The sequence below is a fragment of the Vibrio sp. Isolate33 genome (genome assembly GCF_022397895.1).
In the GTDB taxonomy this organism is placed as follows: domain Bacteria; phylum Pseudomonadota; class Gammaproteobacteria; order Enterobacterales; family Vibrionaceae; genus Vibrio; species Vibrio pomeroyi.
Genome location: NZ_JAKEUP010000015.1, coordinates 1 through 57,381 on the forward strand (window position 1 = coordinate 1; position 57,381 = coordinate 57,381).

Consider the following 57,381-nt stretch of genomic DNA (forward strand, 5'->3'; position numbering starts at 1 on the left):
GCCACAACGGTTATGTGCGATAGCATGGAAGCAATGTTTACCTAGGTCGATACCTAAAATATGAATAGAAGACATATGGTTCACCTCATTCTGAGAGCCTACTCTAAGCTTAAGGGCTTGAGAGTGAGGCGGACCATATAATTAAGGCCACCTAATGGCAGCCTTTCAATGTTTATCTAGTCAGTAAGCGGATGACTAAGCTAGTTGAGCTTTAAGGTGCTCGATAACCGTGTCCATTGCGATAGCTTCTTTATCACCAGTACGACGGTTTTTGTATTCGAAGTTACCTTCGTCCATGCTGCGATCACCGATAACGATAGTGTGAGGAATACCCACAAGCTCGATATCTTTAAACATAACACCTGGACGCTCTTTACGGTCATCAAATAGTACTTCGATACCCATAGCTGTTAATTCAGCGTATAGCTTCTCAGCTGCTTCTTTAACGCGCTCAGATTTGTGCATGTTCATTGGTACGATAGCAACTTGGAACGGCGCTAGTGCGTCTGGCCAAGTGATACCGAATTTATCGTGGTTTTGCTCGATAGCAGATGCAACAACACGTGAAACACCGATACCGTAACAACCCATTTCTAGGATTACGCTCTTACCATCAGGACCAAGCACGTTACAGTTCATTGCTTTAGAGTAAGTATTACCCAGTTGGAAGATGTGACCAACTTCGATACCACGCTTAAGTTGGATAGTACCTTTACCACATGGGCTAAGGTCGCCTTCAACAACGTTACGTAAGTCTTCAACTTGAGCAAGCTCAACGTCACGACCCCAGTTAATACCGAAGTAGTGCTTACCGTCTACGTTTGCACCAGCGCCGAAGTCGCTCATTACAGCAACAGAGCGGTCAACGATGAATGGTAGCTCTAGGCCAACAGGGCCAAGTGAACCTGGGCCTGCACCAACAAGTGCACGGATTTCTTCTTCTGAAGCCATCTCTAGTGGAGAAGCAACCTGTGGAAGGTTTTCTGCTTTTACTTCGTTAAGCTCGTGGTCACCACGGATGATTAGAGCAATGATATCTGCTTCGACTTCATCAGATGCTTTAACGAATAGAGTCTTAACAGTCTTCTCGATTGCTAGACCGTGTTGTTCTACAAGCTCAGCAATTGTTTTTGCGTTAGGCGTATCAACCAGTTCCATCTCTTGAGTTGGCGCTGCAACTTCTTCAGTAGGAGCGAGTGCTTCTGCTTTTTCAATGTTCGCTGCGTAATCAGATTCAGAAGAGAATGCGATTAGGTCTTCGCCGCTTTCAGCAAGAACGTGGAACTCTTGAGAGCCGCTGCCGCCGATTGCGCCAGAGTCTGCTAATACTGGACGGTATTCAAGGCCCATGCGGTCGAATGCTTTACAGTAAGCATCGTGCATCGCTTGGTAAGACTTTTCTAAGCCTTCTTTGTCGATATCAAAGCTGTATGCATCCATCATAGAGAATTCACGTGCACGCATTACACCAAAGCGAGGGCGGCGCTCATCACGGAATTTAGTCTGGATTTGGTACAGGTTTAGAGGTAGCTGTTTGTAAGAGCTGATCTCGTTACGCACTAGGCTCGTCACAACTTCTTCAGCCGTTGGGCTAAGAACGAACGGACGAGAGTGACGGTCTGTGAAACGAAGTAGCTCAGGGCCCATCTTTTCAGAACGGCCAGTCTCTTCCCAAAGCTCAAACGGTTGAACTACGGGCATCAAGATTTCAACGGCACCTGCATTATCGATCTCTTCGCGAACGATATTTTCGACTTTACGCAGTACACGTAGACCGGTAGGTAGCCAAGTATATAAACCTGAAGCTAGCTTACGGATCATACCTGCACGTAGCATCAGCTGGTGGCTGATAACTTCTGCGTCGTTTGGAGTCTCTTTCAGAGTAGAAAGAAGGTAGTTACTGGTACGCATTCTATGGTATCCGTTTCATCATTGATAAAAGAAAATTTGCTGCAGTGAGTGACGACAGCAAATCTGATATAGCCGCATATAATATCAGCCTATTTGGGATCTCAAAAGCGTTCAATGTCAGTTACATTGATGAAAAGCGCTTCAACAACGAATTTCACGTTAAGATCGAACAAATTTACCGCATATTCTTTACTGTCTGGCTTGCCTTTTTTATAGGCAGGACGTGGATCTTGACCAAGCACTTCTTTGATCACCTGAATGATATGGCGCGCCTGCGGGTGTTGTGCCAGTTTCGCTTGGGCTTGCTGTGAAAAGTTCACGTCTAGCACTTCAGGTTCATCAGCGGCAAACCCTCCTAATGCATCAGGAATCGAATCCGAGTAGGGAATATAAGGTTTGATGTCGATGATCGGCGTGCCGTCGACGAGATCGACACTGCCCAAATCCAACCAAGTTTGCCCCTTTTCTTGAGAGACACCTTTGAGCTCAACCGCGGACATACCAATCCCATTCGGTCTGAATGTCGCACGTGATGCGAACACACCTATGCGTTCATTACCACCGAGTCGAGGTGGCCTCACTGTTGGTTTCCAGCCTGCTTCAAGGTTCTTGTCGAATAGAAATAGCAGCCACACATGGCTGAATTGTTCGATGTTACGAACAGATTCAAGGCAGTTTGCCGTATCAACCAGCCTGACTCTTGAGGTGGATGTTGGCACCAATCTAGGTTGCCTTGGTACTGCGAACTTCTCTTTATAAGGAGACTCTATAAAGCCAATAGGTTCAATGGAGTACATGAGTAGACGCTCTCTAATTACGATCTATGGCGGAAAAATATCATAAATTCGCTTGTTTTTCTTTTGATAATGATTATCATTTGCAATGTTATAGCATAACAAGTTAATTATTTAGGGAAAGACAATGAAACCGAATATCCACCCGGACTACCGCACAGTGGTGTTCCATGACACTAGCGTTGATGAGTACTTTTTAATCGGCTCTACGCTGAAAACAGACCGCACTATCGAATGGGAAGATGGCAATACTTATCCTTACTTCACCATTGAAGTGTCGTCAAAGTCGCACCCTTTCTATACCGGTAAACAGAGAGTGCTACATAAAGAGGGACGTGTTGCAAACTTCACTCGTCGTTTTGGTCAATTAGGTAAGGGAGCGAAATAAATGAAAGTCGTGAAATCACTGAAAAGTGCAAAGAACCGTCACCCGGATTGCCAGATAGTAAAACGCCGAGGCCGCCACTATGTTATCTGTAAAACCAATCCGAGATTCAAAGCGGTTCAGAAATAAGCCGTCAATTTGATGTGACACGTGTGTAAAAAACGAGGGGAAAGTCAAACTTCATTCATTTGCCTGCTTTTCTTTTCCCTCAAGAGGAACCTGATTAAAGATAGACTGTTTATTTAGCGTACGATGTGTTTTATTTTCAAGTGAATCAATAGGTTATATCGTTAGTTATATTTGTAGTGAATGCGAAGTTGTGAATTATAAATCTAGATTTTGTATTTAATGTAGATTTATTTGCTAATTAATTGTTCAAATAGAGTTAAAAATCGTCGTTTGTTACACATTTTGTAACATTTTGAATTTCTAATTGATAATTTTGTCGCGTACCCTTCGCTGGCAATTTGAACATTTTTGTCACAATTGCATAGGAATCACTACAAGGAGGGAACTGATGAGTTCATCAGCTTCAATAAAAAACAACTCGCCAAAGAAACCTATTTTTACCCGTTTTCTCGATGGTGTTGAGTATTTGGGGAATCTATTACCCCACCCGATCACTCTTTTCGCAATCTTCTGTGTCGCTATTCTAGTTACTTCAGGTATCGCTGGATATTTTGAAGTATCTGTTATGGACCCGCGTCCAGAAGGTGCTCCAGGTCGTGCTGCTGACGGCATGATCTACGTTGTAAGCTTACTTAATGCTGAAGGCTTACAGCTCATTGTTACTAATCTAGTGACAAACTTTGTTGGCTTTGCGCCATTAGGTACCGTGCTTGTTGCAATGCTAGGTGTAGCGATTGCTGAGCACTCAGGTCTATTATCTGCGGCGATGCGTGGCATGGTAATGGGCGCATCTAAGCGCATGGTTACGGTAACCGTAGTTTTTGCCGGTATTATCTCTAACACGGCTTCAGAGCTTGGTTATGTAGTACTTATCCCGCTTGCAGCAATGCTTTTCCACTCTTTGGGTCGTCACCCATTAGCAGGTCTAGCGGCAGCATTTGCTGGTGTATCTGGTGGCTACTCTGCAAACCTTCTAATCGGTACGGTTGATCCACTGCTTTCTGGTATTACCACAACAGCAGCACAAATGATCGACCCGACTTACAACGTTGGTCCTGAATCAAACTGGTACTTCATGTTTGTTTCTACTTTCTTCATCGCGATTACCGGTGCATTTGTAACTGAGAAGATTGTTGAACCAAAACTGGGTAAATACAACGACGAAGAAGCGTCTGAAGATTTATCAAATGATTCAATGGGTAAGCTAACAGACGTTGAGAAGAAAGGTCTTAAGCTAGCGGGTATCGCAGTATTAGCGGTTTCTGCACTTCTTGCATGGACGATTGTTCCAGCTGACGGTGTTCTGCGTTCAGCAGCAGGTACGGTTTCGGGCTCTCCATTCCTGAAAAGTATCGTAGCGTTCATCTTCGTATTCTTCGCAGTTCCTGGTTTTGTTTACGGTAAAGTTACCGGCACAATGAAAACAGACCGTGATGTAATCAATGCAATGTCTAAGTCTATGTCTTCAATGGGCATGTACATCGTACTTGTGTTCTTCGCTGCTCAGTTTGTTGCTTTCTTCAAGTGGACTAACTTCGGTCAAGTATTCGCAGTTGCAGGTGCTACGTTCCTACAGGATATCGGCCTAACGGGTCCAATGTTGTTCTTCGCATTCATTCTAATGTGTGGCTTCATTAACCTAATGATCGGTTCGGCTTCTGCTCAGTGGGCAGTAACAGCACCTATCTTCGTTCCAATGCTAATGCTAGTAGGCTACGCACCAGAAACGATTCAAGCTGCTTACCGTATCGGTGACTCAACAACGAACATCATTACTCCAATGATGAGCTACTTCGGTCTAATCCTTGCTGTAGCGACGCGTTACATGAAGAACCTAGGTATCGGTACTCTGATTGCAACTATGCTTCCATACTCAATCGTATTCTTGGTTGGTTGGAGCTTAATGTTCTACGTTTGGGTATTCGTATTTGGCCTACCAGTAGGTCCGGGTGCTGCAACGTACTACACGCCTTAGTAAGCAGTGATAGGCGAACATTTTGATTTGCTATCAACTGGATACACGATGAGATAACAAAGAGCCTGCATTGATGCAGGCTCTTTTTATTGGAGTCTGCAAATTCTTGAAGTCTATAAATTATTGCAGCCAACAAGCTTACAACCCCGCAAAACGATAGGTTACCCCTAATTCAAGTGACCAACCTAAATCTCGCTGGATCAAGTCACTGTTGCTGTCGTGATGTATTAAGTCAGCTCGTGCGATACCAATCCAAGTGGGTGTGAACTCATAGAGTCCGATTAACCCGGCTTGATAGACAAAGGTTGACCCAGAATCAAACTGACTCAAACCTGAGGAAGAAGCTTCAGCGTTCGAAATGCCGTAAAGATGATTTGAGAGCTTTTTGTCTCGATAGTCGACTTCTAGGTAAGGCGTAATAGTGAATGGCTGGGTCCACGTCTCTAAGGTTCTGCCTAAGTGAAGTTGAACTTCGTAGCCGTTATGTTCAGAAGTCACGTCGTGTAAATAGGTGAGGCGTGCGCCTACCGTGCCTAAGGTTATCCCTAACTCTCCATTGCCATCTCTGTCTTGAATACCATTAGGCAGGTCAACGAAGGTATCTGACACCTCAGCAAAGCGCCAGTTTCCGGATAACCCGACATAAGGTAGCAGTTGCCAATTGGCGAGGCTGCCATCAATAAAGCCTTTCTGGCCAGAATAGAAGAGGTTGGGTGTTGCACCGAGTTGAGGATAACTTTTAGTGGAGAAAACACTTTCACCATAGGTGATGCTGCCTCCTATGATTCCGTATTCTTCATCAGCAAAACTTCCATCGGCAAAGGAAAGCTGAGTGCTGCAAAAAAGAATGGATAGAGAGAGGGCGATTCGACGAACCATAATCAATACTCCGTTATTGTAATAAATATCAAGAACGGAGTATGTCGATTAAAATTTCATCATGGCTACTGCGACTAAGAGATGGCTTTGAGCTCTCTCTTAATAAGAAAAGTCGAGGTTAGCGTTTTGCTAGCAGGCGATCGAGATGGTTGGCGAACTCACGACGGTCGGTTTGAGAAAGGGTGCTTGGTCCGCCAGTTTGGATACCACTTGAACGCATGGTTTCCATAAAATCACGAATGTTGAGACGCGCTTTAATGGTCTCTTTGGTGTAAAGCTCACCGCGCGAGCTTAGCGCCAGAGCGCCTTTGGTGATCACTTCGTCAGCCAGGGGGATGTCTGAAGTAATGACAAGGTCGCCTTTCTCTGTTCGTTTTACTATTTCGTTGTCGGCGATATCGAAGCCGCTTGGTACTTGAATCGAGTGGATGTTCACTCGTTTTGGTACAGGAACAACGTGGTTTGCGATGAAGGTGCATTCAACACCAGTTCGCTCAGCTGCGCGTACGATGGTTTCTCGGATAACCTTGGGACAAGCGTCCGCATCAACCCATATCTTCATAGTGTTCTATTTCTCAGTTAGCTTATTGTTCAGTTAACTTAGCTTCAAGCGTGGCAACACGAGCGGTAAGTTCTAGGATTTGCTTTTCCAGTTGGCTAACACGATCTAGTGCTGGCTCTTCTTGTGTTGCGACTTCAACTTTAGGTACGCGATTCGCACTTTTCCAGCTCTTGATGGTTGTGATTAAAGCAGGCATTGGAACCGATGTACTCATGCGAGCTTTAACTAATGCAACAGTCGGCTCTTTGCCTTGTGCTTGCAGTCCTTCAAGCACCGATTTCAACTCTTCAGAAACATCTTTTGTCAGCATGTTGACCTCCATTTTTAGTCTTTGGTCATTTTACTCGCTCCGGTGGATGATAGCGAATCATAAAACATCCCATGGCGTGTGAGAGATCTCTTACAAAGGCTGTGAGATAACACGAATACTTGTCTAGAGAGATTGATATGCATATGGTTAAGGTGTTGAATTTTAATTGTTTTATATAATTAACAACTCGATTGAGTTCAAAGTGTGATGCAAATCTATTGTCCGAAATCCTAAATCGCGTAGATTAAACCTTGTCGGAAGGATTCTGACACGGAACAGGAAAGCACCAAGGATTTGGTTATCTTCAGGATGAAGATTTGGTTACTTAGGATTGAGTGATCAAGCATGGAGCGTAAGGACATTGTAGGGATACAGTCAGTTAACAGGAAGTTAGCTGCAACGGAATGACAATGGACACCTTTAGGATTAAAGGGTTGGATTAGCATCAGGACGATGTAAAGGACACCGCTCACGGAACAAGTGATGTGCGCTAACTAGGATTGTTAGCTTTCAGGATGATTGGACACCGCTAGGACGGCGAAGTAAAGGAAAGAGCTGAAGGATTACAGCCACTATTATGGATGATGCATGGAGCATTAATTAGTAGCCGGACTGCTGCGAGTAAGACCCTAGCCCTGACACTTCGGTGTCGGGGCTTTTCTTTTTCTGAAGCTTTCTCTGTCTAGGAGGCTTTTTAATCGAGAGCTTTTCATCTAAGAGCGCGACATCTGCTTTTCTGCTAATGGTCAACACAAGGAGTGTTTTATGACGATAGCAACCTCAAGAACGCTGTTGGTACCTTATACTGAACAGCTAGAACTCGACTTTATCAAGTTAAACTGCTGCCCCATTAATCGTGCTGAAATGAACGGGCCGCACTCTGTTGCCTCTGCGAAGCACCTTTTTCAAGAAATACTGCAAGACAACGTCGGCTTTTGCCGTGCGATCATCCATAACCAAACTCGCGAATATCTAGGACATGTCTTTATTTCATCGGAAAAAGGCAGGCATGAACTTGGCTTTATTTTGGATAAAGAACACTGGAATAAAGGTCTTGCGAGTGAAGTGCTAAAACCTTTCTTTAGCTTGGTGTGTTTTGAAGAGCACCTAACGAATGTCGTCGCAACCGTCAATGTCGGTCATAATCCATCCATTAAGTTATTAGAAAAGCTCGGGTTTGCATTTAAAGAGACCAAACAAGATCAGTTTGGCCCTTATCATGAATATCGCTACACCGCGTATTGTGACGTTACATTCTATGAGGCTGTAGCTCAAACCGCATAGAGCGGAAGCCTACCATAGTCAGTTTGCCTTGGTACAGGTCATCACCTAACGCTGAAAATTCAAATTGATACACAGTATGCCAGCGCCAAATCGTAGTTAACTCATGGCGCATCTTAAGCTTATGACCACTAAAAGCGACACTCAACAACTGTAAGTCCAGTTCTTTACACTTTCTCGCAATGGCGGCCTTCGCAAGCTCTGATTGCCTGCGTTGCTGCCAAAATAAAAAGCAAAAGAAGCACAGAAACAAAATAGCCAATAAGTTATCTATCATTTAATCTATACTTCCTTTTTTATCTCTTCATTCCAATTGTGATAGCTGCGCGTTTTGATGAGCTACAGAGTGACTCTCTTTGTGAGCTTATTTAGCCTATTTTGCTTATTTAGCTTTGGCCGCTTGCTGCAGTTCGACCAGTGCGTTTGCAAGTTCTGGTGATGGGTTTGAGTTCAGTAGCGGTAAAAATACCATTCTCAGAGTTGGAATCATCACTAAATCGGCAAATAACTGATTGAACAAGTTTTGGTTACCCGTTTGTGCGAGACGCAGCAAGAATTGCTCAGCAATCGCTGGATCTTGCAGTGCGTGCCAGCTTCGACCAGCCAAACCAATTAATACCTCTTGGTGACTTAAGCGTGGGCTAGCCAGAACTTGGTTAATTACGGCATTCGTTGTGCTTTGCTCAGCACCAGAAAGGGCACGAACCAACGCAGACAGCAAGAACAGATCCGGTTCTTGGCTGTTAATCTCATTTTCAGCCATCTCTTGTAAGCGTTGAGCCAGTTTGTCATTGATTTGCGTGTGCTCAAGCGCCCCTAGCGTTGCGTATAGAGGTTCTGATGGCAGTTTATTCAATGCTTTGCGAATCGCGACACCGTTTTGTTGGCTGCCTAGACGAGCACACATATCGGTGATGCCTTGAAGACCAACCGTTTTCCAGTTGTCCCAGCCTAGATCACCAGTGAAGTAGTGTTGAGCATGTTCGTAGTATTGGCTCGTCGCCAGGTCTAAACCTGCTCTGACTTGGCTATGGAATACGGCCATCTTGTCTTCTGAAGGCTTAAACGTGTATGGGTTGTTAGACAGCTTTTGTTGTTGCTCTTCGCTGATCTCGCCGTTTAAACGTGTGCCCATTGCTTCTATAACAAACTTAAGGAAGTTGCCGACATCGCCTTGATGCAATAGGCCTCTTTCGTCCAGCTTGAACTTTAGGAACCAAATCCAAGGCTGCTTGTGTTCGTTCCAGTAACTAATGGCTAAGTGAGCTTGTTTCTGAAGTGGAAATGGGTACGGCTGTTTCCCTTGCTCAACATCAGAGAATAAGGTGTTGTCGATCTTCTGAATACGACGACCTAGGTCGTAGATATCGTATTGGCAACCGCTATTCTTGAGTAACTGAGTGAGCGTGTGAATCGTTTCCATAGTAATAAAGCTCCTAACTTTCTTTCCTAAATAGATGGTACTCTATGCCCCAATTTCAAGGTCACTAGATAAATAACTTGGTGAAAAATGACAGCTGCCACAAAGTTACCTCTTTTACTTCAACAATTAGAACAACAAATGCGCCAATGTTCGCTGTGGAGTGATGTTCCACCTTCGGACCAAGCTCTGGCCAGTGTAGAACCTTTCGCGATTGATTCGTTACAACCTGAAGAGTGGTTGCAGTGGATCTTCATCGTTAAGATCAACGCAATGATGGATGCACGAATGAGCTTACCAAAGGGCTTTGCTATTCACCCTTACTTTGGTGAAGTATGGAAAAATGAGGCAGACAAGGCCGAACTGCTAGTGACGATTCAGAGCATTGATGAGGTATGCGCGTAATGTTAGAGATCATTTATCAAGATGAGTATTTTGTCGCGGTGAATAAGCCTGCGGGTATGCTAGTGCATCGCTCATGGTTGGATAAACACGAGACTCAATTTGTGATGCAAACTCTGCGTGATCAAATTGGTCAGCACGTCTTTCCTCTGCACCGTTTAGACCGCCCAACGTCTGGCGTATTGGTGTTTGCTCTATCGAGTGAGGTTGCGTCTGAGGTGATGCCAATGTTCGCTAACCATGAGATGCAAAAGACTTACCATGCAATTGTTCGTGGTTGGATAGAAGAGGGCGATACGCTTGATTACGCGCTGAAGGTTGAGTTGGATAAGATCGCTGATAAGTTCGCGAAAGAAGACAAAGAAGCGCAAGAGGCGGTGACAATCTATGAACCGCTAGCAAAAGTCGAAGTGCCATACTCGACAGGACGTTTTCCGACTAGCCGCTACTGTTTGGTTGAGATGATGCCAAAGACAGGTCGCAAACATCAGCTGCGTCGTCATATGGCTCACCTAAGGCATCCAATCGTGGGTGATACCTCACATGGTGACGGTAAGCACAACCGACTGTTTCGTGATGATCTAGATTCGCACCGTTTGTTGCTGCATGCGTCTGAATTACGCTTCATTCATCCTTTTACTAAAGAAGAGTTGGTAATGAAGGCGAACCTAGATGAAACGTGGTTAAGGTTGTTTGAAACCTTTGAGTGGGACACCAACTTAATCGATGCTAAAGCGTGTTCGTCTAAGTAAAAGCACACGCATCTAAGTAGGTATAGAAAGTAGAGTAAAACAAAGGGCTGATAATGATATCAGCCCTTTTTAATGTCTGTACTCGGGATCATTTTAGCTTTTCTAGATCAGCTTCGATCTCAGAGATCTTGCTTGATACCACTTTCTCTAGGTGGCGCAAGTCAGTAAGGATCTTCTGCTTCACATCCATCTCAGTGGTTGGTGTCGGTTTGGTGATCTTGTTCAGTTCATCAATCACAAGAGTGAGGTTGCGGTTTATCTCAGTCACTTCTTTGTATTGATTGTTGCCACCGCTAACAAGCACACTTTTTACTTGTCGTGGGTACTTAAACTTAACGCTTTTCGCGAATAGTTCACCTTTCTGCTTACGAAAGTAAATCTTCAGGATATCTTTGTGCGCTTCTTGGCGAAGGGAGTAACGTTCAATCTGTTTAGGTTCGTGGATACCTAAGCCAGTGAGGTTTGGATACATAAGCGACCTCTAGTTTATGAATGTAATACTTTTATGTAATTGACTTAATCAATGTAGCAGCCTAATGACGAGCTAGATAGTTGATATCTGGGAATTGATTGTAAGTTGTGGGCAAGATCGCTCTCTATCTTTACCCACATTTATTCGATGGTTAGATTCTCTTTTTAGGGCGCAAGTTCAGAAACATGTTCCGTTAATCTTTCTCTCAACGCTTGCTCTTGTTCTTCAGAAAGTCTTCCTCCCGCTTCACTGGTCAGAATGAACAAATCTTCTGCTCGTTCACCAATAGTAGTGATCTTCGCGCCGTGCAAATTGATGTCTAACTCAGCAAAGGTAGCACCGACCTGAGCTAATAGACCTGGCGTGTCGAGAGCCCTTAACTCCATTAAGGTGCGCTTTTTGCTCTTGGTTGGTAGGAACTCAACCAGAGTTTTCACCTTGAAGTGTTGTAAGTTACGAGGCGTGCGGCGTGTCTTGATCTTAGTCGGGCGACCATCAGCCAGAACATGAGTCAGGTGCTTAGCCACGGCTTTGTGCCTTGCTTCATCAATCGCTTCACCATGTTGGTCAAGTACGATAAAGGTATCCAAAACATGACCATCTTTGCTGACCATGACCTGCGCGTCGTGAACGTTAAAGTTACGTCTATCAAGCTCGGCAACCACAGTTGCGAAAAGTGCTGCTTGGTCTTTGCAGTAAACGAATACCTCTGTTCCACCACGTGTCGCTTTCTTGCTGATCAGCACGAGCGGTTGGCTTGGGTCTTCTAGACGAAGTAAGTGCTCACAGTGCCAAGCGATTTGTTTATGTGTGTGACGCAAGAAGTAATCGGCTTTAAAGCGTTGCCACAACACTTCAATTTCACGAGCGGTGAATCCTTCTTTACGCAGCAGTGCTGATGCCATTTGTTGGTTATGACGAATACGATCTCGTACATCTACAGGGTTTTCTAAGCCGCGACGCAATGCACGCTGTGTTGAGTGGAATAGCTCTGCTAACAGGGTGCGTTTCCAGCTGTTCCATAGTTCTGGGTTGGTTGCACAGATATCTGCGACGGTTAAGCACACTAATAGCTCTAATGATTCTTCATCACGCACTTTCTTGGCGAACTCGGTGATCACATCCGGGTCGTAGATATCACGACGCTGCGCAGTAACAGACATCAGCAGGTGGTTTTGTACCAACCATGCTACTTGCTTCGCTTCTGGTTTCGATAGACCGTGTTCAATACAGAAAGAGTAAGCTTCGACCGCACCGATTTCGGAGTGGTCACCGCCGCGCCCTTTACCGATGTCATGGAAGATAGCCGCAAGAATCAGCAACTCTTTTTTCTGTACGCGAGGATACACTTCACAGCAAATAGGGTGCTTGTCGTGGTTTTCTACTTGGCTAAAACGATTGATGTGTTTGAGCAGGCGAATACTGTGTTCATCCACGGTGTAAACATGGAACAGGTCGAACTGCATTTGACCGACAATCTGGCTCCACTGGGGTAAGTATGCCGAGAGTACGCCCAGTTTGTGCATCAAGCTAAAGGCTTTGTGCAGAGCATTGGGATGACGAACCAAGGCCATGAACTTCTCGCGAGCTTCAGGAATCGTATGCAGGAATCGGTTCAATCGACGACGTGCCGTTCGTAGCTGTCGCAATGTAGGTGGGCTAACGCCTTCGATGGACGAGTCGTTTGCGATATGAATAAACATATCGAGAATGGTTTCTGGTCTCGCTTGAAATAGAGCAGGCTTACGCGCTTCAATCAGTGAGCCACGGCGCTGGAAGTCATTGTCAAGAATCTCAGCGTCTTGAGTCTGACCACCGTTAATGATCGCTTGATCGAACAACTTAAGCAGCATCTTATTGAGTTCTGCGACACGACGAAGCGTGCGGTAGAACTCTTTCATCATCATCTCAACGCCACGGTTGCCTTCGCCCGTATAACCCAAATGTTCAGCGACTTGAGCTTGATGAGCAAACGTCAGGCGGTTGTCGTAGCGGCGTAATTCAATATGCAGCGCAAAACGAACGCGCCATAGGAAATCTTGGCACTCCACCAACTCACGATATTCCGCATCAGTCAGAAAGCCGTACTTACTCATCTCAAGTAAAGATGTGGCACCGAAGTGTCGACGCGCAACCCAGCTCAAGGTATGGATATCTCTGAGTCCGCCCGGAGTCGACTTGATATCGGGTTCTAGATTGTAAGTGGTGTCGTGATAGCGAGCATGACGCTCTCTTTGTTCTTGAATCTTAGCCTTATAGAAAGTCTCACTTGGCCAAAATGAATCAGAATGAATCTTCAGCTTCAGTTCTTGGAAGGTGTCTTCACTGCCGCACAATAAACGCGACTCTTGCAGGTTGGTTGCAACGGTTAAATCATCAATGCCGATATCAAGACACTCTGCAATGGTACGTACTGCGTGGCCGACTTCGAGTCTTAAATCCCAGAGTAGGGTGATGAACTGGCTGACTTTTTCACCGAGTGCTGGTGGCAATGTTTTCTGCGAGACGATAAGGATATCAATGTCAGATAAGGGATGAAGTTCACCACGACCATATCCGCCTACAGCGACGAGAGAAATATGAGGCAGTTTGTTGAATCCAAAATGCTCCCATAGCCGATTAAGAAGCAAGTCCATGTATTCGGATCGCAGCAACACTAAGTCGGTCACTGGGTGATGATTCAGGAATTCATTTTTTTGATACTGCGTGAAGATCTCGAGCTGATTTTTTAATTCGCAGATTTCAATTTGTTCGTCATTGAACGTAAGAGGGCATTGATAAGGCATAGGGTCTGCTATCCGTGCAAGCAAATGAGAATAGTAAACAATTTAACAGAAGCTGATGGAAAATCGAAATTGAGTGGGTAAAAAAATATCCTCGACAAGGCGAGGATATTTTTAAAAGGCTGATGCGTTCAGTTCGGTGAACTAAGCGTTTTTCATGATACGTGGAATCGTATCGTCGCTGCGTAGTGTCAATACTTCACAACCTGTATCTGTCACAACCAATGTGTGTTCCCACTGCGCCGAGTTCTTGCTGTCTGCTGTGTATACTGTCCAGCTATCTTGGTCATCAAGACGGCAGCCAAACTTACCAGCATTGATCATTGGCTCGATAGTGAAACACATGCCCGGTTTCAGCACTGTGCGGTCGTTGTTTTTGTAGTGAACCACTTGTGGATCTTCGTGGAACTCAGAACCGATACCGTGACCACAGTAATCTTTAACAATAGAGAACTTCGCACGTGGGTTGTTCTTGTTGTTTGTTTTGATGTACTTCTCGATAGCAGTACCGATTTGGCCAAGTTGAACACCTGGCTTAACTTGGCGCATGCCTTCGTAAAGTGCTTCTTGAGCAACCATGCACAGACGTTTGTTAGCCGGTGATACTTCACCCACTAGGAACATCTTAGATGTGTCACCGTGGTAGCCTTGTGGACGAGTGCTTAGATCTGCGTTTTCGTCATCAGGGATGATTACTGTGATGTCAACGTTCAGGATGTCGCCATCTTTCAGTACAGCAGGTTTGAATTGACCAGTGCTGCCAGTCTCATCTTGTGATGCTGGAATACCGTGGCACACAATGTGGTTGATAGACGTACAGATTGACTTAGGGAAACCGTGGTAATCAAGTGGTGCTGAGTATGCGCCTCTTTCTAGAGCGTACTCGTGACAGATTTGGTTTAGCTCTTCTGTCGTTGTACCCACTTGAATGTGAGGTTCGATCATCTCTAGAATTTCAGAAGCCAGCTTGCCGGCGACGCGCATTTTTTCAATTTCTTCAGCAGTTTTAATTTTTACAGCCATTGCATATCTCTTAATTTGGTAGCACCTAAGTGTGCATATTGGGGCTATTCTATCAGTGCAGCAATTTAGCGCAACATTCCCATATCCGTACAATGCTGGTGGATACTGCTCAACCTGAATGAATAATGTTCGGTTTGTTGATACCGAAGCGATTGGAAAGGGACACTATTTATAGAGGAAATTCGCCTTTAGGGATCAGTATAGCAGTCGCCATTTTTAGATTTTTTTCTAGCCATAGATAGACAAAATATGGTATAAAGCGCGCCGGACATCAGGACTGTTTTCTCCAATTGGCGAAACTGACTTTGTGTCTACTAACTTATATCTTTAAATCACACACATTCCGACACATGTTCCGGGGTGCCTCAACAACACGAATAACGGCTGAAAAGTGGTTAGTTGTTAGGGGTCGGATTCATGGGGGATGTGGAGGCCTAACCCCATAGAGGATTTTAAAATGGCAACTGTATCAATGCGCGATATGCTTAAAGCTGGTGTTCACTTCGGTCACCAAACTCGTTACTGGAACCCAAAAATGAAGCCATTCATCTTTGGTGCTCGTAACAAAGTACATATCATCAACCTAGAAAAAACTGTACCAATGTTCAACGACGCTCTAGCTGAAATCGCTAAAGTTGGCGAGAAGAAAGGTAAAGTTCTTTTTGTTGGTACTAAGCGCGCTGCATCTGAAGCTGTTAAAGAAGCTGCTATCAACAGCAACCAGTTCTACGTTAACAACCGCTGGTTAGGCGGTATGCTAACGAACTACAAAACTGTTCGTCAGTCTATCAAGCGTCTGAAAGAACTTGAAGCGCAAGCTCAAGACGGTACTTTCGACAAGCTTACTAAGAAAGAAGCTCTAATGCGTACTCGCGAAATGGAGAAGCTAGAGAAATCTCTTGGTGGTATCAAGAACATGGGCGGCCTACCAGACGCTCTATTCGTAATCGATGCTGATCACGAACACATCGCAGTTAAAGAAGCAAACAACCTAGGTATCCCAGTTTACGCTGTAGTTGATACTAACTCTAACCCAGACGGCGTTGACTTCGTTATCCCAGGTAACGACGATGCAATCCGTGCAGTACAGCTTTACCTAAACGCTGCTGCAGACGCGGTTAAAGAAGGTCGTAACAAAGATGTTGCTGCTGTAGCTGCTGAAAAAGATGGTTTTGTAGAAGCTGAATAATAGCGGCTCTGAATCACGCTTGGCTTAGCTAATTTAGATTTTGAAATCTTTATTAAATGTAAGCTAAGTTATAGTTAGATCGGGGGCCTCATTTTGGCCCCTGATTTTTACCTTATTTTCGAATCAACCGAGGAATAGAGAATGGCAACTGTAACTGCTGCTCTAGTTAAAGAACTTCGCGAGCGCACTGGCGCTGGCATGATGGAATGTAAGAAAGCGCTTGTAGAAGCAAACGCTGACATCGAACTAGCAATTGAAAATATGCGTAAATCTGGCGCAGCGAAAGCAGCTAAGAAAGCTGGTAACGTTGCTGCTGAAGGCGCAATCATCATCAAAGAAGAGAACGGCGTAGCTGCTCTTCTTGAAGTTAACTGTCAAACTGACTTCGTAGCAAAAGATGCTAACTTCACTGCATTCGCAGAAGAAGTTGCAGCTGCAGCAGTAGCTTCTCAAGCAACTGTTGAAGAGCTACAAGCACAGTTCGAAGAAACTCGCGTTGCTCTAGTTGCAAAAATCGGCGAAAACATCAACATCCGTCGCGTACAATACGTTTCAGGTGTTGCACTAGCTTCTTACCGTCACGGCGAGAAAATCGGTGTTGTTGTTGCTGGTGAAGGCGAAGCTGAAACTCTTAAGCACGTTGCAATGCACGTTGCTGCATCACGTCCTGAGTTCCTAAACCCAGAAGACGTACCTGCAGACGTAGTTGCTAAAGAGAAAGCAGTTCAAGTTGAAATCGCTATGAACGAAGGCAAACCAGCTGAAATCGCAGAGAAAATGGTTGTTGGCCGTATGAAGAAATTCACGGGCGAAATCTCTCTAACTGGTCAAGCTTTCATCATGGAGCCTAAGCAAACTGTTGGCGCTATCCTTAAAGAGAAAGGCGCTTCAGTATCTAACTTCGTACGTCTAGAAGTTGGTGAAGGCATCGAGAAAGCTGCTGAAATGAGCTTCGCTGACGAAGTTGCAGCGGTACAAAAAGGTTAATCCTTAGCGTATTGTTTGAAAAAAGACCGTGGCCATTGCTGCGGTCTTTTTATGAATAGTGAATTATTTTTTGCTCGCAACGTTAGCTGTTATGAATGCAAACTGACATGTTCAGTTTTTATCCATGACTGTTAATCATCAACTCTTTGGAAGGTAAACTCCATGACTACGAACCCTAAACCAGCGTATCAACGTATTCTGTTAAAACTTAGCGGTGAAGCACTACAAGGCGAAGAAGGTTTTGGTATTGACCCGACGATCCTTGATCGTATGGCTCAAGAAGTAAAAGAATTGGTTGAACTAGGTGTTCAAGTAGGTGTTGTTATCGGTGGCGGTAACCTTTTCCGTGGTGCAGGTCTTGCAGAAGCTGGCATGAACCGCGTTGTTGGTGACCACATGGGTATGCTTGCAACGGTAATGAACGGCCTTGCAATGCGTGACGCTCTACACCGTGCTTACGTGAACGCACGTGTAATGTCAGCAATCCCTCTTAAAGGTGTGTGTGACGACTACAACTGGGCAGATGCAATCAGCCAACTACGTCAAGGTCGCGTTGTGATCTTCTCTGCTGGTACTGGTAACCCATTCTTCACTACGGATTCTGCTGCATGTCTACGTGGTATCGAAATCGAAGCTGACGTAGTTCTAAAAGCGACAAAGGTAGATGGTGTATTTACTTCTGACCCTGTAGCAAACCCAGACGCAGAGCTGTATGATACGTTGTCTTACAACACGGTTCTTGATAAAGAACTTAAAGTAATGGACTTGGCTGCATTTACGCTAGCACGTGATCACAAAATGCCAATCCGCGTATTTAACATGAATAAGCCAGGCGCACTACGTCGCGTGGTTATGGGTGAAACTGAAGGTACATTAATCAGCGACGCTGACTAATTTTTCGGGCTTACTGAAGGTTATACTTCGGTAAGCTTATCCTTATCACTCCAAATAAAAAGCTTTCTTGAAGAAAGAACATAATCAAGGTGAAATTGTGATTAACGAAATCAAAAAAGACGCTCAAGAGCGCATGGTAAAAAGTGTTGATGCACTAAAAAACAGCCTGCAAAAGATTCGTACAGGTCGTGCACACCCAAGCCTACTTTCTGGTCTGACTGTTGAGTACTACGGTGCTCCAACTCCTTTGACTCAAGTAGCTAACGTTATCGCTGAAGATGCACGTACACTAGCTATCACAGTGTTTGATAAAACACTGACTCCTCTAGTAGAAAAAGCAATCCTAACATCTGACCTAGGCCTAAACCCTATGTCTGCTGGTACGGTTATCCGTGTTCCACTTCCACCGCTAACGGAAGAGCGTCGTAAAGACCTAGTTAAAATCGTTCGTGGCGAAGCTGAAGGTGGCCGTGTTGCTATCCGTAACATCCGTCGTGACGCGAATGGCGATCTAAAAGCGCTTCTTAAAGATAAAGAAATCTCTGAAGACGAAGATCGTAAAGCACAAGACGAAATTCAAAAGCTAACTGACGCTGCGGTTAAGAACGTAGACGAAGTTCTAGCAACTAAAGAAAAAGAGTTGATGGAAGTTTAATTATCCCTATTCTTTTCTTTCCGGAAAAACGCTGTACTCACGGTGCAGCGTTTTTTTATGCTACTCTGTTCGACTATTAGAATTTGATTCACTCTTTTATGCATAATTCTCAAGCGTTCACAGACTCTCTTCCTAAACACATTGCTATCATTATGGATGGTAATGGTCGCTGGGCAAAAGCTCAGGGCAAGCCTCGCGTCTTTGGTCATAAAAACGGTGTTCAAGCCGTTCGTAAAACCATCTCTTCTGCAGCCAGACTTGGCATCAAAGCAGTCACTCTTTTTGCATTTAGCAGCGAAAACTGGCGTCGTCCTGAAGAAGAAGTCGGTATCTTGATGGAACTGTTTATTTCAGTGCTATCGAGTGAAGTAAAAAAGCTTCATAAAAATAATCTACAACTTCGTGTTATTGGTGATAAAAGTCGTTTCAATGATCGACTACAAAAGAAGATAGAAGAAGCGGAAGCTTTGACTAGCACCAATACAGGTATGGTTATTAATATTGCAGCTAACTACGGCGGTAAGTGGGATATCCAGCAAGCAATGGCCTCTATTGCTCAACAGGTAAAGTCTGGCGATATTAATGTAGATGACATTGATGAAGCTATGATTACACAGCACCTGACGATGGCAGATATTCCTGAGGTTGATCTACTTATCCGTACCAGTGGCGAATGCCGCATTAGTAATTTTATGCTTTGGCAGTTGGCTTACGCCGAAATGTATTTCACTGAACAATTCTGGCCAGACTTTAATGAAGACAGCTTAGTAGAAGCTGTGACTTGGTTTGTTAACCGTGAGCGTCGTTTTGGATGCACCGGTGAGCAAATTAAAGCTCTGATGGACAGTTAATAAGGATTTTTTGGTTTGAAACAACGAATTATTACGGCGTTGATTTTGGCTCCCCTAGTTATTCTAGGAATTTTCGAGTTATCACTTCCCACGTTTATTCTTTCATTAGCGGTTATTTCGCTATTGGGATACTGGGAGTGGACTCAATTTGTTGAAAGCAAATCGCGTTATCTAGCGTTGATTCCTACGGTTGTGGTAAGTGCTGCAAGTTTTGCTTTTATCCCTTTTGATGCATTTAGTCTCAATAATTTATCGAGTGCTCACTACGCCATTCTAACGATTGGTTCGATTTGGTGGGTAATCGCAAGTGGCATGGCTGTGACTTATCCTAAGTCTATGCCGGCATGGAAAGATTCCTCTCTTCTTCGTCACGCCTTTGGTGTGCTGACTCTGCTACCATTCTTCTGGAGTGTGGTTATCCTGCGTGCTAATGGTATTGATGTAGACCCTTACCACGGTGCGAAATTGGTGATGTTTGTTTGCTTGCTCGTGTGGGCTGCAGACAGCGGTGCTTATTTTGCAGGAAAGAGCTTTGGTAAGCGTAAGATGGCGCCAGCGGTAAGCCCTAACAAGACCATTGAAGGTCTGATTGGCGGCATTATTACTGCAGTGATCGTGGCTTGGATCTTTGCTGATTTGTTTGATATCCAATTCACCAGCCCGCTTCACATGATTGTTATTACCCTTGTGACCGTCGTTATCTCTGTTCTTGGCGACCTTGTTGAAAGCATGTTTAAGCGTGTTTCTGGGGTGAAAGACAGTAGTAATCTGATTCCTGGTCATGGTGGTATACTTGATAGAATAGATAGCTTAACGGCTGCATTCCCTGTCTTTGCTCTGCTTTATTTAGCATTCTAATTAAAAGGGCAGTGATTCTGCCCTTTATTACATTTCTACGGTCATATGTGATGCGAAATCTAACTATCCTTGGCGCTACTGGCTCAATTGGTGCAAGTACCCTAAAAGTCGTTGAGCAAAACCCAGATCTCTATTCGGTTGTAGCACTGGCTGCCGGCTCGAATGTTGAAAAGATGCTGGCGCTCGTTGAAAAGTGGCAACCAAGCTATGTTGCTATGGCTTGTCCTGATGCTGCATCTAAGTTGACTGACATGTTGTCTGCGGATTACCCAAGCATTCAAGTCCTTTCAGGCACTGAAGGCATGTGTCAGGTTGCTTCTTTAGAAGACGTGGATACAGTAATGGCTGCGATTGTCGGTGCGGCAGGTCTACTTCCTACGATGTCTGCGGTTAAAGCGGGCAAGCGTATCTTGCTTGCAAACAAAGAAGCTTTGGTGATGTCTGGGCAGTTGTTTATCGACGCCGTGGAAGAATACGGTGCAGAACTACTTCCTGTCGATAGCGAGCATAATGCTATCTTCCAATGCCTTCCGCAGAACGTACAAACTAACCTAGGCCGCTGTGACCTTGAAGAAAACGGCATTAACCATATTCTTCTGACGGGTTCTGGTGGTCCTTTCCGTTATACCGATGTGGCTGAGCTCGAATCAGTGACACCTGAACGTGCAATTGCACACCCTAACTGGTCTATGGGTCCTAAGATCTCTGTCGATTCTGCGACTATGATGAATAAAGGGCTAGAGTACATTGAAGCGAAATGGCTATTTAATGCTTCTCAGGAACAGCTAAAGGTCATCATCCACCCTCAATCTGTGATTCATTCTATGGTCCAGTACAAGGATGGCTCTGTGCTTGCTCAAATGGGCGAACCAGATATGGCAACGCCAATTGCTTTGACAATGTCTTACCCTAATCGTACTGAGGCGGGTGTTAAGCCTTTAGACTTTACTAAAGTGGGCGAGCTTACCTTCTTAGAACCAGATTTCAGTCGTTACCCGTGTTTGAGGTTAGCGATTGAGGCGTGCTACTTAGGTCAGCATGCGACAACAGCCATTAATGCAGCAAATGAGATCGCGGTCGATGCTTTCTTGAACAATCAAGTGAAGTTTACCGATATTGCTGTCATTAACGAACACGTTATGAGCAAAGTATGTGAACAACATAACTCTGAGGGCTTAGATAGCTTGGAAAGCCTTCTCGAGCTCGATAATATGTCTCGTCAAATAGCCATTCAATTTATTAAAGAGCAGCTAGCATGAGTGGAATTCTGTGGAACTTCGCATCTTTTATCGTAGCGCTTGGCATTCTGGTCGCTGTTCATGAGTTTGGACACTTCTGGGTCGCTCGTCGTTGTGGTGTGAAAGTTGAAAAATTCTCGATTGGTTTTGGTAAATCAATCTGGAGTAAAGTGGGCCGTGATGGCACTGAATACAGCTTGTCAGTGATTCCTCTGGGCGGCTACGTTAAGATGTTCGATGGTCGTGTTGACGATCTTTCTGAAGATGAACAGCAATACGCTTTCGACAAGAAGCCTCTTTGGAAACGAACGGCGATAGTGGGTGCAGGTCCTGCATTCAACTTTATCTTTGCGGTGTTCGCGTATTGGTTAGTATTTTTGATTGGCGTACCCGCGGTTAAGCCCGTGATTGGTGAAGTCACTCCGCAATCTATTGCTGCACAAGCCGGAATTAAAACTGGAATGGAACTTAAATCTATTTCAGGAATCAAAACCGCAGATTGGGAATCAGTCAATATGGGTTTGATATCACACATTGGTGATCAATCCATGACAGTGACGGTTGCTTCTCAAGACGACATCGGTTTTGAGCAACAAATGACATTGGATATTTCAGACTGGTCGTTCAACCCAGAAACTGAGTCTGCAATGACAACGTTGGGCTTTAGACCGTATTCTCCAGAGATATCGACTGTACTGGCTCAAATCATTGATGATGGCGCTGCATACGATGCAGGTCTTGAAGCTGGTGATAAAATTGTCGAGATTAACGGGCAACCTATTGAACAGTGGCAGTCGGTTGTTGAGTTAATTCGTGCAAACCCAATGACATCTTTGGACTTGGTCGTATTGCGAAATGGTGCTGAGCAGTCATTGGTTATGACACCAAAAAGTCGAGAGCTTTCTGATGGTTCGACAATCGGCTATGCAGGTATTGCTCCGGAAGTCGCAGAATGGCCAGAAGATTATCGCTTTGAGTTACAATTTGGTGTAATTGAGTCTGTAGGAAAAGCATTTGATAAAACAGGTCAAATCATTGGTTTGACACTGACAATGCTTAAGAAGCTCATCGTTGGTGATGTTGGCTTAAACAACTTGAGTGGCCCTATTTCAATCGCTAAAGGTGCAGGTACAACCGCCGATTATGGTCTGGTTTACTTCTTGGGCTTTTTGGCTCTGATTAGTGTTAACTTAGGGATTATTAATTTGGTTCCGCTGCCTATGCTTGATGGCGGACATTTGCTGTTTTTCGCTATTGAGGCCGTTACTCGTAAACCGGTACCTGAGAAAGTTCAGGAAATGGGATACAGAGTAGGAGGGGCAATCCTCTTCTCATTAATGGCTCTGGCAATATTTAACGATTTTACTCGTCTGTGAATGGTTTCTCACAGGCATTGGTAGTAGCAAGGAATAATTAGAATAAGTATGGCGATTAAGCAAATTCTGTTCGCAAGTCTATTGGCCACTAGTGTGGCTGCGAACGGAGCACAAAACTTTGTAGTTCAAGATATCAAGATCGAAGGTTTACAGCGTGTTGCACTTGGTGCAGCTCTACTGAAAATGCCAGTACGTATTGGCGATGAAGTGGATGAAAGCGATGTGTCTGAGATCATTCGTGCATTGTATGCTTCGGGCAACTTTGAGGACGTTAAAGTACTTCGTGATGAAGGTGTATTGATTGTTCAAGTTCAAGAACGACCGACCATCGCAAGCATCTCATTCTCTGGTAACAAAGCGATTAAAGAAGAACAGCTTCAGCAAAACCTAGATGCGTCTGGTGTTCGTGAAGGTGAAGCTCTTGACCGTACAACGCTGAGTAATATTGAGAAAGGCCTTGAAGACTTTTACTACAGTGTTGGTAAATACAACGCGACAGTAAAAGCGGTTGTGACGCCTTTGCCGCGTAATCGTTCTGACCTTAAGTTTGTGTTTACTGAAGGCGTATCCGCTAAGATTCAGCAAATCAACTTTATCGGTAACGAAGTCTTCTCTGATGCTGACCTGCTTAGCCGTTTTAACCTCAACGTAGACGTTGCGTGGTGGAACTTCCTTGCTGACGAAAAATACCAGAAGCAAGTTTTAGCGGGTGATATTGAAGCACTGAAATCGTACTACCTTGACCGTGGTTACCTTAAGTTTAAGGTGGACTCAACTCAGGTTGCGATCTCTCCAGACAAGAAAGGTGTTTATATCACGCTTGGCCTAGATGAAGGCGAAGCTTATACCGTTAAAGATGTGTCGTTCCGTGGTGAGCTGATTGGTCGTGAGGCTGATTTTGATGCTCTAGTGCCATTTGAAGATGGTGATACGTACAACGGCTCCTCTGTTACTTCACTTGAAGAAGGCGTAAAACGTATTCTTGGTGAGTCTGGCTATGCTTACCCACAAGTTCGTACTATTCCAGAATTCAATGACGAGACTAAAGAAGTTTCGCTCGTTATCAATGTAGAAGCGGGAAGCCGTATCTACGTTCGTGATATTCGTTTTACGGGTAACAACTCAACAAAAGATGAAGTGTTACGTCGTGAAATGCGTCAAATGGAAGGCAGTTGGCTGAACTCTAAATCGATTGATACGGGTAAGAGCCGTCTTAACCGTTTAGGTTTCTTCGAGACTGTGGACGTACAAACGGTACGTGTTCCTGGCAGTGAAGACCAAGTGGATCTGGTTTACAACGTTAAAGAAGCGAACTCGGGCAGCATTAACTTTGGTGTCGGCTACGGTACTGAATCGGGTGTGAGCTTCCAAGTTGGTCTACAACAAGACAACTTTGCAGGTTCTGGTAACCGTGTTGGTGTAAGTGCCATGATGAATGATTACCAAAAGAACGTGAGCTTAGACTACCGCGACCCATACTGGAACCTTGATGGTGTGAGTTTAGGCGGTAAGATCTTCTACAACGAATTTGAAGCATCTGAAGCGGGTATCGTCGACTATACCAACCAAAGTTATGGTACGAGCTTAACATGGGGTTTCCCTATGGATGAGCTGAACCGTATCGAGTTTGGTGTGGGTTACACGCACAACAAGATCGGTAACGTACCGACTTATATCCAAGTTGAACAGTTCGCGAGAAGTATCGACCAATACGGTGACGAGCACATCTTAACCGATGACTTCGATATCAATATTTCATGGACGCGTAACAATTTGAACCGTGGTTTCTTCCCAACTGAGGGTAACCACCAACGTGCTTTCGCTAAAATGACGGTACCAGGCTCTGATGCTCAGTACTTCAAAATGCAGTACGATGTAAAACATTACATCCCGCTGACCAAAAAGCATGAGTTCACACTATTGATGCGTGGCCGATTAGGCTATGGTAATGGTTATGGTCAAACGGATGGTAACGATAACTTGTTCCCATTCTACGAGAACTACTATGCGGGTGGCTTTACAACCCTACGTGGTTTTGGCTCTAACTCGGCAGGTCCGAAAGCCGTTTACGGAAGCAGCACGGGTAACAACCCAACCTACGATACCGCTACGGATGATTCAGTAGGTGGTAACGCGGTTGCCTTGGCAAGTTTAGAGTTAATCGTACCTACGCCGTTTGCTTCTGATGAAGCACGTAGCCAGATTCGTACTAGTGTCTTCTTCGATATGGCAAGTGTATGGGATACCGAGTTCGTAGATCGTGGCGCACCTAATAGTGGCGGTCAGTACTACTACGATTACTCTGATCCAACGAACTACCGTTCATCTTATGGTGCAGCCCTTCAATGGATGTCACCGATGGGCCCACTGGTTTTCTCTCTAGCGAAACCAATTAAAATTTACGAAGGTGATGATGAGGAATTCTTCACATTCACCATTGGTAGAACTTTCTAATATTTAAAGGACAATATTTTGAAAAATATGATTAAAGCAGCAGGTTTAGGCCTTGTAGTTCTTAGCTCTTCTTTCTTTGCAACAGCTGCTGAAGCTGCGCAAAAAGTGGGTTATGTAAACACTGCACAAGTATTCCAGGCTCTACCTCAGCGTGAAGTTGTTCTTCAAAAAATGCAGGAAGAGTTCAAAGACAAAGCAGCTGAGCTGCAAAGCATTCAAGCGGAAGCTAAAACGAAGATTGAAAAGCTTAAGCGTGATGGCGAGCTACTAGGTCCTGACGAAGTTGAGAAGCTACGTATCGAAGTAGGTCAACTAGACAGCAAGTACAAAATCAAAGCTCAAGCACTAGAAAAAGCAAGCCAACGTCGTGAAGCACAAGAGAAGCAGAAGCTATTCAAAGTGATTCAAGATGCTGTAACGAAAGTTGCAGAGAAAGAAGGCTACGACATGATCGTTGATATTCAAGCTCTGCAATACGGCAAGCCAGAATACAACATCTCTGAGAAAGTAATTAAAGCACTGAAATAAGTTTTATGAAGAATCTGACTTTAGCCGAATTGGCAACGATTACCGGGGGAGAGCTACACGGAGATGGTACTATTACCGTTTCAGCAGTCGCTCCTATGGATAAAGCGCAAGAAGGTAACATTACGTTCCTTTCTAACGTGAAGTACAGCAAGCACCTAGGTGACTGTAAAGCATCCGCTATTATGGTTAAAGAGAGTGAGCGTGAACTGTGTAAGACTAACGTGATTGTGGTTAATGACCCTTACGTTGCTTTTGCTAAAGTTGCTCAAGCGCTTGATACTACTCCTGCACCGGCTGCGGCTATTGCTGATTCAGCTTCAATTGCAGGTGATGCAACTATTGGACAAAACGTGTCTATTGGCGCAAACGCTGTGATTGAGTCTGGTGTTGTTCTTGGTGACGATGTGATCATCGGCGCGGGCTGTTTCATTGGTAAAAACGCAAAGATTGGTGCTGGCACTAAGCTTTGGGCTAACGTAAGCATCTACCATGAAGTAGTGATTGGTGAAGCGTGTTTAGTGCAATCAAGTACGGTGATCGGTTCTGATGGCTTTGGTTATGCGAACGAGAAAGGCGAGTGGGTTAAGATCCCGCAAGTGGGTTCTGTTCGCATTGGTAACCGCGTAGAAATCGGCGCGTGTACGACCATTGACCGTGGTGCATTGGATGACACAATCATTGAAGATAACGTTATCTTAGATAACCAACTTCAAATTGCTCACAATGTTCACATCGGATATGGTTCTGCTCTTGCGGGTGGTACTATCATCGCAGGCAGCACGACGATAGGTAAGTACTGTATTATTGGTGGCGGCAGTGTGATTAATGGTCACATTGAAATCGTTGACGGCGTTACAATCACCGGTATGGGAATGGTAATGCGCAGCATCACTGAGAAAGGCATGTACTCTTCGGGTATTCCTTTACAGCCAAACAAAGATTGGCGTAAAACAGCAACGCGTGTTCATCGAATTGATGAAATGAACAAGCGTTTGAAAACCGTTGAAAAACTTATCGAGAAGAGCGCGGAATCATAATTCCAGCATTTCTAATAAAAGGCTCGCGTACAGCGAGTCTTTTTCGTTTATAATCCTTCTAATTAAATAAAGAATATATATAGGAATACGACTTTGACTACTGAACAGACAACGATGAACATTACTGAAATTCAGGAACTATTACCTCATCGCTACCCATTCTTAATGGTTGATCGTGTGACTAGCTTTGAAAAAGAAAAAACACTGACTGCGATTAAGAATGTCTCTGTTAACGAACCTCAGTTCACAGGCCACTTCCCACAACTTCCTGTATTCCCAGGCGTGTTGATCTTAGAAGCAATGGCACAAGCAACAGGCCTTCTAGCATTTAAATCTTTTGGTGCGCCTTCTGGCAACGAGCTTTACTACTTTGCAAGTGTTGATAAAGCAAAATTCCGTAAGCCAGTAGTGCCTGGTGACCAACTGGTTATCGAAGTTGAATTCTTAAAAGAGCGTCGTGGTATTGCATCGTTCAACGGTGTAGCAAAAGTTGACGGCGACGTTGTATGTTCAGCTGAACTTAAATGTGCTCGTAGAGAGTTTTAATATGATTCATGAAACAGCGAAAATTCACCCGGCAGCAGTAATCGAAGGTGATGTAACTATCGGTGCTAACGTGACGGTTGGGCCTTTCACTTACATTGCTGGTAATGTGACCATTGGCGACGACACAGAAATCATGTCGCATGTTGTGATCAAAGGTCACACCACGATTGGCAAAGAAAACCGCATTTTCCCACACGCTGTGATTGGTGAAGAGAACCAAGACAAGAAGTACGGTGGCGAAGACACAACAGTTGTGATCGGCGATCGCAACGTGATTCGTGAAGCGGTTCAAATCCACCGTGGTACGGTTCAAGATAAAGCAACCACAGTGATCGGTAATGACAACCTGCTTTGTGTTAACGCTCATGTAGCGCACGACGTTATTGTTGGTAACCACACTCACATTGGTAACAATGCTATTTTAGGTGGTCACGTAACGGTTGGCGATTACGCTGGTGTTATGGCGCTTTCTGCGATTCACCCATTCTGTTCAATCGGTGCTTACGCATACATTGGTGGCTGTTCTGCCGTTGTTCAAGACGTATTGCCATACGTACTTGCACAAGGTAACCACGCTGCACCATTCGGCCTTAACCTTGTAGGTCTGAAACGTAACGGGTTCGAGAAACCAGAGATTCGCGCACTACAGAAAGCGTACAAAGAGTTATACCGTTCAGGTAAAACACTTGAAGAAGCGAAAGCGGCTTTAGTTGAAATGGCGAAAGAGTTTACTTCGGTGGCTCCTATGCTAGAAATGCTAGAGAACTCTGAGCGCGGTATTATTCGTTAATACTGGATGTGGTTGTGTACCAATCCGCGCAAGTATGACAATAATGACTTAATCAGATTGGTATAACAAAAAGATCGCTAATCATTAGGCGATCTTTTTTGTTTTAGGCAAGAAGGGAATTGGAAAACTATGGCACAGCAAGAAACAGCAACCAACAGCACGGACTTTGTTTCGAATGAACCACTGCGCGTAGGTATCGTTGTCGGAGAACTCTCTGGTGACACGCTTGGCGAAGGTTTTATCAAAGCAATCAAATCACAATACCCGAATGCTGAATTCGTGGGTATTGGCGGACCAAAAATGAAGGCGCTTGGTTGTGAGTCTCTTTTCGAGATGGAAGAGCTTGCTGTCATGGGCTTAGTTGAAGTACTTGGCCGTTTACCTCGCTTATTAAAAGTGAAAGCGGAGCTGGTGAAGTATTTCACTCAAAACCCGCCTGATGTGTTTGTGGGTATTGATGCACCTGACTTCAACCTAAGGCTTGAACTTGACCTTAAGAACGCCGGCATTAAGACGGTTCATTACGTGAGCCCTTCAGTGTGGGCTTGGCGTCCTAAGCGTATCTTTAAAATCGATAAAGCAACCGACTTGGTTTTGGCCTTTCTGCCATTCGAGAAAGCGTTTTACGATAAATACAACGTTGCCTGTGAATTTGTTGGCCACACGTTGGCTGATGCAATTCCTTTAGAACCAAGCCAACAAGATGCACGTGAGCTGTTAGGCTTAGATCAAGACAAGCAGTGGTTAGCCGTGTTACCAGGCAGTCGAGGTGGTGAGATGGGTTTGATCGCTCAACCATTTATCGAAACGTGCCAACGCATTAAGCAAAAATACCCTGACATCAATTTTGTTGTTGCGCTTGTGAATGAACAGCGTAAAAAACAGTTTACTGAAATCTGGCAAGCAACAGCGCCTGAGCTCGAATTTACGTTAGTCGAAGATACGGCAACCAACGTGATTACTGCTGCTGACTCTGTGCTTCTGGCTTCAGGCACAGTGGCTCTTGAGTGTATGTTACTGAAGCGCCCAATGGTCGTTGGCTACAAAGTAAATAAGCTGACAGGCTACATTGTGAAGAAGCTAGCAATCACTGAATTCGTATCACTGCCGAATATTTTGGCGGGTGAAGAGATCGTGAAAGAGCATATTCTTGAAGAGTGTCACCCAGACTTCTTGTTCCCATCTGTCGACAAAATGCTATCAGCCGACAACAGTGCATTGATTGAACGTTTTACTGAGATGCATCACTGGATTCGTAAAGATGCTGATAAGCAAGCCGCCAACGCGGTGCTGAAATTGATCGGTCGAGAGTTTGTTGAATCATAAAGTGCAGCTCCATCAAGCACTGACTTATAAGTTACAAAGAGAATTGTCATGGCAGTAAAAGAAAAAAAAGAGCTTCCTCCGTTTGAATATCCGCAAGGTTACCAGTTGTTTGCTGGTGTGGATGAAGTAGGGCGCGGGCCATTGGTAGGCGATGTGGTGACTGCTGCGGTTATCCTCGATCCAAATAATCCAATCGAAGGCTTAAACGATTCAAAAAAACTGTCTGAGAAAAAGCGCCTTGCTCTGCTTCCTGAAATTAAAGAGAAAGCCTTGGCGTGGTCGGTTGGTCGTTGTTCACCACAAGAAATTGATGAGTTGAACATTCTGCAGGCAACCATGGTCGCCATGCAGCGCGCTATCGCTGGGTTGAGCGTTCAGCCTGACATGGCACTGATCGATGGTAACCGTGTTCCTGAACTGCCAATGGACGGTCTGGCTATTGTAAAGGGCGATTTACGAGTAGCAGAGATCAGCGCGGCGTCTATTATCGCTAAAGTGGTTCGTGACCAGGAGATGGAAGAACTGGACAAGCTGCATCCAGAGTTTGGTTTTGCGAAACACAAAGGTTACCCAACCAAAGCACATTTCGAAGCGATTGAAAAACATGGTGTTACCGAGCATTACCGTAAGAGCTTTAAGCCAGTAAAGCGTATTCTTGGCATTGATTAAGCTCTATATAGATTAGAGCTTTACGTTAACTAGAGATAGGCATCGAATAAAGTTGCTTACTTGCGTCAGAAAAAAATAGAATACACACAGTTGTAACCCTAGGCTCAAACCTAGAATTCAGGAAAAATAATGTCAGATCCAAAATTTGTTCACCTACGCGTACACAGTGACTTTTCTATGGTGGATGGCCTCTCTAAGGTGCCGCCATTAGTTAAAAAAGTCGCTGAAATGGGTATGCCTGCTCTAGCACTTACCGACTTTACCAACCTTTGTGGTTTGGTTAAGTTCTACGGTACTGCTCATGGGTGCGGGGTTAAACCAATTATTGGTGCTGACTTCTTGATGCAGTCTCCAGAGTTCGGTGACGAGCTAACCAAGCTCACCGTCATTGCAACCGACAATAAAGGTTATAACAACCTAACGCTGCTTATCTCAAAAGCTTACCTTCGCGGCCATGTACAGCATCAGCCTGTTATCGATAAAGAGTGGTTGATTGAGAATGCCGAAGGCCTAATCATCCTATCGGGTGCGAAAGAAGGTGAAATTGGTAAAGCCTTGCTGAAAGGCAACCGTGATCTGGTTGCAAGTAATGTCGAGTTTTACAAAACATACTTCCCAGACCGTTTCTATCTTGAACTGATTCGTACCGGACGTCCGGATGAAGAGTCTTACCTGCACTTTGCGTTGGAACTGGCTGAGCAACAAGACTTACCTGTTGTTGCAACCAACGAAGTAGTATTCCTAACTGAAGATCTTTTTGATGCCCATGAAATCCGTGTAGCGATTCATGATGGCTTTACGATGGTCGATCCTCGTCGCCCTAAAAATTACAGCGCGCAACAGTATCTTCGTAGCGAAGAAGAGATGTGCGAGTTGTTCTCAGATATCCCAGAAGCACTTGAGAACAGTGTTGAGATTGCTAAGCGTTGTAACGTCACTGTTCGTCTTGGTGAGTACTTCCTGCCTAACTTCCCAACGGAAGGTTTGGCGATTGAAGACTTCTTGATTAAGAAGTCAGAAGAAGGCCTTGAGCGACGTCTAGCGTTCCTATTCCCTGATGAAAAAGTGCGTGCTGAGCGCAGACCAGAATACGATGAGCGACTCAAGATCGAGCTCGAAGTTGTCAACAACATGGGTTTCCCAGGTTACTTCTTGATCGTAATGGAGTTCATCCAGTGGTCAAAAGACAACGATGTGCCAGTAGGTCCTGGCCGTGGTTCTGGTGCCGGCTCTCTAGTCGCTTACGCATTGGATATCACCGATCTCGATCCACTTGAATACGATCTCCTTTTCGAACGTTTCTTGAACCCAGAACGTGTCTCGATGCCCGATTTCGATATCGACTTTTGTATGGATAAGCGCGACCAAGTTATCGACCACGTAGCTGAAATGTACGGTCGTGATGCGGTATCTCAGATCATCACCTTTGGTACCATGGCGGCGAAAGCGGTAATTCGCGACGTAGGCCGTGTATTGGGTCACCCGTTTGGTTTCGTTGACCGAATTTCAAAGCTTGTACCGCCAGATCCGGGCATGACGCTAGAGAAAGCATTCCTTGCTGAACCAGCACTGCCGGAGCTTTATGATGGCGATGAAGAAGTTCGTGAGCTGATCGATAAATGTCGTATTCTTGAAGGTTGTACGCGAAACGCCGGTAAACACGCGGGTGGTGTTGTAATCTCACCAACTACGATTACTGACTTTGCGCCAATTTATGCCGATGCTGAAGGTAACTTCCCAGTAACGCAATTCGATAAGAATGACGTTGAAACGGCTGGCTTGGTTAAGTTTGACTTCTTGGGTCTGCGTACCCTGACCATCATCGACTGGGCACTAGGCCTAGTGAACCCACGTTTGAAGAAAGAGGGTAAAGAACCGGTTCGTATCGAGTCGATTCCTCTTGATGACCAAGCGTCGTTCAACCTATTACAAAATTCCGAAACCACCGCGGTATTCCAGCTGGAATCGCGTGGTATGAAAGACCTGATCAAACGTCTACAGCCCGACTGTTTTGAAGATATCATCGCATTGGTAGCCCTGTTCCGTCCGGGTCCTCTGCAATCGGGCATGGTAGATAACTTTATCGACCGTAAACACGGCCGAGAAGCGGTTTCTTACCCTGATGAAACGTGGCAACACGAATCACTGAAAGAGACACTAGAACCGACCTACGGCATCATCCTGTATCAAGAACAGGTAATGCAGATCGCACAGATTCTGGCGGGCTATACGCTTGGCGGCGCGGATATGTTGCGTCGTGCGATGGGTAAGAAAAAGCCAGAAGAGATGGCGAAACAGCGTGGTACCTTTAAAGAAGGTGCTGAAGCCAACGGTGTTGATGGCGAACTTGCCATGAAGATCTTTGACTTGGTTGAGAAATTTGCGGGCTACGGCTTTAACAAATCTCACTCGGCTGCATACGCACTGGTTTCTTACCAAACGCTGTGGTTGAAAACGCACTACCCAGCGGAATTCATGGCTGCGGTAATGACGGCGGATATGGATAACACCGAGAAGGTTATTGGCCTTGTTGATGAATGTTTCCGTATGAAGCTCAAGCTGCTTCCACCTGATATCAACTCGGGCTTGTACCGCTTTAACGTGGATGAAGATGGCGCGATTGTTTATGGTATCGGCGCGATCAAAGGGGTTGGTGAAGGCCCTATCGAAGCGATCATCGAAGCGCGCAATAAGGGCGGTTACTTTAAAGACTTATTCGACTTCTGTGCACGCCTTGATCTGAAGAAGGTCAACAAACGTGTTATCGAAAAGTTGATTCTATCCGGTGCCTTAGATAGATTAGGTCCTCACCGTGCTGCGATGATGGCTTCATTGCCGGATGCAGTTAAAGCGGCAAGCCAACATCACCACGCAGAGTCCTTTGGACAATCAGATATGTTTGGCGTGTTGACCGACGCTCCGGAAGAGGTTGAACACAAGTATACCCAAGTGCCAAAGTGGCCTGAGAAGGTTTGGCTTGAAGGCGAACGTGAAACACTTGGTTTGTATCTAACTGGTCACCCGGTTAACGCTTACATCAAAGAATTAGCGAAATACACCAGCTGTCGTTTGAAGGATGCCACACCAACGCGTCGTGACCAATCATTAACGATTGCAGGTTTAGTGATTGCGGCTAGGGTGATGACCACTAAACGCGGTACACGAATCGGTTTGATGACACTTGATGACCGATCTGGTCGAATGGAAGTGATGTTGTTCTCAGATGCGCTCGATCGCTACGCAGAATTGCTCGAAAAAGACAAAATTGTGGTCGTTTCTGGACAGGTCAGCTTTGATGACTTCAACGGTGGGCTTAAAATGTCCGCGCGCGAGGTCATGGACTTAGGAAGCGCCCGTGAAAAATATGCTCGTGGGGTATCGATATCTATCGACCAATCCCAGATTAATGGTCAATTTTTTGAACGCTTTGGTCAAATCTTAGAACCTTATAGAGCCGGAACGGTCCCAGTCAATGTATACTACCAACGTGCCGACGCTAGAGCGCGGTTAACATTGGGCACAGAATGGCGCGTGACGCCAAGTGATACATTACTAGACGAATTAAAACAGCTGCTTGGAAATAGCCAAGTAGAACTCGAATTTAACTAAAATTTAGCTCCATGACTGTGGAGCTGAATCAACAAGGATTCATAGATGAGCCTGAACTTTCTAGAATTTGAAAAGCCTATCGCTGAACTTGAAGCAAAAATCGAAGCGCTACGTGACGTTTCGCGTCACGGTGGTGACACAGCGGTAGATCTAGACAAAGAAATCGAACAACTAGAGAAAAAAAGCTTAGAGCTTAAACAGAAAATCTTTAGTGACTTAGGTGCATGGCAGGTAGCTCAACTTGCTCGTCACCCTCAACGTCCTTACACAAAAGATTACCTGGAGCATGCATTCACAGAGTTTGAAGAGATGGCGGGCGATCGCGCTTACGCTGACGACAAAGCTATTGTGGGTGGTATGGCTCGTCTAAATGGCCGTCCTGTTATGGTTATTGGTCACCAGAAAGGTCGTGAGACTAAAGAGAAAGTGATCCGTAACTTTGGTATGCCAAAGCCAGAAGGTTACCGTAAGGCGCTACGTCTAATGGAAACCGCTGAGCGTTTCAACATGCCTATCATTACTTTCATCGACACAGCGGGCGCATACCCAGGTGTTGGTGCTGAAGAACGTGGTCAATCTGAAGCTATCGCGAAAAACCTAAAGGTTATGGCTGGTCTTTCTGTTCCAGTTATCTGTAACGTTGTTGGTGAAGGCGGTTCTGGTGGTGCACTAGCGATTGGTGTTGGTGACTACGTGAACATGCTTCAATACTCTACGTACTCAGTAATCTCTCCAGAAGGTTGTGCTTCAATCTTATGGCGTGATTCAGATAAAGCACCACAAGCGGCTGAAGCGATGGGCCTAATTGCTCCTCGTCTTAAAGAGCTTGAGCTTATCGACGAAATCATTCCTGAGCCTCTAGGTGGCGCGCACCGTGACCCAGTACAGACTGCTCAGAACATGAAAGACATGCTAGTTAAACAGCTAGAAGAGCTAGAGCAGTTTGATAACGAAACGCTTCTTGAGCGTCGTTACCAGCGTCTAATGAGCTACGGCTACTGCTGATAAGTTGCCTTAGCGATAAGGTCTGCTTAATGTAACAAGTTGATGAAAGGGTTGGACTCAGTGCCAACCCTTTTTTATTATTAAAACATTATCCCTTCACACACGACCTCTTGGTTTATTCGCCTCATGACGCACCTAATCGAAATCTTCACATCCGTACTTAACCAAAGCGCACTTAAGCCTCGTAGGTTGGTGGTCGCTTTCAGTGGTGGTGTCGATTCACGAGTGTTGTTGGAGTTAGCTGCTCAATATGCCCAAGCGCACGCCATTGAGTGCCATGCGGTTCATGTTCACCATGGTCTAAGCAAGAATGCAGATCACTGGGCAGAGCAATGCCAAACATGGTGTGATGCTTTGTCTATTCCACTAGCTATTGAGCGAGTGTCGCTGGATGTTAATTGTGGGGAAAGCATAGAAAAGCTCGCTCGAGATGCTCGATACCACGCCTTCAAACAACATATCCGACACGGGGATGTGCTTGTCACTGGCCAACATATCGATGATCAAGTCGAGACTTTCCTGTTAGCGTTAAAGCGAGGCAGTGGTCCGAAAGGTCTTTCTTCGATGGCGAAAGTGATGCCGTTTTCTGATGCTCATATTGTTCGTCCACTGCTATCGGTAACTCGAGCCGAGATTGAAGCAGTCGCTCATGACATGGGCTTAACGTGGGTAGAAGATGAAAGTAATCAGGATGTGCGTTTCGACCGTAACTTTATTCGTCATCAAGTGACTCCGGTGCTGACTGAGCGTTGGCCGAGCTTTCGTGAATCGGTCAGTCGCAGTGCTCAGCTTTGTGCGGAGCAAGAGTTATTGCTCGATGAGTTGCTTGAATCACACTTTCAGCAAGCTTTGGGAAATAGCCAGAGCTTAAACATTGAGGCGTTATCTCAACACTCAGACTTGTTACGAGCACGACTGCTAAGGATGTGGTTGAGTCAGTGTAATCAAGCAATGCCGAGTCAAAAGCAACTCAAGCTTATCTGGAATGAAGTGGCGTGCGCTCAGGCGGATGCCAACCCTAAATTGGTGTTGAATGAGGTTGAGGTTAGGCGTTTTAATCATCAGCTCTACATAGTGAGAGAGACTAAGGATTTGTCGAGTTGGCATGCCGATGTTGTGCTTGGTGATAGCTTGCAACTGCCCGATGGTTTAGGGGAGCTGAAATTAATGCCGTCACAGAGTGATGCTGTATCGAATGGTAGCTATTCACAAAACTTCAGTTTGAAGGACTCAAGCGGAGCGCTACGAGTGATCTTCAACCCTGAAGGATTATCTGCGCATCCTGTTGGGCGTGGACATAGTCGAAAGCTCAAGAAACTCTTTCAGGAATACCAAATACCCAGTTGGTTACGACGCAGAACGCCAATATTAATGGATGGCGAGCGAGTGATCGCTGTTTTAGGCTTATTCGTAGATAAAGACTACGAAGGTCAAGATTGTGAAGCGCTTTGGAGCAAGTAGAAAAAGTTTGTGTCACAATTCGACGTCACTTTAATAAAAATAATTAATGGAATATGCAATGAAGAAAATTACACTAGGATTAGTTCTTGGATTTGGACTATTGAGTGGTAACGCTCTGGCGGGTGATGTTGCTGCGGGTCAAGCTAAAGCAGCAATTTGCGCAGCATGTCATGGTGCCGATGGTATCGCAGTGATCCCAGGTTACCCAAACCTTAAAGGTCAAAACGAGCAATACATCGCCTCATCAATTAACGCATATAAGAACGGCCAGCGCACCGGTGGTTTGGCCGCTGTAATGCAGGCTCAAGCTTCAATGCTGAATGATGCAGATATTGCTAATCTAGCCGCTTACTACGCAAGCCTTAAGTAAAACCTTCTTAAAGCGCTGATTAAACAAGATGATAAATTTCGAGCCAGAGCTTTAAAGCTCTGGCTTTTTTCATTGAATGTTTACTATAGCTAACCGATAATGAGCCATTCGCACAGTTTAAGGGATGAACATGAAAAAGATTGAAGCCATTATCAAGCCATTCAAACTTGATGATGTACGTGAAGCACTTGCAGAAGTGGGTATTACGGGTATGACAGTGTCTGAAGTTAAAGGCTTTGGACGTCAGAAAGGTCATACTGAGCTATACCGCGGCGCAGAGTACATGGTCGACTTTTTACCTAAAGTGAAATTGGAAATTGTTGTGACCGACGAAGTGGCTGACCAATGTGTTGATACCATTATCGAAACGGCGCAAACAGGCAAAATTGGCGACGGTAAGATCTTCATTACTGACGTTGAACGAGTAGTACGTATTCGTACTGGCGAAGAAGACGAAGACGCCGTATAAAAAAACTATTACCCTAAAAGGAGCGTTTATCGCTCCTTTTTCATTTCTGGTAGGGTGCTGTATGTTTAAGAAAACCATCATTGTTATCGTAGTCTTGATAACACTCGCTGTTGCTAGTTTTCATCTTATCTTCGTGATCCCGAATAAACCTAACCTGATCACTTCCTCTCAAAATACCAGCAATGATATCTACAGTTGCTACCAAAATTCTGAGCCGAAAGCGATTGATGTGTCAGATGGGTTAAGCCTCACCGTCTGGAACATCTACAAGCAGAACCGCAACAACTGGCAGAGCGAGCTGAATAAGTTCTCGGCGGGCAGTGATTTAGTCTTACTGCAAGAAGCGAGCATGACGGATGGGCTTCGCCAATGGGTGACGAGTGGTCAATGGGGAAGTACTCGTGTGAATGCGTTTGAAGCTTTTGAACAAAGCGCGGGCGTGCTCAACCTAGCGACTCATTTACCGATAGAAGCGTGTGCTTATACTCATGAAGAGCCTTGGCTTCAACTGCCTAAATCGGCTCTTTGGTCTCGTTATCAGTTGAGCAATGGTGAAGAGCTTGCGGTGATTAATATTCACGCGGTGAACTTTACGTTTGGTACGGAAGATTACGAAGCTCAACTCAAAAGCTTGACCGATAACCTACAAAAATATCGCGGTGCCGTCATCTTTGCGGGAGACTTTAATAGTTGGAGCGAAGCGCGCTTTACGGTATTAAAAGATGCGCTTGAAAAGGTGGGCTTAACGGAGGTGGCGTTTGACCCAGATAACCGAACTCAATTTATGACGGGTTTGGTGCTCGACCATGTGTTCTATCGAGGGCTAGAGGTAGAAAAAGCAAAAGCGCCCATGACGGACGCTTCTGATCATAATCCAATGCTAGTGACCTTTAAGGCGAAGTAGCTCATTCAGGTACTCAGTAGGTTTACTAACTTATTCTATTTTCTGGGTTATTTACGATACTAAAATGTAGATCGCCCAGATTAGGTAGTAACCAACCCACGGTAAGCCTGAAATTACCAATGCCTGCCCACGTTCAAACTCAGTCCAAGTTAGTACGGCTGCGTAGCCAAGTACGATGTACCAAGGTAATAGCAGTGGTAATGAGCTTGCAAACTGAGACCAGTCGCTGGTTAGAGGTAACTTGATTAAGCCGTTTAAGCTGTTCAGATCCGCCGCGTAGTTCATCACATGGCCGTGCTTGAGGATTAGGCTTGCGTAGCTCGCTACATCACCTAACACTGCAGGGAATATCACAACCGATGCCGCCGCGAACCAGCGCCAAAAGCTATGCTGATGTTGGCTTGGCTTAGTTGCGAGGTTAAACCAGAACGCCAACAGAACGATGGTTAACGTTCGGCCAAATACATCGTTGATGATTTCACTTGCGAGTAGGGTATTGCTGTCAAGTAACGCCAATTGGTCAGGGTTAGTTTGAGCCAGTTGTTTTGATAACTCTGCGCTTAACCAAGCAAAATCTACATTCGAAAAATAAGCACCCCAAAATAAAAATGGGCTGAGTATTAATACGACGTAGGGTTGCCATCCCCAAGCGCTTCTTTGATAAAGCGCTAAGAAACAAGCTGTTGGTGAACGGAATATATCCAACAGCATGACGAGTGGGTTACTTGACGGGTTCATACACTTACCTTAGTTACATCAACATACAGCTTCAGTTTTTGTCCTGGCTGTAAGTATTTCTTGTTCTGCAAAGTGTTCCATTTTACAACATCTGCACTTTTTACTTTGAACTTTGATGCAATACCGCTGACTGTGTCACCTGATCTTACGTTATAGAAGATCGTGCGGATGATGGCGCCGTCTGAACCATTCTTCCAAATGACCAGTTCTTGACCAACTCTAAGGGTGTCGCGTGGTCCCATACCGTTCCACTTAGCCAGTGATTGGTGAGATACCTTATTTGCGCGTGCAATCGTCCATAGGCTGTCACCACTTTTTACTGTATGGCTAAGCTTATATTGACCACGACTCTTCGACTGTGTGCTTGCTAGGCGGTTTGAAGCGCTTAGTGCGTATGTTTTGTCGTCTTTGGTTGAGGTTGGGATAAGCAGATGCTGGCCAATACGAATATTGTTGTTGCTCAACCCGTTTGCAGAGCGAATCACTTTGCTGGTGGTGTTGTATTTGCTTGCCAGTACGCTAATGCTGTCTCCCGACTGAACTTGGTAACGTACCAACTTCATGCCTTTGCCTTTATTCGCTGCCACTTCTTTGTTGAATTTTTCAACTGAGCTGATAGGAAGCAGTAATTGTTGGTGCTTCTCAGGTGATGTCGCCCACTGGTTATAAGCTGGGTTGTAGCCTTGCAGTTCTTTGACTGGAATGCCCGCATAGTTTGCAGCAATCGCTAAATCAAGTTGCTCTTCAGGGTTAACCAGAGTCAGTACCGGCTTGTTTGGAATCGCAGGGATATCAATGCCGTACTTTTCTTGGTTAGCGATCACGTCTGCTAGTGCCAGAAGTTTAGGTACGTAGCTGCTGGTCTCTTTTGGCAGATCCAGTGAGAAGAAGTCGATTGGCTTACCAAGCTTCTTGTTCTTACGGATAGCACTGTTTACACGACCACCGCCACTGTTGTAGGCCGCAATTGCGTGTTGCCAGTTACCATCAAAACGCTTGTTAAGATCGGTTAGGAAGTCTAATGCCGCATCGGTAGAAGCAGCAACGTCACGACGGCCGTCGTACCAGAAGTTCTGTTCTAGTCCGTAAGCCTCGCCTGTGCCAGAAATGAACTGCCATAGGCCGGCAGCGCTGCCGTGAGAATAAGCAAACGCGTCAAATGAGCTTTCAACAACCGGCAACAGTGCCAATTCTAAAGGCATATCTCTTTCTTCAATCTTAGTGGTGATCAAATAAAGGAAAGGTTCAGCTCGTTGTGAGACGGTTTTTAGATGACTAGGGTGCTTTAGATACCAAGTTCGGTAGTAGTCGACCTTCTTTTGGTCTGGCACTTCCATTTCAAGTTGCATCGCAATGCGTTTCCAAACATCTTCTTGTGTTTGTGGAGTAACGACTGGTGCTTCAACTTTTGGTTCTTCTTTGGTCGCTTCTGGTGAAACGTTCGCTTGAGAAACTTCTTTAGTAGGAGATGTGTTGGTTTGCTCGGAAGCTTGGTCTGGATTCTCTGACTGAGTTAATTGGCAACCAGAAAGTAGTAATACCAAAGCCCAGCTGTACTTAACTCGCATGTTACAGCCTTTTTAATAAACGGCCGATGATAATACTTGCCACCCCCTATGAGTGACAAGTCTGTATTTGTTAAAATTCGTTCTTCCACGCACGTAAAGCGGTGAATACTGATAGAGGATCGGTCTGTTCGGTACGATTAGATACTGATTTGACTACACTTGGTTCGGTGTAGCGCAAGAAAGGGTTCACAAACTTCTCTTGTCTCAAATTTGTGGGGATGGTCGACTTATTTTGAGCACGCAGTCGGTTCACTTGGTCGCGATATTGCTGCAAATGTTGGTTATCAGGCTCAACCGCCAATGCGAAAGCGATATTGGCTGCAGTGTACTCATGTGCACAATACACTTCAGTTTCTTGAGGCAGCGTTGTGATCTTATTCAGCGCATCGAACATCTGTTGTGGTGTGCCTTCCATGATTCGGCCACAGCCTGCTGAGAACAATACATCACCACAAAATAGTTTGGCATCACCCACATAGCCAATATGACCAGCCGTGTGTCCACTGAGTCCTAACACGAGGAACACTTCATCAAACAGCTCTAACTGGTCACCATCATCAACAGGATGCGTTAATGTCGGGATAGGTTCATTTCGAGGGCCAACAACATCGACGCCGGGAAACTGTCTTACCAGCTCTGGAACGCCACCAATGTGATCGTGGTGGTGGTGTGTAATCAAGATTGCATCTAAAGTTAGCTCATGGTTCGCTAAGTACTCTAATACTGGAGCCGCATCACCAGGGTCGACGACAGCACAACGGCTATCGCTATTTTCAATCAGCCAGATGTAATTGTCGTTAAATGCAGGTATGCTTTTGATATGTAACATTATTGGTTCTCCAGTCACTTTCAGTGCGACAGAATAAGTGAGACAGATTATTGATGAAGCCAGCACGTAGCAGAAAGAAGTTTGAACATCCCTACACTTGGGCACAGTTGCACAATGGGGATTGGTTGAGAGAATCTATTCAAACTCGACTCGATGAGTGGTGCCCAAAGCTATTTGGTTACCATATGCTCAAGCTCGGCGGCCTAAGTAGTGAGATTTCTAGCTGCACATGCAACATTCAACATCAAGTAAACCTAGATATCCAGAACCCATTACATAATGTGATAGCGGATGGCTATAATTTGCCCTTTTTGGAGAAAAGTTTTGATGTTGTGGTGCTCAGTCATCAATTAGATTATAGCAATGACCCGCATCGATTATTGAGAGAAGTCGACCGAGTGATGATGGACGATGGCTATATCATCATCACTGGCTTCAATCCTTTCAGTGTGACTGGGCTGGCTAGTTTTATGCCTTGGCGAAAGAACAGCTTGCCTTGGAGCGGGCGCATGTACACGCCAAATCGAATTAAAGATTGGCTCGGTGTGCTTAATTATGAAGTGATTCATTGTGATACCTACGCGTTGTTTCCGATGAGTAAGTATCAAGCGATGTGGACGTGGTTGGAGAACGCTTTAGGTGGTTGTGCCTCTTTTGCTGGCAGCCAATACTTTATTGTTGCTCGTAAACGTACTTATCCGCTCAAACCTATCAAGCCGCATTGGCACCTTAAGCGACGATTCTCTCCTGTGGGAGCAAGTTTTAGAACCAACTCTCGTCGTTCAGTGCATTCCACAAAAGCACCATACCCGTTAAAAACAGAAAAAGCCGACTCGTAGTCGGCTTTTCATTTATCTGTCCGTTTAAGAAACTATAAATCTGCTTCGAAACGTACATCTCATTTCAAAAGGTGATTAGCTTGGCTGATAACCCGTGTCTTCTTGAGTTGGGTTCTCTGCGGCCGTTCTTGCTAAATCATCACACATTTCGTTTTCTCTGTGTCCGGCGTGTCCTTTAACCCATCGCCAGTCAACATTATGACGCGCTGTTTCTTTATCGAGCCTTTGCCACAAGTCGGCATTTTTAACCGGTTTTTTATCGGCAGTCTTCCAGTCACGTTTTTTCCAGTTGTGAATCCACTGTGTGATGCCTTGGCGCACGTATTGGCTATCCGTGGTCAGAATGACGGAGCAAGGCTCTTTGAGGGTTTGCAGAGCCACGACAGCGGCGAGCATTTCCATACGGTTATTGGTTGTTAGGGTAAAACCTTCCGCTAATGTCTTTTCGACTTTTTTGTAGCGAAGTACGATGCCATAGCCACCCGGGCCAGGGTTACCTAAACAAGAACCATCAGTGAAAATTTCAACTTGTTTCGTCATGATTTGATACTATTACCTCAAGCACATTATCGGCATAGTCTGACACAGTTATCCTTATGAATACCAGTAGCACTCCAGAACAAAGCACGAACGAAAAAAACAGTTCAAACGAAAATAAGCGCATCGTTGTACTCGATACCGAAACCACCGGTATGAATACAGAGGGTGGCCCTCACTATATGGGGCATCGCATCGTTGAGATTGGTGCGGTAGAGATCATCAACCGTAGGCTGACCGGGCGTCATTTCCACGTCTACATCAAGCCCGATCGTGCGATTCAAGAAGAGGCGATTGGCGTTCACGGTATTACCGATGAATTCTTGGTGGATAAGCCAGAATACCAAGACATACATAAAGAGTTTCTCGACTTTATCAAAGGCGCTGAGCTGGTGGCTCATAACGCGCCCTTCGATACGGGCTTTATGGACTATGAGTTTGAGAAGCTTAATCCTGCGATAGGTAAAACGGATGACTACTGTAAAGTTACCGATACCTTGGCAATGGCGAAGAAGATATTCCCGGGTAAAAGAAACAACCTAGATATCTTATGTGACCGTTACGGTATTGATAACTCGCACCGTACTCTCCACGGCGCATTGCTCGATGCGGAGATCCTAGCCGACGTCTACTTATTGATGACGGGTGGCCAAACTTCGCTGCAATTTAACGCTGGCCAACAAGAAGGCGAAGCCGAAAGCATACGAAGAGTAGAAAGTGGTCGAAAATCCCTAAAGGTTTTACGAGCTACGGCCGATGAAGTAGAAGCGCATCAAAATCGTTTAGACCTCGTCGAGAAAAGCGGAAGCTGCCTTTGGCGTCAGTAGGGAGAAAGTATGTTAAGGGTATTGGCTACCGGTTACTTATTGCTGTTAAGCTTTAGCTTACATGCGGCAACGGAATCCGTAATGAGTTTATTGGACAACCGTTTTCGCGTTGATCCCAGTATTGAACAAGTCACCTTTGTGATTTATCGAGCCGATAACTCTAAGCCAGTCGTTTTGGTTCGCCCTGACGGCAAGAAATACTACTCTTGGCGTAATGCTGATAATGTCCGTTGGTACGAAGAGTCGTCCATGGACATTATCTCTATCGACAAGCCGATGCCAGGCCCTTGGCAAGCGGTCGGTAAAGTTTCCCCTAAGAACAACATCAAGCTCCTGTCTCACCTTGTTTTGGATGCCAATGAGTTTCCAGACAAGTTGTATCAAACCGAACACATCAAATTTACCGCTCGTTTGACCTCTGACGGAAAGCCTCTTGTACTGCGTGATTTTCTCGATCGCGTGAAGCTCAAGGTGACGTTCACCAAGTTTGTCGAAAACGAAGAATCTTTAGTGAGAGAAGCGCGCCCAGTGCCTGTTGTTATGGGCGAGTTTGCTGACGACGGTGTGGATCTCGACGAGAAAGCGGGAGATGGCGTCTTTACTGTGTCACTGCCGATTGATATTGAGCCGGGAAAATACCGCGCGCGTATTACTTCTGGCAATGGCGTGTTCTTGCGAGCGCAGGAACAAGAGGTTTTAGTCTACCCAACACCGATTACCACTACTTTTATTCAGTCACGCAAAGAGGGGTTACCTCACACCATTGTTGTGTCTGGCGAACAAGGCATGATCGCACCGAGCTCCTTAGCGGTTCACGTTGAGCATAGAGCGCCTGATGATTATGTAACGTACAAGCAAGGCCAAGCTGACGTCGATGCAATGAAAGTACCTTTAGAGGTGCCTTACAATGGTGAGCTTGGGATCTATAACTGGTCTGGGATGGTTTATGCCACCGACGCTTCAAGTCAACGTCCGCTGATCTTTCCAATTACCGAGCAGTCGTACAGTGTTGTGGAAGATATCGACTTAGCAGAATCTCGACGCCTTCAAGAAGAAGCGCTTGCTGAACAGAAGCGCATTGCTACGGAATTAATGATTCTTCAAAAGCGTGAAGATGACAGACAGCGCAGCATGATCATTATCGGGGTGGGTAATGTGGTTGCCATTCTATTGGGCTTGCTGATTTGGTTTGTGGTTCGTAAAGTGACAGCTAAGAAAAGAGCTCAACCAGAGATGCAACTTAAGGCGCCAAAGTAACTCGCTTAGATGATTAGGTTGTCTAGAGAGGATAAGCCTCTAGAGGTATAGCATTAGAATTTGTGACAACGATGTCATGAACAAAAAAACGGGACTCAAAGGAGTCCCGTTTTCGTTTCTATTGCAAAATCTAGGCTACGTTATCAATTGATTGGCCTGGATATTGTGGCTTTGCTGCTAGTTCCTCTGGAGAGAAGTCATCAACATTAATCGTGTACAGTCTGTGTTGTTCTGCACTGATTAGAAGGTCAGCCTCTTCTTGCGTTAAGATGCCTTTCTCTAAGCCTTGTTCAGCAACAAGATCCAGTCTTAGGAAGGCGCGTTTTTGATGCGTCTCTTTGCAGACTTTGTCGAACAGAGGTTCAGCTTGAAGAATCACTTCTAGTGCTTTCTCAATCTTACCAACCGCGTTGTATTGAGTATCCGCTAAGTATTGGCCACGACCGATACGTGAACGCGTCTCGCTTGGTGTTTGTAGGATGTGTGCTACTTTGCTATCCAGCTTGTCATTTGGTGCGCGACGAATACGACCAAATGGCATTAATACAACACGTAACAGACGACCAACTACTGGATTAGGAAAGTTCGCCAAGAACTCATCAATCGCCACTTCAGTTTGACGTAAGCTATCTTGCATCCCCCAATGTACTAGCGGTAGATCTTCAGCGTGGCTGCCTTCGCTCTCAAAGCGTTTTAGCGTTGCAGAACCTAAGTACAATTGACTCAGGATGTCACCCAGTCTTGCTGATAGGCGTTCTCTGCGTTTCAGTGAACCGCCTAACACTGCCATTGAGATATCAGATAGTAGCGCTAGGTTAGCACTGTAACGGTTCAGTTGTTGGTAGTAACGTTGTGTCTGTTTGTCAGTTTTATTGGCTGGCGTTGGCGTATCTGAACCACGGCCATCGGTTAAACCAAACCACAAGCTGCGGACTAGGTTACTCATAGTAAAGCTAACGTGTCCTGCTAACGCTGAATCAAACTTATCCAGAGCATCACTGCTTTCAGAGTAAGCCGCTTCCATTTCATTAAGAACGTAAGGGTGACAACGAATTGCACCTTGACCATAGATGATCATCGAGCGAGTCAGGATGTTCGCACCTTCAACCGTAATCGCAATTGGAGAGCCTTGGTAGCCACGCGCTAAGAAGTTCGATGGACCCAAGCAAATACCTTTACCGCCTACGATATCCATCGCATCGATGATGCTGCGTTGACCACGGTGGGTACAGTGGTACTTAACGATGGCAGAGATAACCGAAGGCTTTTCACCAAGGTCGATACCCGCAACGGTGAGGTTACTTGCTGCATCCATTACGTAAGCATTACCTGCTAGGCGTGCTAGTGGTTCTTCGACCCCTTCCATACGACCGATAGGCTGTTTGAATTGACGACGAATACGAGCGTAAGCACCAGTAGCAAGCGCGGCTGTTTTGATACCGCCAGTAGAGTTTGAAGGCAGTGTGATACCACGACCCACCGACAGACATTCAACCAGCATTCTCCAACCTTGGCCTGCCATTTTCTGACCACCAATAATGAAATCAATAGGAACGAAAATATCGTCACCTTGAGTTGGACCATTTTGGAAAGGAACGTTAAGCGGGAAGTGGCGGTTACCAATCTCCACACCTTTCAAATCGGTTGGGATAAGGGCACATGTGATGCCAAGGTCTTGTTGGTCACCCAGTAAGCCGTCTGGGTCACGCAGTTTAAAGGCCAAGCCAAGTACGGTGGCAACTGGTGCAAGAGTGATGTAGCGCTTGTTCCAAGTTAGGCGCATCCCTAGAACTTCTTCACCTTGCCATTCGCCTTTACATACCACACCGTAGTCTGGGATAGAGCCAGCATCAGAGCCTGCCTCTGGGCTAGTTAGGGCAAAACAAGGGATCTCTTTACCTTCTGCCAAGCGTGGAAGGTAGTGGTTTCTTTGTTCTTCTGTACCGTAGTGTTGCAACAGCTCACCTGGGCCTAACGAGTTAGGTACACCAACCGTTGATGACAGCACGCTGGAAACGCCTGTTAGCTTCTGTAGAACCAGAGATTGAGCGTAAGCAGAGAATTCTAAACCACCGTATTTTTTCTTGATGATCATGGCGAAGAATTTATGGTCTTTCAGGTATTGCCATACTTCTGGCGGTAAATCTGCAAGCTCATGAGTGACTTGGTAATCATTGACCATTTCACACACTTCATTGACTGGACCATCTAAAAACGCTTGCTCCGCCTCAGAGAGTTTCGGGTCAGCAATGTTCTGCAGCTTCTTCCACTCTGGCTTGCCCTTGAACAGTTCTGCTTCCCACCATACTGTGCCAGCTTCTAGTGCTTCTTTTTCTGTCTGAGACATCGCCGGTAGAACTTTCTTAAATAAAGAGAGTGCTTTTTGACTGATTAAAGTTTGGCGAATAGTTGGAACTGCAAAGATCGCAACGGCTAACAAGTAGCATAGCCAACCGGTGACAGCCACGCCGCCAAACAGTGTTAATGCTACCATCGCGCCAGTTAATACGATTAACGCGCGTACCAGACTAACTCTGTGGTAAAGACAGACGCCTAAGATGGCTGTCATGCCGAGTAGGGAGAGCAATATGTTCATGATCGATTTCCTTTTCAGAGATCACTTATCGTTATGATTTTAGGTAAGAGGTCTAACCAGTTAAGTGTAAACAAAATATTAAATATTTGTAAAACTCTAAATTGGGTAAAAAGTGATCTTAATAGAGTTAAAATTCTAATTGTGAGAGGTCGGTGGTGAATAATTGGACGGTTCTGCAGTGAGATATTAATTAAGGTGGCAATCTTTGGGCTTAAGTGTCGACACTATTTCATGTTTGTGGGTAAACTCAGGTAAAAGAGGGAAAAACCCTCAGCTCTCATTTCACGTACCTTAAGTTGCGTAAAAAAATATAAGAGATAAGCCTTATGTACCAAGACCTAATCAAAAGTGAATTGAACGAAGCTGCTGACGTTCTTAACAAGTTCTTGAGTGATGATCACAACATTGCTCAAATTGAAGCGGCTGCAAAACTGATTGCTGACTCATTCAAACAAGAAGGCAAAGTGCTTTCTTGTGGTAACGGTGGCTCACACTGTGATGCGATGCACTTCGCGGAAGAGCTAACAGGCCGATACCGTGAAAATCGCCCGGGCTACGCGGGCATTGCGATTTCAGACCCTAGCCACTTATCTTGTGTGAGTAATGATTTTGGCTACGACCACGTATTTTCTCGTTATGTAGAAGCGGTAGGTCGTAAAGGCGATGTGTTGTTCGGTCTGTCGACTTCAGGTAACTCTGCCAATATTCTAAAAGCGATTGAAGCGGCTCAAGCGAAAGGCATGAAAACTATCGCATTGACGGGTAAAGATGGCGGTAAAATGGCGGGTTGTGCTGATATCGAAATCCGAGTACCACACTTTGGCTACGCAGATCGCATCCAAGAGATTCACATTAAGATCATCCATATTGTGATTCAACTTGTTGAAAAAGAGATGGAATAATAGTTATACAGACATTTGGAGCCCAGCTTGTGGCTCCATTGGTTTTAATAGGGAGTAGATTAAACCATGTGTGAATTGCTCGGTATGAGCGCGAATGTGCCAACTGATATTTGTTTTAGCTTTACTGGTCTTATGCAGCGTGGAGGCAATACTGGCCCGCATCGTGATGGCTGGGGTATTACCTTTTATGAGGGTAAGGGTTTTCGCACCTTTAAAGATCCGAATCCGAGCTGTGAATCTAAGATCGCTGAGTTGGTTCAAAACTACCCAATTAAAAGCCAAGCTGTTGTCAGTCATATCCGTCAAGCCAACCGCGGTGGTGTTAATCTAGAAAATACGCACCCTTTTACCCGTGAGCTTTGGGGGCGATATTGGACCTTTGCTCACAATGGTCAATTATCAGATTACGATGATCTGGTGAGTGGGCGTTTTAGACCTGTCGGCGAAACGGACAGTGAGCTCTCTTTTTGTTGGCTACTGAAACAATTAGAAGAACGTTTTCCTGAACCACCTCAAGACATGGAAGGTATGTTTCGTTTCGTGGCTGAGTGTTGTGACAAGCTGCGCGAGAAAGGCGTTTTCAACATGTTGTTGAGTGATGGTGAGTACGTTATGACTTACTGTACCAACCATTTGTACTGGATAACCAGACGCGCACCTTTTGGTAAAGCGAGCTTAATTGATGAAGATGTTGAGATTAACTTCCAAGAAGAGACCACGCCGAATGATGTGGTGACGGTCGTTGCAACTCAACCTCTTACGGATAATGAAGAGTGGTTTAGAATGAAGCCGGGCGAATACGCACTGTTTCATTTTGGTGAGCTGATTGGCAACAACCATAAAGCATTGGAAGACGTTGCTTATGCGCCGAAAAAGGTCGCGAGCCAAGCACCGACAGAGCCATTAAGCTAATACTATAAATCGTATTGCTTAAACCCGAACAAGCGAAAGGCCGCTCACTGCACTAATCAGTCAGTAAGCGGCCTTTTTGTTTTTAAGCAATTTGTCGCGTGAGAGTCGTTTGACGAATTACTCTTCTGCGTAACCGTGCTTACCTAATGTCTTACCGTCTAACACAGCCTGCCCATTTAGCATTGATAAACGGTCTTCCGCGAACCACTTGCAAACCATAGGATAAATGCAATGTTCTTGAGTCAGCACTCGGCTTGCCAACATATCAGCAGTATCATCTTCAAATACCGGTACCTTAGCTTGTAAGATCACAGGACCGCCATCGAGCTCCTCGGTAACAAAGTGGACGCTAGTACCGTGTTCTTTGTCTTGCGCATCAATGGCACGTTGGTGGGTGTGTAGGCCTGGGTATTTCGGTAACAGAGAAGGGTGGATGTTGACCATTTTCCCTGCATAGTGACGAACAAACTCTGAACTCAGGATTCGCATGTAGCCAGCGAGTACGATTAAATCTGGCTGGTAAGCATCGATCTGAACCATCAATTCATGGTCAAACTCTTCACGTGAATCAAAGTCTTTTGGATTCACGGAATGAGCGTCAACACCTGCGGTTTTCGCTCGCTCTAATCCAAAAGCCTCTGCTTTGTTTGAGAAGACAGCTTTAACTGACGCGTCAATCATATCGCTATCGCAGGCATCCAAGATTGCCTGTAAGTTGCTTCCGCTTCCTGAAACTAACACAACGATGTTTTTCTGAGAGAGACTGTTTTTATTTGAGTGATTGTTTTTCATAGAGTGGGTCATACGATTGAATAACTGGAGTTTATACCAATCACAGTAAGTAAGTGCTCATAAATAGCGCAGGGAAAAGGCTTGAGAACAAGGCAGAGATTTTAGATAAGTAGTTATCCTACAATCAAAATTTCTAACGACGTGATCGAGCGTTTTAACAAGCTAGGATGACCAGTTACTTACTACGATTGGTATCTATATTACCTACATAAACTAAGGTTTTCTGCGGGCTAAATAGCAAAATGAGGACCATTAGGTCCTCATTGATTGACTAAGTAAGCGAACGTATCACTTATTTGATTTCAACTTGCTCTTCACCAGCTTCAGCGTTTGCGATCTCACCGATAACCCAAGCGTTTTCGCCTTCAGCTTTCAGTAGTTCAACAGCAGCGTCTGCTTGATCTTTAGGTAGAGCAACAACTAGGCCAACACCACAGTTGAAAGTGCGGTACATTTCGAATGTCTCCACGTTACCTTTCTCTTGTAGCCAGCTGAAGATAGCAGGCCATTCCCAGCTCTTACCATCAATCACTGCTTTAGTACCTTCAGGAAGTACACGTGGGATGTTTTCCCAGAAACCACCACCAGTGATGTGCGAGATAGCATGAATGTCATGCTCAGCAATCATCTTAAGTGCTGATTTGATGTAAATCTTAGTTGGTTCTAGTAGGTGTTCACCGATAGTGCGACCTTCTAGTTCTTCATTCTTATCAGCACCAGACACTTCTAGAACTTTACGAATTAAAGAGTAACCGTTTGAGTGTGGACCACTTGAGCCAACAGCGATAAGTGCATCGCCTGCAGCTACTTTAGTACCGTCGATGATGTCAGCTTTTTCTACAACACCAACACAGAAGCCAGCTACGTCGTAGTCGTCGCCTTCGTACATGCCTGGCATTTCAGCCGTTTCACCGCCGATTAGTGCACAACCAGCTTGAACACAACCTTCAGCGATACCAGAAACAACGTCTGCTGCTGTATCTACATCTAGCTTACCTGTTGCGTAGTAGTCTAGGAAGAATAGCGGCTCACCACCTTGAACGATTAGGTCGTTCACACACATTGCCACTAGGTCGATACCAATGGTGTCGTGTTTTTTCAGATCCAAAGCAAGGCGAAGTTTAGTACCAACACCATCAGTACCTGAAACTAGTACTGGCTCTTTGTATTTCGTTGGAAGTTCACATAGGGCGCCAAAGCCACCAATACCGCCCATTACTTCAGGGCGACGAGTGCGTTTAACAGCACCTTTAATACGGTCTACTAGTGCATTACCTGCGTCGATATCAACACCAGCGTCTTTGTAGCTTAGAGAAGAAGTATTACCACTCACGGGATAGTCCTCGAACTTAAGTTGGATGTGAAAACGGCGCTATTCTAACAGGGCTTGATTACGAAGAGCAAACGTTTGCGCGGTTTTTTTTATTAGAATAAAGATTCTGAAATAACCACAAAGTTCGTGTATAATCTACAGGTTTGTTTAAATATTGCCGGAGTTGGAAATGAAAGTTGTTGAAGTGAAACACCCGCTAGTAAAACATAAAATTGGCCTGATGCGTGAAGGTGAGATTAGCACTAAGCGTTTTCGTGAGCTAGCGACAGAAGTGGGTAGCCTTCTAACATACGAAGCGACATCAGACTTTGAAACTGAGCGTGTAACTATTAACGGTTGGAACGGTCCAGTTGAAGTTGACCAAATTAAAGGTAAAAAAGTAACTGTAGTGCCAATCCTACGTGCTGGTCTAGGCATGATGGACGGCGTTCTTGAGCACATCCCAAGTGCACGTATCAGTGTTGTTGGTATCTACCGTGACGAAGAAACGCTTGAGCCAGTACCATACTTCAACAAGCTTGCATCTAACATCGACGAGCGTATTGCTCTAGTGGTAGACCCAATGCTTGCGACAGGTGGTTCTATGATCGCGACTATCGACCTGATGAAAGAGAAAGGTTGTAAGCACTTTAAGATTCTTGTGCTTGTTGCTGCTCCTGAAGGTATCGCTGCTCTAGAAAAAGCGCACCCAGACGTTGAGCTTTACACTGCTGCAATCGATGAAAAGCTAAACGACAAGGGCTACATTGTTCCTGGTCTTGGCGATGCTGGTGATAAGATCTTCGGTACTAAGTAATTCGGTTTCAGCTTAAGTGACTCTAAACCGTTTCTTAACTCGCTGAATTAGTCGTATTAATAAAAAGGGAGAGCATTTAATGCTCTCCTTTTTTGCTCTTGTCGGTTTGTGATTCTTTTGAATCTAGCCTTACCGAAGGATTAATCGATTTGAGCTTTGTCTACCACAGTGTTGTCACCTAGCTCTTCAGGAAGTACTAGGTTAAGTAGAATCGCCACGATACCGCACAAGCTTACGCCCTGTAGGCTGAAGTCACCGATACCAAAGGCCATGCCGCCAATACCAAAGACTAAAGTAATGCCCACAATCACAAGGTTACGTGATTTGTGCAGGTCAACGTTGTTCTTGATTAGCGTGTTAAGACCAACGGTTGCGATAGAGCCAAACAGCAGAATCATGATGCCGCCCATTACAGGAACCGGAATCGTTTGAAGTAGCGCGCCTAGCTTACCAACCAATGCAAGAACGATGGCTGTTACAGCAGCCCAAGTCATGATTACTGGGTTGAATGCTTTCGTCAGCATTACTGCGCCTGTTACTTCACTGTAAGTAGTGTTTGGCGGAGCGCCCAGCATAGAAGCTGCGATTGTCGCCACGCCGTCACCTGTGATAGTGCGGTGTAAGCCTGGCTTCTTAAGGTAGTCTTTGCCGGTTACGTTAGAGATCGCAAGCATGTCGCCAACGTGCTCAACGGCAGGTGCAATCGCAACAAATACCATGAAGAAGATAGCGTTAATGTTGAACTCAGGTGCTGTGAAGTTTGGCAGTGCCAACCAAGATGCTTGAGCCACTGGCGTGAAGTCTACCGCGCCGTATACCAAGCTGGTGATGTAACCCGCAACAATACCACCAAAGATAGGCAGTAGTTTTAGGAAGCCTTTTGAGAACACACTGATGACAATCGTTACTAGTAGTGAAATCGAAGAGATCCAAAGTGCTGCGTCTGCATCAACAAGCTGAACTGCACCATCGCCAGTCTTACCAAGCGCCATGTTTACCGCGACAGGCGCCAGACCTAAACCGATAACCATGATTACAGGGCCAACGACGACGGGTGGAAGTAGCTTATGAATGAAGCCAACGCCTCTGACTTTTATCAATGCCCCCATCAATACATACACAACACCTGCCGCCATAAGGCCACCCATGGTTGCGCCAACGCCCCATGTTTGAATACCAAACATGATAGGAGCGATGAATGCAAAAGAAGACGCTAAGAAGATTGGCACTGAACGGCGTGTAATAAGTTGGAATAAAAGGGTACCGATACCTGCGCCAAAGAGTGCAACGTTAGGATCAAGTCCTGTTAGTAGCGGCACGAGTACAAGCGCACCAAAAGCTACGAACAGCATTTGCGCACCTTGCAAAGCATTTTTCATGATATGTCCTTAAAAATGGTCGTTATATGAAAAGTGAAAAATAAAATTCGCGGGATTCTATCACTTAGCAATCGATTGCTACACCAGATAGATCAAATTTATTTATCTTAGTGATGTTTTATATCCATCTAAGCCCGGAAAATTCAGTTTATAAGTTAGCGATTTATCATGGCCAGGTGATATTTTGTGGTTATTAAACACAGTGGGCGCTATCGACCTTGCCCCTCAATCCATAGTTGCTTATCATCAAGGCACAAGCTTTGAATATTAGGATCAATATGCGCTACATAGCATTGTTGTTGATGGGACTATTAGCCTCTCCGAGTTATGCCTTAACTCAAGTAGATATCTTTAGTGCTGAAGTTGCGATTAACGCTGAAGACAAACAGCCAGAACAAGTGGCAAGAAATACAGGTATGGAGCAGGTATTGATACGTGCGACTGGCCAAACTGATGTCGCTTCAAATGAAACGATTCAAAAGGCGATGCGTAAGAGTGCGCAGTACATGTCTCAAATGAGTTTTGGCGAAAGCAATGACCAATCAACATTGCGTATGCGTTTTAACGGTGCTCAAATCCGTTCTCTATTAACTCAAGCGCAATTGCCGTATTGGCCTGATACTCGTTCAAACATCTTGGTTTGGCTTGTAGAGGAAGACAGCTACGACAAAAATATTGTGTGGGAGCACTCGAACTCACAACTGGCTGCAGGCTTACAAGCGAACGCAAAAGAGCGTGGCTTGCCTTTGACGCTGCCTGTTGGTGATTTTGATGATATTACGGGTATTGCGACTTCCGATTTATGGGGCAGCTTTGTCACGCCAATCAGTAAAGCGAGTCAACGCTATCCAGTTGATGCTGTATTGGTGATTAAGGCTCAACCTTCAGGCCTACGTTGGACTCTGTACGACCAAAAACCAAGTCAATTGACGAGCGCACCAACATCGCCAGTAAGTGGTTCTTTGTCGGGTAACAGCGCAACAACGTCTAAGAAGCTCGTCGACCAAATCAGTAACTACTACGCAGGCAAGAGTGCTGTGACGGTAGCAAGTGAATCATCAGAGTCGATTTTAACGCAGTTTATTAGCCTGAATAATGCTCAAGACTTCTTCCAGTTAGAGAACGCACTTAAGCGTCTAAACTCGGTTGCAAGCCTAGATATCCTTAAGATTCAAAACAACGAAGTGACTTTCCGTATCCACTTATTGTCGACTCAACAAGAGTTTGAACAAGAAGTTGAAAGCATCCGTCAAGTAGCGAAAGTTGAAGAGTCTTACATTGAACCTGAAGTTAGCCCTGAGTTTGAAACACAAGACAACACTATGTCTGTAGGTGATGATTCAACGAACACTGTGACAGGCGAGGAAACTGACTCAGGCGTGCAAGTGATTAAGGGTAACGAGGTATCTACAGATACTGAGCTAACAAGCTCTTCTGATGCTACGCTAGACGAATCTAACACGGAAGAGTTAACCATTACTGCGCCAGTGCATGCTAAGCCAAGTTTGGTCTACGAATGGGTTCGTTCGTAATTGTCTGCTGACATGACTGATTAAAATGAAACACTAAAAAAGCCCCGTAAGAGTAATCCTGCGGGGCTTTTTGTTTATCGAGTGTCAGTTCAAGAGTAACGAATCAATATTACTGCTCGAATTTCGCTTTCTCTTTCTTCTCTACTTCAGAAAGGCGCTTCAGCTTGATGCCTAACTCTTTGGCGCGAAAACGAGTAAACAAGATATTACCCGCAAAGCCTAATGTCGTCAGAAGCAGCTCTACAGCCGCTAGTAAGCGTTCACCACCGTCTATATACAAGATGGTTAAAGCGTGCAGGAAGTAGAGCATCAGGACGAAGTTCGCCCAAGCATGGGTATAAGGTTTACCCGCTAGAATGCCCGGTAATGGGAGTAATAGCGGTACCGCCCAAGCAATCGCAAGTGTGGTGTTACTCAGGTGCGGATGTGGGGAAAGTGTCATCTGCCACGCCACAACCCAACCTAATAGTAAAAAGTTGCCAGCTAAAGCAAGGTAGCGGAATAACTTTGTCTGGGGAGACATAGCCCTGTCAGCCATATACATCATTGAGAAATTCCCTTCTGGTTGATGGCGATGCGCGCTAAGCGTTTACCTAGATTCTGTGCCAGTTCAATCTCTTCTTTGCTCAATGAAGCGCTCTCTCCGGTACTGCTTGCACCGTAAGGTGTGCCGCCGGTTTGAGTGGTGTGCAACGCAGGCTCTGAGTAGGGGATACCTACGACTAACATGCCGTGGTGAAGAAGTGGCAACATCATGCTTTGTTGTGTTGTTTCTTGACCACCATGCAGTGATGAAGAAGAAGTAAATACACAAGCTGGTTTATCGATAAGATCGCCATTGATCCACAGTGATGTCGTGCTATCCCAAAAGTGCTTCATTGGCCCTGCCATGTTACCAAACCAAACCGGACTGCCTAACGCTAAACCATCGCAAGAGCGTAACTCTTGTAATGTTGCAATAGGGTCGGTTGGCTGGTGACGCGAATTGGGCTGCTCTTCTACCGTGTACACGTCGTTCACTGTTCTCAGCATAGCTTCACACTCAGGGATGGACTCCACCCCTCGTGCAATCTGTCTTGCTAAAGCTTGTGTGTTGCCGTGGCGACTGTAATAAAGAACAAGAATGTTAATGCTCATATTGGATTACAGAATCTCTAATACTTGCTCTGGTGGACGACCAATTTTTGCTTTGTTGTTCGCAACAACCACAGGGCGCTCGAACAGTTTTGGGTTGGTTGCCATTGCTGAGAAAAGATCTTCATCAGTGACTGATGCATCACCCAAGTTTGCTTCTTTGTAATCCGCTTCTTTGGTACGCATCATCTCGCGAACACTGTCAAAACCCAGTTGAGTGAAAAGCACTTTCAGTTGCTCAACAGTTAAAGGCGTATCTAGGTACTTGATAACTTCAGGCTGTACACCGTTTGTTTCAAGTAGTTCAAGCGTTTGACGGCTCTTTGAGCAACGTGGATTATGATAAATCACGACAGACATGGTTCTTCCTCATTATTATTTTTGATTTCGTTATTCAGTAGAAGCCATTCGAGTGGCTTCATTGTATTCGTTGAGCGTTCTTTTTTTGCTACGAGTCTTTGTTAATCAATCCTACTTATTGCAGTGACAAGAAACGTTCACGCTGAATCATCAGCTGATCAATTCGAGCATCGTAGCGGGCTTGCTTTAGACTACCGAGTTCTGCGATTTGGCTCGCCTGCGTGTAATACTGAATCGCTTTGTTCCAGTTCGCTTGCAGTGCCAAAATTTCTGCACGAGCGGCAAGATCTTCGTCGCTGTTCCCAAGGCTGGTGTTGGCTTTTGAAAGCAGGTGCCAACCGTTGGTGTCGTTCGGATTATCGTGCGTATAACGCTGCAATACGCGAACGGCTTCTGTAAGATCTTCTTTTTCGATTAAGGCATTCGCATAGTTAATGGTCAGAACCGGGTTGTTTGGCTGGCGAACCAGTGCAGATTTAAGTTCTTTAATCGCAATCTCAGGCTGCTTCTTTTCAATGTGAAGATCAGAAATAGCATCTAAATAAAACAGGTTGGTCGGATCGCTGTTGATAAGCTTGGTCAGAATCGGTTCTGCTTTGTCTAGCTTCTTAGAGTCGAGATAAACCAACGCTTGTCCGTATTCTAAAGATGGGACGATCTCTTTTGGTGCCTTTTTCAATTGACGTGAAAACCAGTCCAATGACGCATCATTATTGATGCCTGCATAGCGTGCCACGATGCGAGCTCTTGCTAGGT

At 45.2% G+C, this 57,381-nt stretch carries 56 protein-coding genes (1 of these 56 only partly in view); 34 read left to right on the plus strand and 22 right to left on the minus strand.

Translation table 11 applies throughout. The annotated features are described in order from the left end of the window. Positions 1–195: 195 nt before the first annotated feature. Positions 196–1,911, minus strand: coding sequence for a proline--tRNA ligase (locus L1D37_RS18155; protein ID WP_239848705.1), 1,716 nt, complete (start codon positions 1,909–1,911; stop codon positions 196–198). A gap of 101 nt (positions 1,912–2,012) precedes the next feature. Continuing rightward, entirely contained in the window at positions 2,013–2,708 is a 696-nt protein-coding gene (gene tsaA / locus L1D37_RS18160) for a tRNA (N6-threonylcarbamoyladenosine(37)-N6)-methyltransferase TrmO (RefSeq protein WP_239848706.1), read from the minus strand. Positions 2,709–2,832: 124 nt separating this feature from the next. Between tsaA and L1D37_RS18165 the strand changes: the two genes are divergently transcribed. The 3 genes from L1D37_RS18165 to L1D37_RS18175 all read left to right on the plus strand — a co-directional run bounded on the left by L1D37_RS18165 (position 2,833) and on the right by L1D37_RS18175 (position 5,194). After that, positions 2,833–3,093 (plus strand): type B 50S ribosomal protein L31, encoded by a 261-nt coding sequence (locus L1D37_RS18165; protein ID WP_008222928.1) that lies wholly within the window; start codon positions 2,833–2,835, stop codon positions 3,091–3,093. Further along, complete coding sequence (gene ykgO, locus L1D37_RS18170) at positions 3,094–3,219, plus strand: type B 50S ribosomal protein L36 (protein ID WP_123301017.1); 126 nt, start codon at positions 3,094–3,096, stop codon at positions 3,217–3,219. Positions 3,220–3,607: 388 nt separating this feature from the next. Further along, complete coding sequence (locus L1D37_RS18175) at positions 3,608–5,194, plus strand: AbgT family transporter (RefSeq protein WP_017630782.1); 1,587 nt, start codon at positions 3,608–3,610, stop codon at positions 5,192–5,194. A gap of 138 nt (positions 5,195–5,332) precedes the next feature. Here the strand turns inward: L1D37_RS18175 and L1D37_RS18180 are convergent, their stop codons facing one another. The 3 genes from L1D37_RS18180 to L1D37_RS18190 all read right to left on the minus strand — a co-directional run bounded on the left by L1D37_RS18180 (position 5,333) and on the right by L1D37_RS18190 (position 6,945). Next, positions 5,333–6,073, minus strand: a complete 741-nt coding sequence (locus L1D37_RS18180) for a MipA/OmpV family protein (protein ID WP_239848707.1) — start codon at positions 6,071–6,073, stop codon at positions 5,333–5,335. Positions 6,074–6,191: 118 nt separating this feature from the next. After that, positions 6,192–6,635, minus strand: a complete 444-nt coding sequence (locus L1D37_RS18185) for a YaiI/YqxD family protein (protein ID WP_017630780.1) — start codon at positions 6,633–6,635, stop codon at positions 6,192–6,194. A gap of 22 nt (positions 6,636–6,657) precedes the next feature. Beyond that, entirely contained in the window at positions 6,658–6,945 is a 288-nt protein-coding gene (locus tag L1D37_RS18190) for a hypothetical protein (protein ID WP_017110392.1), read from the minus strand. Between the two features lie 765 nt (positions 6,946–7,710). Here L1D37_RS18190 and L1D37_RS18195 point away from each other — a divergent pair. Then, positions 7,711–8,229: a GNAT family N-acetyltransferase gene (locus L1D37_RS18195; RefSeq protein ID WP_017630779.1), complete on the plus strand. Its 519-nt coding sequence runs from the start codon at positions 7,711–7,713 to the stop codon at positions 8,227–8,229. Here the strand turns inward: L1D37_RS18195 and L1D37_RS18200 are convergent. Both L1D37_RS18200 and L1D37_RS18205 read right to left on the minus strand, forming a co-directional pair. Then, complete coding sequence (locus L1D37_RS18200) at positions 8,195–8,503, minus strand: DUF3301 domain-containing protein (RefSeq protein WP_019821602.1); 309 nt, start codon at positions 8,501–8,503, stop codon at positions 8,195–8,197. The two genes, L1D37_RS18195 and L1D37_RS18200, sit on opposite strands and share 35 nt — an antisense overlap. Before the next feature lie 105 nt (positions 8,504–8,608). Next, positions 8,609–9,649: a DUF3549 family protein gene (locus L1D37_RS18205; RefSeq protein ID WP_239828720.1), complete on the minus strand. Its 1,041-nt coding sequence runs from the start codon at positions 9,647–9,649 to the stop codon at positions 8,609–8,611. 87 nt (positions 9,650–9,736) lie between these two features. Between L1D37_RS18205 and L1D37_RS18210 the strand changes: the two genes are divergently transcribed. Then, positions 9,737–10,051, plus strand: a complete 315-nt coding sequence (locus tag L1D37_RS18210) for a YqcC family protein (RefSeq protein ID WP_239848708.1) — start codon at positions 9,737–9,739, stop codon at positions 10,049–10,051. Then, entirely contained in the window at positions 10,051–10,800 is a 750-nt protein-coding gene (truC, locus tag L1D37_RS18215) for a tRNA pseudouridine(65) synthase TruC (RefSeq protein ID WP_239848709.1), read from the plus strand. The genes L1D37_RS18210 and truC overlap by 1 nt, the downstream gene beginning before the upstream one ends. Before the next feature lie 88 nt (positions 10,801–10,888). On the opposite strand, the gene L1D37_RS18220 is transcribed toward truC, so the two are convergent. From L1D37_RS18220 to map, 3 genes are all read right to left on the minus strand, one after another. Further along, positions 10,889–11,272: a DUF3461 family protein gene (locus L1D37_RS18220; RefSeq protein WP_017056299.1), complete on the minus strand. Its 384-nt coding sequence runs from the start codon at positions 11,270–11,272 to the stop codon at positions 10,889–10,891. Positions 11,273–11,436: 164 nt separating this feature from the next. Beyond that, the gene (gene glnD, locus L1D37_RS18225) at positions 11,437–14,058 is read right to left on the minus strand and encodes a bifunctional uridylyltransferase/uridylyl-removing protein GlnD (protein ID WP_176680302.1); all 2,622 of its coding nucleotides are present in this window, start codon (positions 14,056–14,058) and stop codon (positions 11,437–11,439) included. A 141-nt stretch (positions 14,059–14,199) separates the two neighbouring features. Further along, a complete protein-coding gene (gene map / locus L1D37_RS18230) occupies positions 14,200–15,078 on the minus strand; it encodes a type I methionyl aminopeptidase (RefSeq protein WP_239848710.1) in 879 nt (292 codons plus the stop codon). A 457-nt stretch (positions 15,079–15,535) separates the two neighbouring features. Here map and rpsB point away from each other — a divergent pair, with 457 nt between their 5' ends. From rpsB to L1D37_RS18335, 21 genes are all read left to right on the plus strand, one after another. Beyond that, positions 15,536–16,267, plus strand: coding sequence for a 30S ribosomal protein S2 (gene rpsB, locus L1D37_RS18235; RefSeq protein ID WP_009847420.1), 732 nt, complete (start codon positions 15,536–15,538; stop codon positions 16,265–16,267). 141 nt (positions 16,268–16,408) lie between these two features. Further along, the gene (tsf, locus tag L1D37_RS18240) at positions 16,409–17,254 is read left to right on the plus strand and encodes a translation elongation factor Ts (RefSeq protein ID WP_017630772.1); all 846 of its coding nucleotides are present in this window, start codon (positions 16,409–16,411) and stop codon (positions 17,252–17,254) included. Between the two features lie 162 nt (positions 17,255–17,416). Continuing rightward, the gene (gene pyrH / locus L1D37_RS18245) at positions 17,417–18,148 is read left to right on the plus strand and encodes a UMP kinase (protein WP_017630771.1); all 732 of its coding nucleotides are present in this window, start codon (positions 17,417–17,419) and stop codon (positions 18,146–18,148) included. Between the two features lie 97 nt (positions 18,149–18,245). Next, positions 18,246–18,803, plus strand: a complete 558-nt coding sequence (frr, locus tag L1D37_RS18250; protein ID WP_026084234.1) for a ribosome recycling factor — start codon at positions 18,246–18,248, stop codon at positions 18,801–18,803. A gap of 98 nt (positions 18,804–18,901) precedes the next feature. Then, positions 18,902–19,654: an isoprenyl transferase gene (locus L1D37_RS18255; RefSeq protein WP_239848712.1), complete on the plus strand. Its 753-nt coding sequence runs from the start codon at positions 18,902–18,904 to the stop codon at positions 19,652–19,654. Between the two features lie 15 nt (positions 19,655–19,669). Continuing rightward, positions 19,670–20,512: a phosphatidate cytidylyltransferase gene (locus L1D37_RS18260; protein WP_239848713.1), complete on the plus strand. Its 843-nt coding sequence runs from the start codon at positions 19,670–19,672 to the stop codon at positions 20,510–20,512. Positions 20,513–20,562: 50 nt separating this feature from the next. Next, positions 20,563–21,771 carry a 1-deoxy-D-xylulose-5-phosphate reductoisomerase gene (gene ispC / locus L1D37_RS18265; protein WP_239848714.1) on the plus strand — a complete coding sequence of 403 codons (1,209 nt, stop codon included), beginning with the start codon at positions 20,563–20,565 and terminating at the stop codon, positions 21,769–21,771. Further along, a complete protein-coding gene (rseP, locus tag L1D37_RS18270) occupies positions 21,768–23,126 on the plus strand; it encodes a sigma E protease regulator RseP (RefSeq protein WP_239848716.1) in 1,359 nt (452 codons plus the stop codon). The genes ispC and rseP overlap by 4 nt, the downstream gene beginning before the upstream one ends. A 48-nt stretch (positions 23,127–23,174) precedes the next feature. Beyond that, on the plus strand, positions 23,175–25,580 hold the full coding sequence (gene bamA / locus L1D37_RS18275) for an outer membrane protein assembly factor BamA (protein WP_176680297.1): 2,406 nt from the start codon (positions 23,175–23,177) through the stop codon (positions 25,578–25,580). Positions 25,581–25,607: 27 nt separating this feature from the next. After that, positions 25,608–26,108, plus strand: coding sequence for an OmpH family outer membrane protein (locus tag L1D37_RS18280; RefSeq protein ID WP_017056311.1), 501 nt, complete (start codon positions 25,608–25,610; stop codon positions 26,106–26,108). A gap of 5 nt (positions 26,109–26,113) precedes the next feature. Then, a complete protein-coding gene (gene lpxD, locus L1D37_RS18285) occupies positions 26,114–27,145 on the plus strand; it encodes a UDP-3-O-(3-hydroxymyristoyl)glucosamine N-acyltransferase (protein WP_239848718.1) in 1,032 nt (343 codons plus the stop codon). Positions 27,146–27,238: 93 nt separating this feature from the next. Next, positions 27,239–27,691 carry a 3-hydroxyacyl-ACP dehydratase FabZ gene (fabZ, locus tag L1D37_RS18290; protein WP_048661224.1) on the plus strand — a complete coding sequence of 151 codons (453 nt, stop codon included), beginning with the start codon at positions 27,239–27,241 and terminating at the stop codon, positions 27,689–27,691. A gap of 1 nt (position 27,692) precedes the next feature. Beyond that, positions 27,693–28,481: an acyl-ACP--UDP-N-acetylglucosamine O-acyltransferase gene (gene lpxA, locus L1D37_RS18295; protein WP_239848720.1), complete on the plus strand. Its 789-nt coding sequence runs from the start codon at positions 27,693–27,695 to the stop codon at positions 28,479–28,481. Positions 28,482–28,610: 129 nt separating this feature from the next. Then, entirely contained in the window at positions 28,611–29,807 is a 1,197-nt protein-coding gene (gene lpxB, locus L1D37_RS18300; RefSeq protein WP_239848721.1) for a lipid-A-disaccharide synthase, read from the plus strand. A gap of 48 nt (positions 29,808–29,855) precedes the next feature. Beyond that, a complete protein-coding gene (rnhB, locus tag L1D37_RS18305; RefSeq protein WP_048606660.1) occupies positions 29,856–30,476 on the plus strand; it encodes a ribonuclease HII in 621 nt (206 codons plus the stop codon). Between the two features lie 129 nt (positions 30,477–30,605). Further along, positions 30,606–34,085 carry a DNA polymerase III subunit alpha gene (gene dnaE / locus L1D37_RS18310; RefSeq protein ID WP_239848722.1) on the plus strand — a complete coding sequence of 1,160 codons (3,480 nt, stop codon included), beginning with the start codon at positions 30,606–30,608 and terminating at the stop codon, positions 34,083–34,085. Between the two features lie 45 nt (positions 34,086–34,130). Continuing rightward, positions 34,131–35,090 carry an acetyl-CoA carboxylase carboxyl transferase subunit alpha gene (gene accA, locus L1D37_RS18315; protein ID WP_008224015.1) on the plus strand — a complete coding sequence of 320 codons (960 nt, stop codon included), beginning with the start codon at positions 34,131–34,133 and terminating at the stop codon, positions 35,088–35,090. 126 nt (positions 35,091–35,216) lie between these two features. Then, on the plus strand, positions 35,217–36,551 hold the full coding sequence (gene tilS / locus L1D37_RS18320) for a tRNA lysidine(34) synthetase TilS (protein ID WP_239848723.1): 1,335 nt from the start codon (positions 35,217–35,219) through the stop codon (positions 36,549–36,551). A 58-nt stretch (positions 36,552–36,609) separates the two neighbouring features. Next, a complete protein-coding gene (locus tag L1D37_RS18325; RefSeq protein ID WP_048661228.1) occupies positions 36,610–36,921 on the plus strand; it encodes a cytochrome c in 312 nt (103 codons plus the stop codon). Positions 36,922–37,051: 130 nt separating this feature from the next. Then, a complete protein-coding gene (glnB, locus tag L1D37_RS18330; protein ID WP_004738609.1) occupies positions 37,052–37,390 on the plus strand; it encodes a nitrogen regulatory protein P-II in 339 nt (112 codons plus the stop codon). A gap of 61 nt (positions 37,391–37,451) precedes the next feature. Further along, positions 37,452–38,294 (plus strand): endonuclease/exonuclease/phosphatase family protein, encoded by an 843-nt coding sequence (locus L1D37_RS18335; RefSeq protein WP_239848724.1) that lies wholly within the window; start codon positions 37,452–37,454, stop codon positions 38,292–38,294. Between the two features lie 51 nt (positions 38,295–38,345). Here the strand turns inward: L1D37_RS18335 and L1D37_RS18340 are convergent, their stop codons facing one another. The 3 genes from L1D37_RS18340 to gloB all read right to left on the minus strand — a co-directional run bounded on the left by L1D37_RS18340 (position 38,346) and on the right by gloB (position 41,429). Further along, positions 38,346–39,032, minus strand: a complete 687-nt coding sequence (locus L1D37_RS18340) for a YIP1 family protein (RefSeq protein WP_176680289.1) — start codon at positions 39,030–39,032, stop codon at positions 38,346–38,348. Beyond that, positions 39,029–40,600 (minus strand): LysM peptidoglycan-binding domain-containing protein, encoded by a 1,572-nt coding sequence (locus tag L1D37_RS18345; protein WP_239848725.1) that lies wholly within the window; start codon positions 40,598–40,600, stop codon positions 39,029–39,031. The genes L1D37_RS18340 and L1D37_RS18345 overlap by 4 nt, the downstream gene beginning before the upstream one ends. Positions 40,601–40,670: 70 nt before the next feature. Next, positions 40,671–41,429 carry a hydroxyacylglutathione hydrolase gene (gene gloB / locus L1D37_RS18350; RefSeq protein ID WP_239848726.1) on the minus strand — a complete coding sequence of 253 codons (759 nt, stop codon included), beginning with the start codon at positions 41,427–41,429 and terminating at the stop codon, positions 40,671–40,673. 53 nt (positions 41,430–41,482) lie between these two features. Between gloB and L1D37_RS18355 the strand changes: the two genes are divergently transcribed. Beyond that, on the plus strand, positions 41,483–42,268 hold the full coding sequence (locus tag L1D37_RS18355; RefSeq protein WP_239848727.1) for a class I SAM-dependent methyltransferase: 786 nt from the start codon (positions 41,483–41,485) through the stop codon (positions 42,266–42,268). Between the two features lie 75 nt (positions 42,269–42,343). Here L1D37_RS18355 and rnhA read toward each other — a convergent pair whose 3' ends face one another. After that, positions 42,344–42,808, minus strand: a complete 465-nt coding sequence (gene rnhA / locus L1D37_RS18360) for a ribonuclease HI (protein ID WP_239848729.1) — start codon at positions 42,806–42,808, stop codon at positions 42,344–42,346. Positions 42,809–42,864: 56 nt separating this feature from the next. Between rnhA and dnaQ the strand changes: the two genes are divergently transcribed. Both dnaQ and L1D37_RS18370 read left to right on the plus strand, forming a co-directional pair. Beyond that, a complete protein-coding gene (dnaQ, locus tag L1D37_RS18365) occupies positions 42,865–43,632 on the plus strand; it encodes a DNA polymerase III subunit epsilon (protein ID WP_161687277.1) in 768 nt (255 codons plus the stop codon). Between the two features lie 9 nt (positions 43,633–43,641). Continuing rightward, entirely contained in the window at positions 43,642–44,889 is a 1,248-nt protein-coding gene (locus tag L1D37_RS18370; RefSeq protein WP_239848730.1) for a TIGR03503 family protein, read from the plus strand. A gap of 130 nt (positions 44,890–45,019) precedes the next feature. Here the strand turns inward: L1D37_RS18370 and fadE are convergent, their stop codons facing one another. Beyond that, positions 45,020–47,485, minus strand: coding sequence for an acyl-CoA dehydrogenase FadE (fadE, locus tag L1D37_RS18375; protein ID WP_239848731.1), 2,466 nt, complete (start codon positions 47,483–47,485; stop codon positions 45,020–45,022). A 326-nt stretch (positions 47,486–47,811) separates the two neighbouring features. Between fadE and lpcA the strand changes: the two genes are divergently transcribed. Beyond that, positions 47,812–48,387, plus strand: a complete 576-nt coding sequence (lpcA, locus tag L1D37_RS18380; protein WP_017063379.1) for a D-sedoheptulose 7-phosphate isomerase — start codon at positions 47,812–47,814, stop codon at positions 48,385–48,387. Between the two features lie 66 nt (positions 48,388–48,453). Continuing rightward, entirely contained in the window at positions 48,454–49,299 is an 846-nt protein-coding gene (locus L1D37_RS18385) for a class II glutamine amidotransferase (RefSeq protein ID WP_239848732.1), read from the plus strand. 117 nt (positions 49,300–49,416) lie between these two features. On the opposite strand, the gene purN is transcribed toward L1D37_RS18385, so the two are convergent. Continuing rightward, positions 49,417–50,091: a phosphoribosylglycinamide formyltransferase gene (purN, locus tag L1D37_RS18390; RefSeq protein ID WP_239848733.1), complete on the minus strand. Its 675-nt coding sequence runs from the start codon at positions 50,089–50,091 to the stop codon at positions 49,417–49,419. 292 nt (positions 50,092–50,383) lie between these two features. Beyond that, positions 50,384–51,424 (minus strand): phosphoribosylformylglycinamidine cyclo-ligase, encoded by a 1,041-nt coding sequence (purM, locus tag L1D37_RS18395; protein WP_017088931.1) that lies wholly within the window; start codon positions 51,422–51,424, stop codon positions 50,384–50,386. A gap of 169 nt (positions 51,425–51,593) precedes the next feature. Here purM and upp point away from each other — a divergent pair, with 169 nt between their 5' ends. Next, the gene (upp, locus tag L1D37_RS18400) at positions 51,594–52,220 is read left to right on the plus strand and encodes a uracil phosphoribosyltransferase (RefSeq protein ID WP_017060716.1); all 627 of its coding nucleotides are present in this window, start codon (positions 51,594–51,596) and stop codon (positions 52,218–52,220) included. Positions 52,221–52,360: 140 nt separating this feature from the next. Here upp and L1D37_RS18405 read toward each other — a convergent pair whose 3' ends face one another. Next, the gene (locus L1D37_RS18405) at positions 52,361–53,599 is read right to left on the minus strand and encodes a uracil-xanthine permease family protein (RefSeq protein WP_065583985.1); all 1,239 of its coding nucleotides are present in this window, start codon (positions 53,597–53,599) and stop codon (positions 52,361–52,363) included. Positions 53,600–53,877: 278 nt separating this feature from the next. On the opposite strand from L1D37_RS18405, the gene L1D37_RS18410 reads away from it, so the two are divergent. Beyond that, positions 53,878–55,131: a DUF2066 domain-containing protein gene (locus L1D37_RS18410; protein WP_239848734.1), complete on the plus strand. Its 1,254-nt coding sequence runs from the start codon at positions 53,878–53,880 to the stop codon at positions 55,129–55,131. A 109-nt stretch (positions 55,132–55,240) separates the two neighbouring features. Here the strand turns inward: L1D37_RS18410 and L1D37_RS18415 are convergent, their stop codons facing one another. From L1D37_RS18415 to L1D37_RS18430, 4 genes are all read right to left on the minus strand, one after another. Continuing rightward, positions 55,241–55,678 carry a DUF2069 domain-containing protein gene (locus L1D37_RS18415; protein WP_239848735.1) on the minus strand — a complete coding sequence of 146 codons (438 nt, stop codon included), beginning with the start codon at positions 55,676–55,678 and terminating at the stop codon, positions 55,241–55,243. Beyond that, a complete protein-coding gene (wrbA, locus tag L1D37_RS18420) occupies positions 55,675–56,268 on the minus strand; it encodes an NAD(P)H:quinone oxidoreductase (RefSeq protein ID WP_239848736.1) in 594 nt (197 codons plus the stop codon). Before wrbA ends, L1D37_RS18415 begins: the two co-directional genes overlap by 4 nt. A gap of 6 nt (positions 56,269–56,274) precedes the next feature. Continuing rightward, positions 56,275–56,625 (minus strand): arsenate reductase (glutaredoxin), encoded by a 351-nt coding sequence (arsC, locus tag L1D37_RS18425; RefSeq protein WP_017629430.1) that lies wholly within the window; start codon positions 56,623–56,625, stop codon positions 56,275–56,277. Between the two features lie 115 nt (positions 56,626–56,740). Next, a protein-coding gene (locus tag L1D37_RS18430) for a M48 family metallopeptidase (RefSeq protein WP_017629429.1) crosses the window boundary here: on the minus strand, positions 56,741–57,381 show its 3' portion. The gene runs 814 nt beyond the window's last position; 641 of the gene's 1,455 nt are visible here — the last part of the coding sequence; its start codon lies off the right edge, out of view — the gene reads right to left on this strand; its stop codon occupies positions 56,741–56,743.

Excerpts from the sequence above, each read along its gene's own strand:
- L1D37_RS18410 (WP_239848734.1), top strand. The coding sequence starts at position 53,878 with ATGCGCTACATAGCATTGTTGTTGATGGGACTATTAGCCTCTCCGAGT.
- lpxD (WP_239848718.1), top strand. The coding sequence starts at position 26,114 with ATGAAGAATCTGACTTTAGCCGAATTGGCAACGATTACCGGGGGAGAG.
- lpxB (WP_239848721.1), top strand. The coding sequence starts at position 28,611 with ATGGCACAGCAAGAAACAGCAACCAACAGCACGGACTTTGTTTCGAAT.
- tsaA (WP_239848706.1), bottom strand. The coding sequence starts at position 2,708 with ATGTACTCCATTGAACCTATTGGCTTTATAGAGTCTCCTTATAAAGAG.
- dnaQ (WP_161687277.1), top strand. The coding sequence starts at position 42,865 with ATGAATACCAGTAGCACTCCAGAACAAAGCACGAACGAAAAAAACAGT.
- gloB (WP_239848726.1), bottom strand. The coding sequence starts at position 41,429 with ATGTTACATATCAAAAGCATACCTGCATTTAACGACAATTACATCTGG.
- L1D37_RS18155 (WP_239848705.1), bottom strand. The coding sequence starts at position 1,911 with ATGCGTACCAGTAACTACCTTCTTTCTACTCTGAAAGAGACTCCAAAC.
- L1D37_RS18200 (WP_019821602.1), bottom strand. The coding sequence starts at position 8,503 with ATGATAGATAACTTATTGGCTATTTTGTTTCTGTGCTTCTTTTGCTTT.
- rpsB (WP_009847420.1), top strand. The coding sequence starts at position 15,536 with ATGGCAACTGTATCAATGCGCGATATGCTTAAAGCTGGTGTTCACTTC.
- accA (WP_008224015.1), top strand. The coding sequence starts at position 34,131 with ATGAGCCTGAACTTTCTAGAATTTGAAAAGCCTATCGCTGAACTTGAA.
- L1D37_RS18370 (WP_239848730.1), top strand. The coding sequence starts at position 43,642 with ATGTTAAGGGTATTGGCTACCGGTTACTTATTGCTGTTAAGCTTTAGC.
- glnB (WP_004738609.1), top strand. The coding sequence starts at position 37,052 with ATGAAAAAGATTGAAGCCATTATCAAGCCATTCAAACTTGATGATGTA.
- L1D37_RS18185 (WP_017630780.1), bottom strand. The coding sequence starts at position 6,635 with ATGAAGATATGGGTTGATGCGGACGCTTGTCCCAAGGTTATCCGAGAA.
- L1D37_RS18210 (WP_239848708.1), top strand. The coding sequence starts at position 9,737 with ATGACAGCTGCCACAAAGTTACCTCTTTTACTTCAACAATTAGAACAA.
- wrbA (WP_239848736.1), bottom strand. The coding sequence starts at position 56,268 with ATGAGCATTAACATTCTTGTTCTTTATTACAGTCGCCACGGCAACACA.
- ispC (WP_239848714.1), top strand. The coding sequence starts at position 20,563 with ATGCGAAATCTAACTATCCTTGGCGCTACTGGCTCAATTGGTGCAAGT.
- pyrH (WP_017630771.1), top strand. The coding sequence starts at position 17,417 with ATGACTACGAACCCTAAACCAGCGTATCAACGTATTCTGTTAAAACTT.
- L1D37_RS18180 (WP_239848707.1), bottom strand. The coding sequence starts at position 6,073 with ATGGTTCGTCGAATCGCCCTCTCTCTATCCATTCTTTTTTGCAGCACT.
- glnD (WP_176680302.1), bottom strand. The coding sequence starts at position 14,058 with ATGCCTTATCAATGCCCTCTTACGTTCAATGACGAACAAATTGAAATC.
- ykgO (WP_123301017.1), top strand. The coding sequence starts at position 3,094 with ATGAAAGTCGTGAAATCACTGAAAAGTGCAAAGAACCGTCACCCGGAT.
- lpxA (WP_239848720.1), top strand. The coding sequence starts at position 27,693 with ATGATTCATGAAACAGCGAAAATTCACCCGGCAGCAGTAATCGAAGGT.
- L1D37_RS18220 (WP_017056299.1), bottom strand. The coding sequence starts at position 11,272 with ATGTATCCAAACCTCACTGGCTTAGGTATCCACGAACCTAAACAGATT.
- L1D37_RS18345 (WP_239848725.1), bottom strand. The coding sequence starts at position 40,600 with ATGCGAGTTAAGTACAGCTGGGCTTTGGTATTACTACTTTCTGGTTGC.
- L1D37_RS18335 (WP_239848724.1), top strand. The coding sequence starts at position 37,452 with ATGTTTAAGAAAACCATCATTGTTATCGTAGTCTTGATAACACTCGCT.
- L1D37_RS18165 (WP_008222928.1), top strand. The coding sequence starts at position 2,833 with ATGAAACCGAATATCCACCCGGACTACCGCACAGTGGTGTTCCATGAC.
- map (WP_239848710.1), bottom strand. The coding sequence starts at position 15,078 with ATGGCTGTAAAAATTAAAACTGCTGAAGAAATTGAAAAAATGCGCGTC.
- tsf (WP_017630772.1), top strand. The coding sequence starts at position 16,409 with ATGGCAACTGTAACTGCTGCTCTAGTTAAAGAACTTCGCGAGCGCACT.
- L1D37_RS18405 (WP_065583985.1), bottom strand. The coding sequence starts at position 53,599 with ATGAAAAATGCTTTGCAAGGTGCGCAAATGCTGTTCGTAGCTTTTGGT.
- L1D37_RS18355 (WP_239848727.1), top strand. The coding sequence starts at position 41,483 with ATGAAGCCAGCACGTAGCAGAAAGAAGTTTGAACATCCCTACACTTGG.
- bamA (WP_176680297.1), top strand. The coding sequence starts at position 23,175 with ATGGCGATTAAGCAAATTCTGTTCGCAAGTCTATTGGCCACTAGTGTG.
- L1D37_RS18255 (WP_239848712.1), top strand. The coding sequence starts at position 18,902 with ATGCATAATTCTCAAGCGTTCACAGACTCTCTTCCTAAACACATTGCT.
- tilS (WP_239848723.1), top strand. The coding sequence starts at position 35,217 with ATGACGCACCTAATCGAAATCTTCACATCCGTACTTAACCAAAGCGCA.
- truC (WP_239848709.1), top strand. The coding sequence starts at position 10,051 with ATGTTAGAGATCATTTATCAAGATGAGTATTTTGTCGCGGTGAATAAG.
- rseP (WP_239848716.1), top strand. The coding sequence starts at position 21,768 with ATGAGTGGAATTCTGTGGAACTTCGCATCTTTTATCGTAGCGCTTGGC.
- L1D37_RS18280 (WP_017056311.1), top strand. The coding sequence starts at position 25,608 with ATGATTAAAGCAGCAGGTTTAGGCCTTGTAGTTCTTAGCTCTTCTTTC.
- L1D37_RS18385 (WP_239848732.1), top strand. The coding sequence starts at position 48,454 with ATGTGTGAATTGCTCGGTATGAGCGCGAATGTGCCAACTGATATTTGT.
- L1D37_RS18340 (WP_176680289.1), bottom strand. The coding sequence starts at position 39,032 with ATGAACCCGTCAAGTAACCCACTCGTCATGCTGTTGGATATATTCCGT.
- L1D37_RS18175 (WP_017630782.1), top strand. The coding sequence starts at position 3,608 with ATGAGTTCATCAGCTTCAATAAAAAACAACTCGCCAAAGAAACCTATT.
- dnaE (WP_239848722.1), top strand. The coding sequence starts at position 30,606 with ATGTCAGATCCAAAATTTGTTCACCTACGCGTACACAGTGACTTTTCT.
- lpcA (WP_017063379.1), top strand. The coding sequence starts at position 47,812 with ATGTACCAAGACCTAATCAAAAGTGAATTGAACGAAGCTGCTGACGTT.
- purN (WP_239848733.1), bottom strand. The coding sequence starts at position 50,091 with ATGAAAAACAATCACTCAAATAAAAACAGTCTCTCTCAGAAAAACATC.
- arsC (WP_017629430.1), bottom strand. The coding sequence starts at position 56,625 with ATGTCTGTCGTGATTTATCATAATCCACGTTGCTCAAAGAGCCGTCAA.
- fadE (WP_239848731.1), bottom strand. The coding sequence starts at position 47,485 with ATGAACATATTGCTCTCCCTACTCGGCATGACAGCCATCTTAGGCGTC.
- L1D37_RS18205 (WP_239828720.1), bottom strand. The coding sequence starts at position 9,649 with ATGGAAACGATTCACACGCTCACTCAGTTACTCAAGAATAGCGGTTGC.
- rnhB (WP_048606660.1), top strand. The coding sequence starts at position 29,856 with ATGGCAGTAAAAGAAAAAAAAGAGCTTCCTCCGTTTGAATATCCGCAA.
- L1D37_RS18195 (WP_017630779.1), top strand. The coding sequence starts at position 7,711 with ATGACGATAGCAACCTCAAGAACGCTGTTGGTACCTTATACTGAACAG.
- rnhA (WP_239848729.1), bottom strand. The coding sequence starts at position 42,808 with ATGACGAAACAAGTTGAAATTTTCACTGATGGTTCTTGTTTAGGTAAC.
- upp (WP_017060716.1), top strand. The coding sequence starts at position 51,594 with ATGAAAGTTGTTGAAGTGAAACACCCGCTAGTAAAACATAAAATTGGC.
- L1D37_RS18190 (WP_017110392.1), bottom strand. The coding sequence starts at position 6,945 with ATGCTGACAAAAGATGTTTCTGAAGAGTTGAAATCGGTGCTTGAAGGA.
- L1D37_RS18415 (WP_239848735.1), bottom strand. The coding sequence starts at position 55,678 with ATGATGTATATGGCTGACAGGGCTATGTCTCCCCAGACAAAGTTATTC.
- L1D37_RS18325 (WP_048661228.1), top strand. The coding sequence starts at position 36,610 with ATGAAGAAAATTACACTAGGATTAGTTCTTGGATTTGGACTATTGAGT.